Annotated in this window: 48 protein-coding genes, 21 tRNA genes, 2 rRNA genes, 1 riboswitch and 1 other annotated feature (2 of these 73 cut by a window edge); of the genes, 21 read left to right on the top strand and 50 right to left on the bottom strand. The window is 44.0% G+C overall.

Features of this window, described 5'->3' with window-relative positions:
- Positions 1 to 1405, bottom strand: the 5' portion of a protein-coding gene (gltD, locus tag A6755_RS04335) for a glutamate synthase small subunit (protein ID WP_057279166.1). The gene continues 77 nt to the left of window position 1, outside the view; 1405 of the gene's 1482 nt are visible here — the first part of the coding sequence; the start codon lies at positions 1403 to 1405; its stop codon lies beyond the left edge, outside the window.
- Positions 1406 to 1421: 16 nt separating this feature from the next.
- Complete coding sequence (gene gltB / locus A6755_RS04330; protein ID WP_063589862.1) at positions 1422 to 5972, bottom strand: glutamate synthase large subunit; 4551 nt, start codon at positions 5970 to 5972, stop codon at positions 1422 to 1424.
- 133 nt (positions 5973 to 6105) lie between these two features.
- Between gltB and gltC the strand changes: the two genes are divergently transcribed.
- The 3 genes from gltC (at position 6106) to A6755_RS04315 (ending at position 8363) form a co-directional block, all read left to right on the top strand.
- Positions 6106 to 7008, top strand: a complete 903-nt coding sequence (gene gltC, locus A6755_RS04325; RefSeq protein WP_063589861.1) for a glutamate biosynthesis transcriptional regulator GltC — start codon at positions 6106 to 6108, stop codon at positions 7006 to 7008.
- Positions 7009 to 7139: 131 nt separating this feature from the next.
- Complete coding sequence (locus A6755_RS04320) at positions 7140 to 7634, top strand: spore coat protein (RefSeq protein ID WP_063589860.1); 495 nt, start codon at positions 7140 to 7142, stop codon at positions 7632 to 7634.
- A gap of 129 nt (positions 7635 to 7763) precedes the next feature.
- The gene (locus A6755_RS04315) at positions 7764 to 8363 is read left to right on the top strand and encodes a hypothetical protein (RefSeq protein ID WP_063589859.1); all 600 of its coding nucleotides are present in this window, start codon (positions 7764 to 7766) and stop codon (positions 8361 to 8363) included.
- A gap of 1015 nt (positions 8364 to 9378) precedes the next feature.
- Here the strand turns inward: A6755_RS04315 and A6755_RS04310 are convergent.
- From A6755_RS04310 to A6755_RS04295, 4 genes are all read right to left on the bottom strand, one after another.
- Positions 9379 to 12546 (bottom strand): S8 family peptidase, encoded by a 3168-nt coding sequence (locus tag A6755_RS04310; RefSeq protein ID WP_063589858.1) that lies wholly within the window; start codon positions 12544 to 12546, stop codon positions 9379 to 9381.
- 336 nt (positions 12547 to 12882) lie between these two features.
- Positions 12883 to 15297, bottom strand: a complete 2415-nt coding sequence (gene leuS, locus A6755_RS04305; protein WP_063589857.1) for a leucine--tRNA ligase — start codon at positions 15295 to 15297, stop codon at positions 12883 to 12885.
- A gap of 53 nt (positions 15298 to 15350) precedes the next feature.
- Positions 15351 to 15581 (bottom strand) — a binding site (T-box leader).
- A 150-nt stretch (positions 15582 to 15731) separates the two neighbouring features.
- Positions 15732 to 15995, bottom strand: a complete 264-nt coding sequence (locus tag A6755_RS04300) for a DUF2524 family protein (protein WP_034310579.1) — start codon at positions 15993 to 15995, stop codon at positions 15732 to 15734.
- Positions 15996 to 16091: 96 nt separating this feature from the next.
- Positions 16092 to 16598, bottom strand: a complete 507-nt coding sequence (locus A6755_RS04295; protein WP_052137365.1) for an SMI1/KNR4 family protein — start codon at positions 16596 to 16598, stop codon at positions 16092 to 16094.
- A gap of 168 nt (positions 16599 to 16766) precedes the next feature.
- Between A6755_RS04295 and mnmL the strand changes: the two genes are divergently transcribed.
- From mnmL to A6755_RS04275, 3 genes are all read left to right on the top strand, one after another.
- Positions 16767 to 17726, top strand: coding sequence for a tRNA modification radical SAM protein MnmL/YtqA (gene mnmL / locus A6755_RS04290; RefSeq protein WP_063589856.1), 960 nt, complete (start codon positions 16767 to 16769; stop codon positions 17724 to 17726).
- The gene (gene mnmM / locus A6755_RS04285; protein ID WP_063589855.1) at positions 17723 to 18295 is read left to right on the top strand and encodes a tRNA 5-(aminomethyl)-2-thiouridylate-methyltransferase MnmM; all 573 of its coding nucleotides are present in this window, start codon (positions 17723 to 17725) and stop codon (positions 18293 to 18295) included. The genes mnmL and mnmM overlap by 4 nt, the downstream gene beginning before the upstream one ends.
- Positions 18296 to 19206: 911 nt before the next feature.
- A complete protein-coding gene (locus A6755_RS04275; RefSeq protein ID WP_063589853.1) occupies positions 19207 to 19602 on the top strand; it encodes a hypothetical protein in 396 nt (131 codons plus the stop codon).
- A gap of 63 nt (positions 19603 to 19665) precedes the next feature.
- Here A6755_RS04275 and A6755_RS04270 read toward each other — a convergent pair whose 3' ends face one another.
- Positions 19666 to 20469: an alpha/beta hydrolase gene (locus A6755_RS04270; RefSeq protein WP_034310569.1), complete on the bottom strand. Its 804-nt coding sequence runs from the start codon at positions 20467 to 20469 to the stop codon at positions 19666 to 19668.
- 210 nt (positions 20470 to 20679) lie between these two features.
- Here A6755_RS04270 and A6755_RS04265 point away from each other — a divergent pair, with 210 nt between their 5' ends.
- Positions 20680 to 21198, top strand: coding sequence for a gamma carbonic anhydrase (locus A6755_RS04265; protein ID WP_063592423.1), 519 nt, complete (start codon positions 20680 to 20682; stop codon positions 21196 to 21198).
- Positions 21199 to 21510: 312 nt separating this feature from the next.
- Here the strand turns inward: A6755_RS04265 and metK are convergent, their stop codons facing one another.
- Complete coding sequence (gene metK / locus A6755_RS04260; protein ID WP_063589852.1) at positions 21511 to 22704, bottom strand: methionine adenosyltransferase; 1194 nt, start codon at positions 22702 to 22704, stop codon at positions 21511 to 21513.
- Between the two features lie 162 nt (positions 22705 to 22866).
- Positions 22867 to 23029, bottom strand: a riboswitch (SAM riboswitch).
- Between the two features lie 428 nt (positions 23030 to 23457).
- Here metK and pckA point away from each other — a divergent pair.
- Complete coding sequence (gene pckA, locus A6755_RS04255) at positions 23458 to 25044, top strand: phosphoenolpyruvate carboxykinase (ATP) (RefSeq protein ID WP_034310564.1); 1587 nt, start codon at positions 23458 to 23460, stop codon at positions 25042 to 25044.
- Between the two features lie 617 nt (positions 25045 to 25661).
- On the opposite strand, the gene A6755_RS04250 is transcribed toward pckA, so the two are convergent.
- Genes A6755_RS04250 through A6755_RS04240 form a run of 3 tightly spaced genes read right to left on the bottom strand, consistent with a single transcriptional unit; the run spans position 25662 to position 29550 of the window.
- Positions 25662 to 26963 carry a nucleotide sugar dehydrogenase gene (locus tag A6755_RS04250; RefSeq protein ID WP_063589851.1) on the bottom strand — a complete coding sequence of 434 codons (1302 nt, stop codon included), beginning with the start codon at positions 26961 to 26963 and terminating at the stop codon, positions 25662 to 25664.
- A 41-nt stretch (positions 26964 to 27004) separates the two neighbouring features.
- Entirely contained in the window at positions 27005 to 28321 is a 1317-nt protein-coding gene (locus tag A6755_RS04245) for a glycosyltransferase (protein ID WP_063589850.1), read from the bottom strand.
- Between the two features lie 23 nt (positions 28322 to 28344).
- Complete coding sequence (locus A6755_RS04240; protein WP_063589849.1) at positions 28345 to 29550, bottom strand: glycosyltransferase family 4 protein; 1206 nt, start codon at positions 29548 to 29550, stop codon at positions 28345 to 28347.
- A 195-nt stretch (positions 29551 to 29745) separates the two neighbouring features.
- Here A6755_RS04240 and wecB point away from each other — a divergent pair, with 195 nt between their 5' ends.
- Together wecB and A6755_RS04230 are read left to right on the top strand one after the other, a co-directional pair.
- A complete protein-coding gene (gene wecB / locus A6755_RS04235; RefSeq protein ID WP_063589848.1) occupies positions 29746 to 30882 on the top strand; it encodes a non-hydrolyzing UDP-N-acetylglucosamine 2-epimerase in 1137 nt (378 codons plus the stop codon).
- A gap of 204 nt (positions 30883 to 31086) precedes the next feature.
- Positions 31087 to 31236: a hypothetical protein gene (locus A6755_RS04230; RefSeq protein ID WP_063589847.1), complete on the top strand. Its 150-nt coding sequence runs from the start codon at positions 31087 to 31089 to the stop codon at positions 31234 to 31236.
- Between the two features lie 223 nt (positions 31237 to 31459).
- Here the strand turns inward: A6755_RS04230 and A6755_RS04225 are convergent, their stop codons facing one another.
- The 4 genes from A6755_RS04225 to A6755_RS04210 form a co-directional block, all read right to left on the bottom strand.
- Entirely contained in the window at positions 31460 to 32230 is a 771-nt protein-coding gene (locus A6755_RS04225; protein WP_063589846.1) for a sulfite exporter TauE/SafE family protein, read from the bottom strand.
- A gap of 42 nt (positions 32231 to 32272) precedes the next feature.
- The gene (locus A6755_RS04220) at positions 32273 to 32737 is read right to left on the bottom strand and encodes a 2-thiouracil desulfurase family protein (RefSeq protein WP_063589845.1); all 465 of its coding nucleotides are present in this window, start codon (positions 32735 to 32737) and stop codon (positions 32273 to 32275) included.
- Between the two features lie 220 nt (positions 32738 to 32957).
- Positions 32958 to 33200 (bottom strand): DUF2584 domain-containing protein, encoded by a 243-nt coding sequence (locus A6755_RS04215; RefSeq protein ID WP_034310541.1) that lies wholly within the window; start codon positions 33198 to 33200, stop codon positions 32958 to 32960.
- 50 nt (positions 33201 to 33250) lie between these two features.
- Positions 33251 to 34039, bottom strand: a complete 789-nt coding sequence (locus A6755_RS04210) for an alpha/beta hydrolase family protein (protein ID WP_244889629.1) — start codon at positions 34037 to 34039, stop codon at positions 33251 to 33253.
- 134 nt (positions 34040 to 34173) lie between these two features.
- On the opposite strand from A6755_RS04210, the gene A6755_RS04205 reads away from it, so the two are divergent.
- Genes A6755_RS04205 through A6755_RS04195 form a run of 3 tightly spaced genes read left to right on the top strand, consistent with a single transcriptional unit; the run spans position 34174 to position 36754 of the window.
- Positions 34174 to 35175, top strand: a complete 1002-nt coding sequence (locus tag A6755_RS04205) for an ABC transporter substrate-binding protein (RefSeq protein WP_063589843.1) — start codon at positions 34174 to 34176, stop codon at positions 35173 to 35175.
- 27 nt (positions 35176 to 35202) lie between these two features.
- Positions 35203 to 35973: an ABC transporter ATP-binding protein gene (locus A6755_RS04200; protein ID WP_063589842.1), complete on the top strand. Its 771-nt coding sequence runs from the start codon at positions 35203 to 35205 to the stop codon at positions 35971 to 35973.
- Positions 35963 to 36754, top strand: a complete 792-nt coding sequence (locus A6755_RS04195) for an ABC transporter permease (RefSeq protein WP_225988859.1) — start codon at positions 35963 to 35965, stop codon at positions 36752 to 36754. The genes A6755_RS04200 and A6755_RS04195 overlap by 11 nt, the downstream gene beginning before the upstream one ends.
- A 304-nt stretch (positions 36755 to 37058) precedes the next feature.
- Here A6755_RS04195 and ytkD read toward each other — a convergent pair whose 3' ends face one another.
- On the bottom strand, positions 37059 to 37529 hold the full coding sequence (gene ytkD, locus A6755_RS04190) for an RNA deprotection pyrophosphohydrolase (RefSeq protein WP_063589840.1): 471 nt from the start codon (positions 37527 to 37529) through the stop codon (positions 37059 to 37061).
- A gap of 113 nt (positions 37530 to 37642) precedes the next feature.
- Positions 37643 to 37993 (bottom strand): hypothetical protein, encoded by a 351-nt coding sequence (locus tag A6755_RS04185; RefSeq protein ID WP_034310527.1) that lies wholly within the window; start codon positions 37991 to 37993, stop codon positions 37643 to 37645.
- A 226-nt stretch (positions 37994 to 38219) separates the two neighbouring features.
- Here A6755_RS04185 and A6755_RS04180 point away from each other — a divergent pair, with 226 nt between their 5' ends.
- Complete coding sequence (locus A6755_RS04180; RefSeq protein ID WP_370020242.1) at positions 38220 to 38486, top strand: DUF6154 family protein; 267 nt, start codon at positions 38220 to 38222, stop codon at positions 38484 to 38486.
- A 96-nt stretch (positions 38487 to 38582) separates the two neighbouring features.
- Here the strand turns inward: A6755_RS04180 and A6755_RS04175 are convergent, their stop codons facing one another.
- Positions 38583 to 39023: a Dps family protein gene (locus A6755_RS04175; RefSeq protein WP_063589839.1), complete on the bottom strand. Its 441-nt coding sequence runs from the start codon at positions 39021 to 39023 to the stop codon at positions 38583 to 38585.
- A 124-nt stretch (positions 39024 to 39147) separates the two neighbouring features.
- Here A6755_RS04175 and ytzI point away from each other — a divergent pair, with 124 nt between their 5' ends.
- Positions 39148 to 39303 carry a YtzI protein gene (gene ytzI / locus A6755_RS04170; protein WP_034310518.1) on the top strand — a complete coding sequence of 52 codons (156 nt, stop codon included), beginning with the start codon at positions 39148 to 39150 and terminating at the stop codon, positions 39301 to 39303.
- 37 nt (positions 39304 to 39340) lie between these two features.
- Here ytzI and A6755_RS04165 read toward each other — a convergent pair whose 3' ends face one another.
- On the bottom strand, positions 39341 to 39814 hold the full coding sequence (locus A6755_RS04165) for an S-ribosylhomocysteine lyase (RefSeq protein ID WP_034310515.1): 474 nt from the start codon (positions 39812 to 39814) through the stop codon (positions 39341 to 39343).
- Positions 39815 to 40023: 209 nt separating this feature from the next.
- Here A6755_RS04165 and yidD point away from each other — a divergent pair, with 209 nt between their 5' ends.
- A complete protein-coding gene (gene yidD / locus A6755_RS04160; protein ID WP_206758824.1) occupies positions 40024 to 40245 on the top strand; it encodes a membrane protein insertion efficiency factor YidD in 222 nt (73 codons plus the stop codon).
- Positions 40246 to 40366: 121 nt separating this feature from the next.
- Positions 40367 to 41335, top strand: coding sequence for a metal ABC transporter solute-binding protein, Zn/Mn family (locus A6755_RS04155; RefSeq protein WP_034311705.1), 969 nt, complete (start codon positions 40367 to 40369; stop codon positions 41333 to 41335).
- A 326-nt stretch (positions 41336 to 41661) separates the two neighbouring features.
- Here the strand turns inward: A6755_RS04155 and A6755_RS04150 are convergent, their stop codons facing one another.
- Positions 41662 to 42726, bottom strand: a complete 1065-nt coding sequence (locus A6755_RS04150; protein ID WP_063589838.1) for a DctP family TRAP transporter solute-binding subunit — start codon at positions 42724 to 42726, stop codon at positions 41662 to 41664.
- 140 nt (positions 42727 to 42866) lie between these two features.
- On the opposite strand from A6755_RS04150, the gene A6755_RS04145 reads away from it, so the two are divergent.
- Positions 42867 to 44477 carry an ATP-binding protein gene (locus A6755_RS04145; protein ID WP_063589837.1) on the top strand — a complete coding sequence of 537 codons (1611 nt, stop codon included), beginning with the start codon at positions 42867 to 42869 and terminating at the stop codon, positions 44475 to 44477.
- Positions 44470 to 45165, top strand: coding sequence for a response regulator (locus tag A6755_RS04140; RefSeq protein ID WP_063589836.1), 696 nt, complete (start codon positions 44470 to 44472; stop codon positions 45163 to 45165). The genes A6755_RS04145 and A6755_RS04140 overlap by 8 nt, the downstream gene beginning before the upstream one ends.
- A 45-nt stretch (positions 45166 to 45210) precedes the next feature.
- Here the strand turns inward: A6755_RS04140 and A6755_RS26900 are convergent, their stop codons facing one another.
- The 7 genes from A6755_RS26900 to A6755_RS04110 all read right to left on the bottom strand — a co-directional run bounded on the left by A6755_RS26900 (position 45211) and on the right by A6755_RS04110 (position 53147).
- Positions 45211 to 45357 (bottom strand): hypothetical protein, encoded by a 147-nt coding sequence (locus A6755_RS26900; protein WP_153246142.1) that lies wholly within the window; start codon positions 45355 to 45357, stop codon positions 45211 to 45213.
- Between the two features lie 330 nt (positions 45358 to 45687).
- A complete protein-coding gene (gene menC, locus A6755_RS04135) occupies positions 45688 to 46791 on the bottom strand; it encodes an o-succinylbenzoate synthase (RefSeq protein ID WP_063592422.1) in 1104 nt (367 codons plus the stop codon).
- A complete protein-coding gene (locus A6755_RS04130; protein ID WP_063589835.1) occupies positions 46788 to 48269 on the bottom strand; it encodes an o-succinylbenzoate--CoA ligase in 1482 nt (493 codons plus the stop codon). Before A6755_RS04130 ends, menC begins: the two co-directional genes overlap by 4 nt.
- Before the next feature lie 86 nt (positions 48270 to 48355).
- A complete protein-coding gene (gene menB, locus A6755_RS04125; RefSeq protein ID WP_370029151.1) occupies positions 48356 to 49168 on the bottom strand; it encodes a 1,4-dihydroxy-2-naphthoyl-CoA synthase in 813 nt (270 codons plus the stop codon).
- 7 nt (positions 49169 to 49175) lie between these two features.
- Complete coding sequence (gene menH, locus A6755_RS04120) at positions 49176 to 49997, bottom strand: 2-succinyl-6-hydroxy-2,4-cyclohexadiene-1-carboxylate synthase (RefSeq protein WP_063589834.1); 822 nt, start codon at positions 49995 to 49997, stop codon at positions 49176 to 49178.
- A complete protein-coding gene (gene menD, locus A6755_RS04115; protein WP_063589833.1) occupies positions 49994 to 51745 on the bottom strand; it encodes a 2-succinyl-5-enolpyruvyl-6-hydroxy-3-cyclohexene-1-carboxylic-acid synthase in 1752 nt (583 codons plus the stop codon). The genes menH and menD overlap by 4 nt, the downstream gene beginning before the upstream one ends.
- Complete coding sequence (locus A6755_RS04110; protein WP_063589832.1) at positions 51738 to 53147, bottom strand: isochorismate synthase; 1410 nt, start codon at positions 53145 to 53147, stop codon at positions 51738 to 51740. The genes menD and A6755_RS04110 overlap by 8 nt, the downstream gene beginning before the upstream one ends.
- A 298-nt stretch (positions 53148 to 53445) precedes the next feature.
- Between A6755_RS04110 and A6755_RS04105 the strand changes: the two genes are divergently transcribed.
- Together A6755_RS04105 and A6755_RS04100 are read left to right on the top strand one after the other, a co-directional pair.
- Positions 53446 to 54366 carry a 1,4-dihydroxy-2-naphthoate polyprenyltransferase gene (locus A6755_RS04105; RefSeq protein ID WP_063589831.1) on the top strand — a complete coding sequence of 307 codons (921 nt, stop codon included), beginning with the start codon at positions 53446 to 53448 and terminating at the stop codon, positions 54364 to 54366.
- A gap of 150 nt (positions 54367 to 54516) precedes the next feature.
- Complete coding sequence (locus A6755_RS04100; protein WP_063589830.1) at positions 54517 to 55266, top strand: TraR/DksA C4-type zinc finger protein; 750 nt, start codon at positions 54517 to 54519, stop codon at positions 55264 to 55266.
- A gap of 41 nt (positions 55267 to 55307) precedes the next feature.
- Here A6755_RS04100 and A6755_RS04095 read toward each other — a convergent pair.
- The 23 genes from A6755_RS04095 to A6755_RS03985 form a co-directional block, all read right to left on the bottom strand.
- A tRNA-Glu gene (locus tag A6755_RS04095) sits at positions 55308 to 55379 on the bottom strand.
- Between the two features lie 3 nt (positions 55380 to 55382).
- Positions 55383 to 55473, bottom strand: a tRNA-Ser gene (locus tag A6755_RS04090).
- 1 nt (position 55474) lies between these two features.
- Positions 55475 to 55549: transfer RNA gene (locus A6755_RS04085), tRNA-Asn, on the bottom strand.
- A 12-nt stretch (positions 55550 to 55561) separates the two neighbouring features.
- Positions 55562 to 55638, bottom strand: a tRNA-Ile gene (locus A6755_RS04080).
- Between the two features lie 5 nt (positions 55639 to 55643).
- A tRNA-Gly gene (locus tag A6755_RS04075) sits at positions 55644 to 55717 on the bottom strand.
- A gap of 4 nt (positions 55718 to 55721) precedes the next feature.
- Positions 55722 to 55797 (bottom strand) — tRNA-His (locus tag A6755_RS04070).
- A gap of 17 nt (positions 55798 to 55814) precedes the next feature.
- A tRNA-Phe gene (locus A6755_RS04065) sits at positions 55815 to 55890 on the bottom strand.
- Between the two features lie 23 nt (positions 55891 to 55913).
- Positions 55914 to 55989: transfer RNA gene (locus tag A6755_RS04060), tRNA-Asp, on the bottom strand.
- A 6-nt stretch (positions 55990 to 55995) separates the two neighbouring features.
- A tRNA-Met gene (locus A6755_RS04055) sits at positions 55996 to 56069 on the bottom strand.
- 103 nt (positions 56070 to 56172) lie between these two features.
- A tRNA-Ser gene (locus A6755_RS04050) sits at positions 56173 to 56265 on the bottom strand.
- Positions 56266 to 56285: 20 nt separating this feature from the next.
- Positions 56286 to 56362, bottom strand: a tRNA-Ile gene (locus A6755_RS04045).
- 10 nt (positions 56363 to 56372) lie between these two features.
- A tRNA-Met gene (locus A6755_RS04040) sits at positions 56373 to 56449 on the bottom strand.
- A gap of 28 nt (positions 56450 to 56477) precedes the next feature.
- Positions 56478 to 56553 (bottom strand) — tRNA-Ala (locus tag A6755_RS04035).
- 17 nt (positions 56554 to 56570) lie between these two features.
- Positions 56571 to 56647, bottom strand: a tRNA-Pro gene (locus A6755_RS04030).
- 11 nt (positions 56648 to 56658) lie between these two features.
- A tRNA-Arg gene (locus A6755_RS04025) sits at positions 56659 to 56735 on the bottom strand.
- A 10-nt stretch (positions 56736 to 56745) separates the two neighbouring features.
- Positions 56746 to 56834, bottom strand: a tRNA-Leu gene (locus A6755_RS04020).
- Between the two features lie 12 nt (positions 56835 to 56846).
- Positions 56847 to 56921 (bottom strand) — tRNA-Gly (locus A6755_RS04015).
- Between the two features lie 8 nt (positions 56922 to 56929).
- Positions 56930 to 57011: transfer RNA gene (locus tag A6755_RS04010), tRNA-Leu, on the bottom strand.
- A gap of 7 nt (positions 57012 to 57018) precedes the next feature.
- Positions 57019 to 57094 (bottom strand) — tRNA-Lys (locus A6755_RS04005).
- A 22-nt stretch (positions 57095 to 57116) separates the two neighbouring features.
- Positions 57117 to 57192 (bottom strand) — tRNA-Thr (locus A6755_RS04000).
- A 10-nt stretch (positions 57193 to 57202) separates the two neighbouring features.
- Positions 57203 to 57278, bottom strand: a tRNA-Val gene (locus A6755_RS03995).
- Positions 57279 to 57289: 11 nt separating this feature from the next.
- Positions 57290 to 57405 (bottom strand): 5S ribosomal RNA (rrf, locus tag A6755_RS03990).
- A 119-nt stretch (positions 57406 to 57524) separates the two neighbouring features.
- Positions 57525 to 57671: ribosomal RNA gene (locus A6755_RS03985) — 23S ribosomal RNA — on the bottom strand (it continues 2786 nt past the right edge of the window).

Here is a 57671-nt window from a genome sequence, read left to right as displayed (position 1 = left end):
CGATGAGGCTTTGCCCTCTTCTTGCATCTCCGGCAGCGAAAACCCCTTCGACATTCGTTCTGTATTCGCCATAGACGGCATCAATTTTTTGATTGACTGTTTCTACGCCAAATTGAGTTAATAGCGGCATTTCCGTTCCTTCAAATCCGATTGCGATGAAAACGAATTGTGCAGGCCATACTTTTTCAGTTCCTGGAACTTCCCTGAAAATGTACATTCCGTCATCGCCTTTGATTTTTTCCATGGAGATTGTGTGCAGTTCTTTAACGTTGCCATTTTCATCGGCGACGATTTTTTTTGTTTGGATTGAATATTGACGCGGATCTGCACCGAATTTCGCTTCCGCTTCTTCATACGCATAATCAAGGGAAAAGACATTCGGGTAGGCCGGCCACATATTATCAGATGTACGGGCCGTGGGAAGGATTGGATGCTTCCCGAATTGTACGACGCTCTTACATCCCTGGCGAAGGGCAGTCGCGACACAGTCAGCTCCTGTATCCCCGCCGCCGATGACGATGACATCCTTCCCCTTTGTGTCGATGAACTTGCCGTCTTCAAAATTGGAGTCCAACAGGCTTTTAGTCGATGTAGTCAAGTAATCCATTGCAAGGTGAATGCCTGATGCCCCGCGTCCTTCAATTACCAGGTCACGCTGCTTTTGGGCACCTGTGCAAAGGATGACTGCATCATACTGATCTTGCAGTTCTTCAGCTGTTATATCTTTGCCTACTTCTGTATTGGTAATGAAATCGATGCCTTCCTGGGTCAATAATTTGATTCGGCGTGCAACGATATCCTTTTCAAGTTTCATGTTCGGGATTCCGTATGTCAACAGCCCGCCTGCACGGTCTGAGCGCTCATAAACCGTGACCGAATGACCTGCTTGATTCAACTGGTCGGCACTCGCCATTCCTGCCGGGCCTGAACCGATGATGGCAATTTTCTTGCCGGTCCTGCTTTCAGGGATGCGAGGCGTTATCCAGCCATTTTCAAATCCTTTATCGATGATGGTCCGTTCTATGTTCTTGATGGTAACGGCAGGATCGCTTATCGCTACCGTACAAGACCCTTCACATGGGGCCGGGCAGACGCGCCCGGTGAATTCAGGGAAATTATTCGTTTTCGATAAACGGTCCAATGCTTCTTTCCATCTGCCGCGGTACACCAAATCATTCCACTCCGGAATAAGGTTATGAATCGGACAGCCCGTAGTGACTCGGTTCAATTCCATGCCCATATGGCAGAAAGGGGTGGCGCAGTCCATACACCGCGCTCCCTGTGTACTTAACTTTTCGTCAGAGAAAGGAGCTGTATACTCTCTCCAGTCGTTTAAACGAGTGAGAGGATTCCGGTCTTTTGGTTTTTCTCGCGGATAATCCATAAATCCTGTTGCTTTTCCCATCTTTCTCTCCCCTTCCTTACTGCATCACAGCTTGTTTAGTGACTTTTTTATCTTGAATGGCATTTGCTTGGAATGCACTCATGATCGCTTTTTCATCCGATAGCCCTGCACGCTTCTGCTCATTGATGCTTTTGATCATCCGTTTGTAATCTTTCGGAATGACTTTTACGAATTTCTTGGCGAAATCCTCCCAGTTCTCCAGTACATACGATGCTTTGGCACTTTCAGTATAATGAAGGTGGCTGTAAAGCATTTCTTTTACCTCTTTGGCATCATCCATATCATCAAGCGTCTCGAATTCTATCATTTCACCATTGCATAATGCCTTGAATTCTTCTGCATCATCAGCAAGTACATAAGCGATGCCGCCTGACATGCCTGCCGCAAAGTTTTTGCCGACGTCACCCAGAATGACCACGCGTCCGCCTGTCATATACTCACAGCCATGGTCTCCTATTCCTTCAACGACGACATTGACTCCACTGTTCCGTACGGCAAATCTTTCTCCCGCACGCCCATTAATGTAGGCCTCGCCGCTTGTTGCACCATATAAGGCGATATTTCCGGCAATTACATTGTCCCCGGCCTCGATCTGATTGCCAGAAGGTGCCGTGACAATGATCTTCCCGCCAGATAAGCCTTTCCCAACATAGTCATTCACATCACCAGTCAAATACATCGACATCCCCTTTGGAATGAACGCACCGAAGCTCTGGCCCGCCGATCCTGTAAAACGAAGTGTGATCGTATCTTCAGGCAACCCTTCCTCACCGTAGCGTTTGGATACTTCACTGCCGACAATCGTTCCGACCACACGGTTCACATTGGTAATCGGGAAGCTGACATCCACCTGGGTTTGGTCATTTAAAGCAGGCTCCACAACAGGTAAAATTTCACGGATATCCAAAGATTCTTCTATTTTATGGTTTTGCGGAAGTTGATACGTACGAATCCCCTCCGGTTGGAAAAGAAGTGTCGTCAAGTCCAGATGCTTCGCTTTCCAATGGTTTTGCGCCCGCTCGCTCACTTGTAAAACATCAGTGCGGCCGACCATTTCTTCCAGTGTTCTAAAGCCAAGCTCAGCCATCGTTTCCCGGACCTCCTCAGCGATGAAGCGCATGAAATTCACGACATGATCCGCATCTCCAGTGAATTTGCTGCGAAGTTCAGGGTTTTGGGTAGCTACCCCGACAGGACATGTATCCAAATGGCAAGCACGCATCATGACACAGCCTAGGACCACAAGCGGTGCTGTAGCAAAGCCGAATTCTTCCGCTCCAAGGATAGCTGCCATGACCACATCGCGTCCCGTCATTAACTTCCCATCCGTTTCAAGGACGACACGGCTGCGCAGGCCATTCAGCATCAATGTTTGGTGTGCTTCGGCAAGACCCAGCTCCCAAGGAAGACCCGTATGTTTGATACTCGTTTTTGGTGATGCACCCGTACCGCCATCATACCCGCTGATAACGATGACATCTGCGGCTCCTTTGGCCACGCCGGCTGCGATTGTGCCTACGCCTGCTTTTGACACAAGCTTGACGCTGATCCTGGCATCACGGTTCGCATTTTTCAAATCATGGATCAGCTGTGCCAAATCTTCAATCGAATAGATATCGTGATGCGGAGGCGGTGAAATCAGGCCGACACCCGGTGTGGAACCGCGGACCTCTGCAACCCAAGGATATACTTTGTTTCCGGGCAGTTGGCCGCCTTCACCCGGCTTAGCACCTTGAGCCATTTTGATTTGAAGTTCATCGGCATTAACAAGGTAATGGCTTTTCACTCCAAAACGGCCGGACGCAATTTGTTTAATACCGCTGCGGCGATTATCGCCGTTTTCATCCAGTTGGTAACGGCTAGGATGCTCCCCGCCTTCACCGCTATTGCTTTTTCCGCCTAAACGGTTCATCGCGATCGCTAATGTTTCATGTGCTTCCTGACTCAATGAACCGAATGACATCGCGCCCGTTTTGAATCGGCTGACGATGGATTCCACGGATTCCACTTCATCTATTGAAATGCTTTGGCGTTTTTGATCGAACGAGAATAAATTCCGTAAAAACCCAAGTCTCTCTTCATTCGCCAAGTGAGAATATTGCTTAAATAAATTATAATCGCCTTTCCGGCACGCCCATTGCAATGTATGGATCGTTTTAGGATTGAAAGCATGATGTTCCCCTGTTTTTCTCCATTGAAAATCACTTCCGCTTTCAAGTGTTTCATCAAGGGAATCGGCTGCAGCTTTCCTATGGCGAATCAACGCTTCATCTGCGATCGTTACCAAATCGATTCCACTAAGCTGCGATGCCGTACCGCTGAAATAGCGTTCGATCACATCAGCACCGATTCCGACCGCTTCGAAAATTTGTGCGCCGCGATAACTTTGAATCGTTGAAATCCCCATTTTCGACATCACTTTTACGATGCCTTCTGTCACAGAGCTTACATATTTCCTTACCGTTTCTTCGTAGCTGGTGGCCAAACTGCCTTCCAATACCGCCTGCTTATATGTTTCATAGGCAAGATACGGGTAAATCGCATCCACTCCATACCCGATTAGGGATGCATAATGATGGACTTCCCTTGCTTCCCCCGATTCAACGATAATGCTCACCTTCGTACGGTTACCATGGCGGATCAGCTCTTGATGAAGGGCGCTCGCAGCCAGCAGGGAAGGAATCGCAGCTTTTTCCTTGCTCATATCCTTGTCAGATAATATCAAAAGGCTGACACCATCAGCGATCGCTTGTTCCGCTTCACGGCAGATGCGATCGAGTTCACTCTCTAAATCTTCTGAAAATAAAGTGTGAATGACTTTGCTCCTGAATTCAGGGTAGGCATTTTCTTTCAACTGCTGCATTTGACCCGGCGTCAAAACAGGCGAATCCAATTGAATGCGGCGGCTGTTCGTTTCATCCGGCTTCAGCAAATCTCCTTCCGCACCGAGAAATGTCATCGTTGACGTGACGATCTGTTCACGCAGCGAATCGATCGGCGGATTGGTTACCTGTGCAAAAGATTGCTTGAAATAGTTGAAAAGCGATTGCGGGCGATCTGATAAGACCGCTAACGGAATGTCATTGCCCATGCTGCCCAGTGGATCTTTGCCTTCGTTAATGACCGGCAGTAAATACTTTTGGACATCTTCATATGTGTATCCGAACGCTTTTTGCCTGAATAATAAATCATTCAAAGGCTCCCCTTCGAGCACAGGTTCTTCGTCACTTAATTGAACAAGCTGGTCGTCCAGCCATTGCTGGTATGGATTTTCCTGGGCCATTTCCGACTTGATCTCTTCATCGGAAACAATACGGCCTTCCTCTAAATCTATTAAAAGCATTCTGCCTGGACTTAAACGATCTTTATATAATACATTCTCCGGCTCCACATCGATCACGCCGACTTCAGAGGAGAAAATGATGTAATCATCTTTTGTTACATAATACCTTGCCGGCCTTAAACCATTTCGATCAAGTATGGCACCGATTTGCTTGCCATTCGTAAAGGATATGGCCGTCGGTCCATCCCATGGCTCCATGAGCATGCTATGATATTCGTAAAATGCTTTCTTTTCCTTCGTCATATGCGGATTTTCCGTCCACGGTTCAGGAATGAGCATCATCGCCGCATGTGCTGGTTTACGCCCGGCAAGCACGAAGAATTCAAGTGCATTATCAAGAATCGAGGAATCACTGCCGTCTATATCCAGAATAGGCAGGACCTTTTGCAGGTCATCCCCGAATGCTTCCGAAACAAACTGCTGCTCACGCGCTTTCATCCAATTCACATTGCCTCTAAGCGTATTGATTTCACCATTATGGATCAGGTAACGGTTCGGATGTGCCCGTTCCCAGCTAGGAAAAGTATTCGTACTGAAGCGGGAATGCACTAAAGCGAAAGCGGAAACGAAAGACTCCTGTTGGAGATCAAGATAAAAAGCATCCACCTGCTCTGGCGTCAACAATCCTTTGTATACGATCGTAGCACTTGAAAGGCTGGCAAAATAAAAACGATTTCCGCGTTCCCGGGCCCAGTTTTCAGCTTGTTTTCTGATAACGAACAATTTGCGCTCAAAAGCTAAATCATCGGTCATCTCTACGCTTGCCCCGATGAATACTTGGCGGATCGTCGGACATGTCTCCTTGCCGACCTCCCCGATTTTCGTTGCATCAACAGGAACCGTTCTCCAGCCTAATAACGTTTGGCCCTCTTGTTCGATAAATGCATTCAAACGAGCTTCGATTTCATTCCGTTCATCATCATTGTTAGAGAAAAAGAGCATGCCTACACCATAGCGTCCTTTTGCCGGCAAATTCATTTCCGGGCATGCCAGCCTGAAATATTCATCAGGAATCTGTACCATTAATCCTGCGCCATCTCCTGTAAGGGGATCGCTGCCTTGTCCGCCGCGATGATCTAATTGGCACAGCATATTCAGTCCTTGTTTGACGATGTCATGTGTAGCAAGCCCTTTTAAATGAGCGTATAAACCGATCCCACATGCATCATGTTCAAATTCAGGATGGTAGAGCCCTTGTGCTTTTGGTATTTGATTGTATGTCATATTAATCGCCCCCATCGTATTCTTACACCGTTATGTCACTTACATTTATTCTAGGTTTTCAAATCGATATAAACAATATATAATTCTAGTAGAATCCATCTCAATTTGAGATGAATGGTAGGAGGATGAATAAATGGAACTACGACAATTACGTTATTTTGTTGAAGTCGCCGAGAGGGAACACGTCTCAGAAGCCGCAGAGCACCTGCATATCGCACAATCAGCAATCAGCCGGCAAATCTCCAGACTGGAAGATGAGCTTGGCGTACTTTTATTCGAGAAAATCGGCCGGAATATCCAGTTAACTCCAATTGGTAAAATTTTCTTGATTCATGCCAAAACTGCGATACAGGCGATTGAATATGCCAAATATCAAATTGAGGAGTTTTTGGACCCTGAACACGGAAGCATTAAAATCGGGTTCCCGACCAGCCTCTCCACCCATTTACTGCCTACCGTCATTTCCGCTTTTAAAGATGAGCAGCCGAATATCGGCTTCCACTTAAGACAGGGATCTTATTCCTCTTTAAAGGAAGCTGTCAAAAATCGCGAAATCGGATTAGCCTTCCTTGGACCGATCCCGACAAACGATCCAGATATCGAGGGTCATATCCTGTTCACGGAAAACATATCCGCTTTACTGCCAATCACTCACCCATTGGCTGATAGGAAGAGTGTGCGCCTAAGTGATTTAAGAAATGATCCCTTCGTCTTGTTTCCAAAAGGATATATCTTTCACACTATCGCTCTCGAAGCGTGCAAAGCAGCCGGTTTCACACCGAACATCGCCTCGGAAGGTGAAGACATGGATTCCATAAAAGGGCTCGTTTCTGCAGGAATCGGAGTCAGTCTGCTCCCTGACAGTACCTTTTATGAAGTCATTCCAAGACTCACTGTCAAGATCCCGATCGATACGCCCGAAGTCAAACGGACGGTCGGCATCATCACTCCTAAAAACAGGGACTTGGCTCCATCAGAAAAACTTTTTTACCAATTTGCCAAAAAGTTCTTCTCTGTTCTCGAACAATATCAATAAAACTTGGCCTTCAAAACTGTTAATGGAAATTGAAGATGGGACAGATCTCCCATAAATATTTCACTAGACAACTTACCTATAGCCCACTGAACGAATAATGTATCAAGATTATTCGTTCAGGAGGAAATTACATGCAACCCACCCATTCACATCTTGCTTGGCATGAAACACTCGAGCTTCATGAGTTGGTCGCAGCCCAGTCCAATGCCCTTATGAAATTCAAAAAAGCTTATCCAAAAATAAAAGACCCCATTCTAAAAACGATATACAAGCAAACGATCGACACCCTTACCCAAAACATCATGGAGCTGCTGCAATTTTACCCGTTGACGCCTAAAACGGGCAGGGATGACGATGCATCAAGAGATGACGCATCGGCCGCCGCTGCCGGGGAATTGCTGGGCTTTGCCAAATCATCTATCAAAAATTACGCAATGGCGATTACGGAAACAGCCACCCCTTCCCTTCGAAAGGTATTTAAGAAACATTTAAATGGAGCCATCGATACCCATGCCAAGATTTTCAACTACCTTTATGAAAGAAATCTCTATCCTGCTTACGACTTGAACCAATTGCTTCAAAATGACGTCGATGTTGCCAATAAGGCTCTTTCCCAACCTTTCTAAACGCAAAAAAAGGCAAGCATACCGATCGCTCGCCTTTTTTGCCGTGTTCCGATTCCGTTTTTCAATATAATGTTATAATATATAAGAATTGGATTTAATTAGGTCAATAGTATTCAAGAGGTGATAATCATGAAAAAGATCATTTTATCCATCATCCTATCCTTGCTCTCATTTTCTTTAGTTGCCTGTAAGGCCGATGAGCCAAAATCCGAGAATATCCTTTCAGTACCTGAGCTGACAGCAAGGGAAAAGGCCATCCTGGAGAATTCAAGTGAACATTCCTTTCTTATCGATTTCAGTGTGGATGATACATACAAGGAGATGTCCGTCTGGGTCGAAAAATATGAATTTGGCAAACTTGTCGAACCTGAAATGGGACGCATGACAACGGGGATTGAAAAGAATGGGACAATCATCTTTACGACATCGAAAACGGATGATGACCAAAAACGATCGATGTTCAACGTCAGCATTCAAAACGATGATGGTACGGATACGGTTACTTATCCTGAAACCATTGATGAAATGGATTCCAGCGTATGGGGCAGTGCTGGCAAATTCAAAATAAACAGCACAAACAAGCTTGCATTGGCGAGTATATGTTACTCAAGCGGAAATGAAGGCATACGCTCACTTTCCACTGATTTTTATGGTGATATGGAAGGACATATGGACGAGTTGAAGGAATACAATGCGGTCTACCTCCTGAGAAGTGAATTCACTAAATGAGCTGACAAATTAAAGGGGCAAGTTAAATCGAACATGCCCCTGCATTGTTCTTTCATTCCGCCCTATTTACCGCATCAAGACCTCCCCTTTCAGTCATCTCCCTAGCCTTACAGTAATCCCAATTAGCCGCCCGACGAAATACATATATATTCTGCATCAAGCTAGATAAAAACTCATGCTTTAAGAGCAATTCAATATCGAAGTGGTGGAATTAGCGGATCCAAAAGCATATGAGAGTCCCCCAAGAGCTGACTCCCATAAATTCACATCCTCTTATTATTCTCATCTATATTAGTGAATTATTTAAAGTCTTTCACTTCTAAATTAATACCATCTACTTTATCTTTGATACATTAGTTAAAAACGATCATTTAATGTTTGTCACAATTAATTCGACATCCATAAAAAGGGGGTTGAAGAAAGAGGCATTTGGGTGTAATCTTTAAAAATAAAAAACGGAAAGAAGATATTTAATTGAAGAAAATCCTCCTCCTCTTTGCAGCAGTAGTCATTGCAAGCTCTCTCGGACATCAAATAAACGGCGGATATATGGACCCTCGAAAATCCCGCCCTAGGTATATACATTTAAAATAAGGAATCATTTATAAAAGATTGATTCTTATAATGCATTAAACTGTTAATGTTAACATTTTTAGCACATAGTAAGAGATTTGGATTTAAGCAGGAAGTTACCCCAAACGCTCATTCCCAGACTCAACCGAAAGCGTTCCTAACCCAATTGAGAAAGCTAAAATAATACCTTATGCTATTACTCTCCCTTTTTTCATTATATTTCCTCCTGATATTTATTATTGAACAGATTAATGACGTAAGAACGGCGAGTACATGAGGTTTCAGAATTAAAACACGAAGCTCCAGATCTGAATCATGCTATGACAACGCACAGGCACAAGACACGCTCATGACAAAAACACCGCATATCATCGAGCGGTGTTTTCATTCGTTTTCTCACAAAAAAAAGCCGTTTAACATGTAAGTTAAACGGCCTTCACTGCTATTTAGATTTTTTCACTGTTACTTTTGTTGCTTTTCCTGTATTGCCCGCTTTGTCTTTTGCTGAGACGTATAATGCGGACCCTGCTTTTTTCTTGCTGATTTTGACGGAGAAGTTCCCCTTACTATCAGCTTTTGCCGTTCCGATGTTTTTATTGCTATGCTTCACGGTAACGGTTGAACCGATTTCCGCTTTACCTGTTACTTTTGTTGCTTTGTCGTTTACTTCATTCACCTTTGGTGCTCCTGGAGCCGTTTTATCTTTAACGATTACTTTTGCAGCTTTTCCTGTATTGCCCGCTTTGTCTTTTGCTGAGACGTATAATGCGGACCCTGCTTTTTTCTTGCTGATTTTGATGGAGAAGTTCCCCTTACTATCAGCTTTTGCCGTTCCGATGTTTTTATTGCTGTGCTTCACGGTAACGGTTGAACCGATTTCCGCTTTACCAGTTACTGAAGTAGCTTTATCGCTTACTTCATTCACTTTCGGTGCATCCGGGGCGGTTTTATCGAGAACCGTTATGGTTGCCGCCTTGCTTTCACGTTTTGCTAAGTCTGTAGCCGTGACTGAAAGTTTAGTTCCGGCCTTTTGCTTGCTGATTTTCACTTTGAAGTTCCCTTTGCTATCCGTGTTACCTGAACCAATCACTTTTTTGGCACTATTTTTGATCGAGATTTTCATGTCCGCTTGCGATTGACCCATTACATACGTATCTTTGTCACTTAAAGCTTTGACAGTTGGCTTGTTAGGGGTTGCACCCTTATTCACGAATACTTTGATTGAAGATACTGCTAGTTTGGAAGAATCAGAGATATTCACAGTAAGCAGCTGCGCAGCTTTTTGGACCGGAATCGTAACGCTGAACGTTCCGTTGGCTGACGCCGTTCCTTTACCAAGCGTTTTGCTTCCGCTTTTCACTTCGATCACTGACCCTTTTTTAGCTGAACCAGTCAGTTTTGTTTGCGTATCCATCACAAGATTGACTTTAGCATTCAAGTCCACTGCACTAAGTGCACTGTACGCATTCAATCTTCCGTATCCAGAGACTAAATCTTTTCCGACAGGAAGTTCTTCTTCCGGTATGATGATTTCGCCATCTTCCGGTACATAGTCCTCATAAGGGTCTACATTATCTTCTTCTTCAAAAGCGACATATTCCGATGTCCCATGAAGGATTTCCCTTACTTCATTCACTTTCAACCCAGGGTTTCCGGATAATAATAAGGCTGCGGCTGCCGCAACATGGGGAGTTGCCATTGATGTACCATCCATGTAAGTAACATTCCCGTTAGGCACAAGGCTTGGTATGGCTGTCCCTGGTGCGACCATGTCCAACTTCGATCCATAATTGGAATAATCGGATACTAAATCAAGGGCATTGGTTGCACCGACGGATATGGCGTATTTTGATGATGCAGGATAAGAAAGACCTTCCATCCCATCATTACCGCTTGCCACGACAACCATTACATTCTTGGCAGCGGCATGTTTCAGGGCATATTCAATCGTCCTGCTATATTCTCCGCCCAAGCTAAGGTTTATGACCTTTGCACCATGATCCACGGCATATTTAATGCCTAGTGCAATTTTCTCATTGTCTCCAAATCCTGAAGAGTCCAAGACCTTCACAGGCATGATTTTAGCTACCGGATTGATTCCTTGCATGGAATAACCGTTATCTGCTTTGGCAGCGATGATTCCGGATACATGTGTACCATGTCCATTGTCATCGATTGCTTTTTCTTTCTTATCGATGAAATTCTTACCTGACTCCATTTCAACGACACTCTGTAGATCCGCAAGTGAATCATCGACACCTGTGTCGATAACCGCTACCAACGTATCTTTTAAATTGCGTTTCTTGATAAGGTTCTGCAGTTTTTCGTTATCGATGTCCGCTCCCTTTACGCCTTCTTCCCCGCCGGCGTTATTCAAAGACCATTGATACGGTGATTGAATGTCGGCAGAAAGTGCCTTGTACGTTTTTACCGCTTCGATATATTCCACTTCTGGAAGTTTTTCGATACCGGATAGAGCTGCTGTGCTCATTTTAGCTTGGTTCTTTAACTCGACGACATACATATCATCATACAGAACCTCTTGTTGCTTAGGTGCCGATAATGTTCCATATCCTTTTCCACTTATCTTGGATTGGACAGCGCTTAATGACTTCCCAGGTTTAAGTTTGACGATATATTTGTTCTTTACATTTTTCGAAGCAGGAAGTTCGACTCCCGCTTTGCTTGCAATATCGACGATCCTCTCACCTGCAAGCTTATCAAGATTGATTTTCTTTGCAATGGCGTCCATATCCTTTTTCAATCCGGCCGGAGCAACGTCTGCCGACTTTTTGAATAAGGCCTTGATCGCTTCTTGCTGCTTGTTACTAATGACTGCCGTACTGCTCGCTCCATTTTCATTAAGATCCTCAATAAGCGGCTTAATCTCGACTAAGTGATTATAAACGGCTTCCCTTGCCGTTTTATTACCAGCCAGGTGAAGGGCCAGGAATGGCGAAGCTTTATAGTATAAAGAGGAAAGGGTGCGTCCCTCAGACGACTTCGTGAGAACTTCATCTCTAAACACGCGGAGTGTTTTTAACATGGATTCTCCCGTTTTCTTATCGTTTACACTCACTTCAACCGGGCAAGATTCAAGCTCCTCCCCTTCGTCCCCGGCAGATGGCGGCAATGTTACTGAATGCGCATTGATGGAGTATTCAGCTACATTTTCCGCATCCGGAATGGGATTTCCCTCATCATCCGTATCGCCGAAATATTCAACTTTAACATAATATGTGCCTTCCCATGCATATGGGAAATCGACTACAGCTTTTTCATCAGGATAAGCAGAGACCATATAATTGCTCTCATCTTTTTCTGCTTTTTCTTTATCTTGATATACGGAGATATTCAAGATTTTGTCCGAATTGACTTCGAACTCAATATGGGAGAACTTTTGTACTTCTTCTGTTGTGGGACTGATTTGGTACCATTGAACATCCGGTTTTTCAAACTTTCCGTCCAGAGTGTCCCCATTTTTAATCGTTTTTACATTTTCAATGGGTGCTGCAACTGCTGCTTGAGAATTCAGTGGAACCATCAAGCTGAAAATCAGTGCAAAAATTAGTGCAAACGCCGTAATTCGACTCACATTCTTAAATTTCACGGTTTTCCCTCCAATAATTGGTTAAAAAAATATAGTACTATACCAAACTATCACACTGTAAAATTTTATCAACCAATTTTTTTCCTTTTTTATGTCAAATGCTTGATTTATTTGGCCAAAGAGCTGAAAAATGATTCGCATGAACCAATTAAGCAAGTCATTTACGTTCCGATTTCCTCTCATGACGATAGTAGATGTCCATTTGGCAGATTGATCGCTAATAGAGTTAAATCGGTGAGTATCCTAACATGACCTTTTTCCTATAATCAGCCAATGCCACGAAAAAAAGCTGTCCCCGCAGTAAAAATATGCGGGACAGCTTCCGATCATTTTTATTTAGTTTGCGACGATATTGACTAATTTGCCTGGTACGGCAATCACTTTACGAATGGTTTTCCCATCGATTTGTTCTTTGATGGAATCATCACCCATCGCGATTTCTTCCAGTTTTTCTCTCGTAGTGTCAGTCGGCACCATTAATTTCGCTTTGACTTTTCCGTTGATTTGGATGACGATTTCGACTTCGTTATCCACTAACTTCGCTTCGTCGAAAGCCGGCCATGTTCCGTACGTGATGCTCTCGGAATGGCCCAGTTTAGACCAAAGCTCCTCGGCGATATGCGGTGCAACTGGTGCAAGCAGCTTTACGAATCCTTCGATATACACCTTAGGAAGCGAATCCGCTTTATAAGCATCATTAATGAATACCATCAATTGTGAAATCGCCGTATTGAATTTCAATTCCTCATAGTTCTCGGTCACTTTTTTAACCGTTTGATGATAGACTTTTTCGAGCTTGCCCGTGTCATCCGTCTCTGTCATCTTATCTGTGATCGTCCCGTCATCGTTGACTAATAAACGCCAGATACGGTCAAGGAATCTGCGGGAACCGTCCAATCCGTTTGTGGACCAGGCAATCGAAGCATCCAATGGCCCCATGAACATTTCGTACATGCGAAGTGTATCGGCACCATGGCTTTCCACGATATCATCCGGGTTCACGACGTTCCCTTTGGATTTACTCATTTTTTCATTATTCTCACCAAGGATCATTCCTTGGTTAAATAGGTTCTGGAACGGTTCCTTCGTTGGCACGACACCGATATCGTACAGGAACTTATGCCAGAAACGAGCGTAAAGCAAGTGAAGCACCGCATGCTCAGCGCCGCCAATATAAATGTCGACCGGCATCCATTCTTTTAATTTTTCAGGATCGGCAAGCGCTTCTTTGTTATCCGGATCGATATAACGAAGGAAGTACCAGCTGCTTCCTGCCCACTGCGGCATCGTATTCGTCTCACGGCGTCCTTTGCGTCCGTTTTCATCCGTTACATTCACCCATTCCGATATGTTCGCAAGTGGTGATTCTCCTGTCCCCGAAGGCTTGATGTCCGTAGTTTTCGGTAAAATCAATGGAAGTTCTTCTTCCTTCACTGGAGACATCGTGCCGTCTTCCCAATGGATGATTGGAATCGGTTCACCCCAGTAACGCTGACGGCTGAATAACCAGTCGCGAAGGCGATATGTTATTTTCTTCGTGCCGATTTCTTTTTCTTCCAGCCATTTGATCATGGTCGAAATGGCTTCTTCCTTATTCAACCCATCAAGGAATTCCGAATTCACATGCAGTCCATCGCCTGTATATGCTTCACTTGTCACGTCTCCGCCAGCTACGACTTCCTTGATCGGCAAGTCGAACTTTACTGCGAATTCATAATCTCGCTCATCATGGGCAGGAACGGCCATGATTGCTCCTGTTCCGTAGCTGATCAACACATAATCGGCAATCCAGATCGGCATTTTTTCGCCGTTTACCGGGTTAATTGCATAAGCCCCCGTGAACACGCCTGATTTATCCTTTGCCAAGTCTGTTCTTTCCAAGTCGCTTTTATGTTTCACTTCATCCAAATAGGCTTCAACTGCCGCACTTTGATCAGCCGTCGTAATTTTATCGACAAACGGATGCTCAGGTGCCAATACGGCATATGTTGCACCGAATAACGTATCCGGACGAGTCGTGAACACCGTGAATGTTTCATCAAAGCCATCGATATTGAATGTAACCTCCGCTCCCTCGGAACGGCCAATCCAGTTACGCTGCATATCCTTGATGTTTTCCGGCCAATCCACATCATTCAGATCGTCGATTAAACGGTCTGCATACGCCGTGATACGAAGCATCCACTGTTTCATTGGGCGGCGCTCAACAGGATGGCCTCCACGCTCACTTTTCCCATCGATGACTTCTTCATTCGCCAATACCGTGCCAAGTGCCGGACACCAGTTAACGGCCACTTCATCAATATAGGCAAGGCCCTTTTCATATAATTTCAAGAAAATCCATTGCGTCCATTTGTAATAGCCGGGATCTGTCGTGTTTATTTCACGATCCCAGTCATAAGAAAAACCAAGGGCTTTGATTTGGCGGCGGAACGTGTTGATGTTGTGCTCCGTGAATTCAGCTGGATCATTTCCCGTATCGATCGCATATTGCTCTGCCGGAAGTCCAAAGGCGTCCCACCCGATCGGATGCAATACATTATACCCCTGTGCCCGTTTCATCCGTGCCAGGATGTCGCTTGCCGTATAACCTTCCGGGTGCCCCACATGAAGACCGGCCCCTGAAGGATATGGGAACATATCCAGCGCGTAGAATTTGCGTTTGCCGCTATCTTCACCCGTTTTGAATGTCTTATTGCCTTCCCAATACTTTTGCCATTTCGTTTCTATGCTTCTATGGTCAAAACTCATATGATTTCCTCCTAATTTCCGTTTAAAAAACAATAAAAAACCCCTCATCCCAAAATAGGGACGAGAGGATTATGTATATCTTCCCGCGGTACCACCCACATTGGCGATAGCTAAAATCCGCCCAGCTTAAAACATCCGTAACATGGATTGAAACGCCAGGCATTACTTATTAATTCACACCCGGGACTCCAAGGCGAGTTCGCGACCGTCCCAGGTTGACTTGCACCACCCGTCAACTCTCTTTACTGGTTTAAACCGCTACTATTCCTCATCATAGTCTTTATGAGAATATTGATTTTATTTCATTCTAGTCAATTTCACCGATAATTGCAATAGCCGTACATAAACATTATCGACAGGTTTTTCATTATATATGCGAATTCAGGAAAATTCGTGCAAAAAAGGGAGCTATTCATAGCTCCCCCTGCTTCCATTTAATGTCGCAGTAAAATCATTTCATTCCTCAATTCGTTCAACTGCTGCTTCATCCGCGAAAGCATTTCCCGTTGCTGGTCATTCGAACTGGCATACAATCGTTCCATATCCGTCAAAGCCTCTTCGATATACCTTTGCGAATTTTGAAATTGTTCATCATCATAATGCTCCTGCCGTGAGGCCTCGTTAAATTCAAACTCTGCAAAATGGAGAGCCCCTTCACATTGCTCTAAAAAATGATCGACGGATTGTCTGGTTGCCATTTCAAACCCTCTCCTTCGCGTCTCATTTGGATGATTCGGAATCATCTTTTCTAGTTTGAGCAAATAACGGGAGGATTATCATTTTTTTTTGAGCAATCAACCTTTATCCCAAAACTTCTCACCTTGATGGGAAATGAACTGCTCAATCCATTCGGCAAAGCCCATATGGAGCTTCTCGCCTTCTTCAAAATCATCGATATGGCCTTTTACCATTAAATACTCCTTATCGCCTTTGGCGACGGCTTCCCCATCGATCACAATATTATCTTGATAAATGCAGGCCACTTTATAGCATCCCTCGTAGGAATTTTCATATGTGTAATTAATAATATCATCCAAGCTGTATAAATCGTTTTCCCCGCCTGATTCCACATTATCGAACAGACGGCATCCATTGGTTATTTTTAAAAACTCCTTATAATCCTCAGGCAGAAGCAGTCCGGTTTTCTTTTCAAAGGAATGAATTTGTTCATCCGAAGCAGGTGAATTGAAGGTGCAAGTGGCTTTGTATGTGAACCCATCTTCATTTACTTCGATCACCTGATTATTTTCGGCTAATTTCTTTTTCATTTGTTTGATCGCTTCTTCAACTTGACCGGTCATGTCCATCAGCTCCCGATTGGATATAGTCATTCAAAGATAAACTGGAAATAGCGGCAAAATATTTAGCCTTCAAGTATACAGTATACGCTTATTTTTCAAAAAAAGACCTGGCTGCGAGAATGTTGTATAATATATGTTGCGCTTTATTTTATTTAGGAGGTTGCTGATTTGAATCAAGCAAACCCGTTTATATATGCAACGGACAACAAACGATATCATACATGGAATTACCACCTGAGAGAACATTTTGGACATAAGGTCTTTAAAGTTGCCCTGGATGGCGGTTTTGACTGTCCGAACCGTGATGGCACCGTCGCACATGGCGGCTGTACCTTCTGCAGTGCCTCAGGCTCTGGTGACTTCGCTGGCAGCAGGGTTGAACCCTTGGACGTCCAGTTTAAGAAAATCAGCGAACGGATGCACCATAAATGGAAAGATGGAAAATATATGGCCTATTTCCAAGCATTCACGAATACGCATGCACCCGTGGCAGAGCTTCGCGAGAAATATGAAAGTGTATTGACCCAGGAAGGTGTCGTCGGACTCTCCATCGCGACACGCCCGGATTGCCTTCCAGATGATGTAGTCGAGTATTTAGCGGAATTGAACGAACGCACTTACCTTTGGGTCGAGCTGGGTCTCCAGACGGTCCATGAAAAGACAGCGGCGATGATCAACCGCGCCCATGACTTCGATTGCTACAAAGAAGGCGTCGATAAACTGCGCAAACATGGCATCCGTGTCTGCTCCCATATCATCAATGGCCTGCCTCAGGAAGATTACGGCATGATGATGGAAACAGCCCGTGAAGTCGCCAAACTCGATGTGCAGGGGATAAAGATCCATTTACTTCATCTATTAAAAGGGACACCGATGGTCAAACAATATGAAAAAGGCCTGCTCGAGTTTCTTGACCGTGACGATTATGTCAGCCTTGTATGTGACCAGCTGGAAATAATCCCTCCAGAAATGATCGTTCACCGCATTACTGGTGACGGTCCGATCGATTTGATGATCGGTCCAATGTGGAGCGTCAATAAATGGGATGTCCTGAATGCCATTGACGCCGAACTGAAACGCCGCAACAGCTGGCAGGGGAAAAATCATCACATGGAGGTACAATCATGAAGCTAGATCGAATTTTGCCTTTCGCCAGGATTCTGCTGGAAAAAGCGGTCCGCCCCGGGGATATAACCATAGATGGCACGATGGGCAACGGCTTTGATACCGTCTTTCTTGCAGGACTTACAGGTATAGACGGACATGTCTATAGTTTTGATATTCAAAAAGAAGCGATTGAAACCACAACGGCAAAACTGAACGCCGAGAATTTACAAGAGCACTGCACCCTCATTCACGATGGGCATGAACATTTAAGCAAATATATCAGGAAAGAACATTCCGGAAAGGTCACAGGCGCCATCTTCAACCTGGGCTACCTACCTGGCGGAGACAAATCAATCATCACCCAAGCCGAGACGACGATATCAGCCATTGAACAGCTGTTCGAACTGCTGGCGCCTGAAGGCATCATCATCCTCGTCATATACCATGGTCATCCAGGGGGATCGGCAGAACGTGATGCATTGATGGATTATGTAGAGAACTTCCCTCAACAGAAAGCCCATATCTTGAGATACGGGTTCATCAACCAAGCAAACAATCCGCCATTCATTATCGCGATTGAAAAGAGATGATAAATCTGACACCGTTCTATTCGAACGGTGTTCATTTGTAGACAAAAGCGGTTTTATCTAAATTTTGATTAGAGCGGGTGTGCAAGACTCCACACGAAAAGCGCGTCAGGGGAGACCCAACGGCGCTGATGGCGGACAGCCCACGGAGAAGCGAGTGCCTTTAGGGGAAATCAACTTTCAAAATTTACAAACCGTAAAAAATCTATAGGCAAGGTTTTATCTAATTTCAAAACAAAGTTGATCGGAACGGAAGGTGCGAGACTCCTGCGGGAAAAGCGAGTCGAGGGGAGACCCCGCAGGCGCAAAAGCCCCGAGGGCGGACCGCCCGCGGAAAGCGAGTGCCTGCAGTGGAAAACGACGTTCGAGATTTTACAACCCGCATAAAAACTACAGACAAGGTTTTATCTAATTTCAAAACAAAGTTGATCGGAACGGAAGGTGCGCGACTCCTGCGGGAAAAGCGAGTCGAGGGGAGACCCCGCAGGCGCAAAAGCCCCGAGGGCGGACCGCCCGCGGAAAGCGAGTGCCTGCAGTGGAAATCGACGTTCGAGATTTTACAACCCTCATAAAAACTTCAGACAAGGTTTTATCTAATTTCAAAACAAAGTTGATTGGAACGGAAGGTGCGAGACTCCTGCGGGAAAAGCGAGTCGAGGGGAGACCCCGCAGGCGCAAAAGCCCCGAGGGCGGACCGCCCGCGGAAAGCGAGTGCCTGGAGTGGAAATCGACGTTCGAGATTTTACAAACCCTCATAAAAACTGTAGACAAACATCTACAGTCTGAACACCGTTCTATAAGAACGGTGTTTTTTCAATCCGAACTCGCAGGCAGCAGAATGACCAATCTTAACTTTTTGAATTTTTCGTCTTTAATGATTATAATGATAGAAAATAGATAAGAGGGTGCAGAAAATGGAACATTTGCCTACTTCATTAATGACGGATATATTGACTGAAAAAATCAAAAGGGATTCAAGCGAGCAATACGGGGATTTTGTCAGCTCGCTCAACTCGTTGACAGAAGAACAAAAAACCATAGAGGGCCTCAAACAATTTGACCATTATTTTGATAAGTTCCTGCCACAGCTCGATTTAATGATTTCCACCCAAAACCATGAAGCGATTATGAATATGAAAGCGACGCTTTTGGACCTATTCGCCAATGACTTGACCTTCAAATCCATTTATCTCCTATCCACTGCATTATCCAACAAAAAGGAACTTCCTCATTTGAACCAATTTATGTACCCGGTTTCTTTCTGGGCACCGGTCATCAAGTCGAACGAATTGCTTAAAAACGCAGGCTGATCCAAAAAAACTGCCGAAGGCTAACTTCGGCAGTTTTTCATTTATCCTGAAGTATGTACGGAATCAAACGACATACCCTAATATCTTTAAACGGTTTTCAACAAAACTCAGTGCATATTGAAATACATCATCACGCTCCGGTTCATTGAAGATTTCATGATAAAGCTTCGGCCATTCCTTATATTGCTTTTCACTGGCCAAATTATAATTGAACCACTCACGAACCGCCTTCTTGTTCACGATTCGGTCATCTCCGCCCTGCATCACCAAAAGCGGAACATCCTGAAATTCAGGAATCTCTTCAAAAGCATCCTTCATAGCCTGTGCAAGCTCGCGATACCAGCGAACCGAAACCTTTGTGATATATAAGGTATCGTTTCTATCGGATTCACGAATTTCCGCACTTCTCGTCGCCATTTCAGGTGTCAATCCGGAATCCACCCTGAACTGAGGCATAACGATGTTCAAACCATGCGAGAGCATTGTAAGGAACTTCCGCGGCTTCGTCACGAGGCCCAAGCAAGGAGAAGAAAGAATCACCCCTGCAATGTCCCATTCCTCTTCCTGAAGAAGGCGTATCGAAATCAAACCGCCCATGCTGTGTCCAAGTAAAAAGACCGGCAACGAATATTCATAAGCCTCTTCTATCCAGCTTTTCACTTCGTCCAAATACTCATCAAAGGAATCGATATGTCCCCGGTAGGCGCGAGTAGTCATACCCTGCCCAGGAAGGTCGCCCATGACGACATGGTATCCAGCCGAAAGCCACATTTGTGTTACCCACTTATAACGTCCGTGATGTTCCATTGCCCCATGAATGATGACAATGACGCCCTTTGCGTCTCCTTCTGTCTCCCATTTCCACATTCGAAATCCCCCTTTCACTTTTCACTTGTTGTGTACGATCCATGATAGTTGAAATAATATATATAAATTATAACCATATTCGTGATTTTCGACAAAAAAGAAATCTAACAAGTTGTACATTGCTATTATAAATAGCCAAGTGTATTTGCATACGGTATATTAAAATAATACATAAAAACATTCACTTCGGAAAGGAAATGATTGAAAATGATTATTTATCCGTATAAAGGCAAAGAACCTGAAATTGCTGAAAGCGCTTATATTGCTGAAAATGCTGTCGTCACAGGTGATGTCAAAATTGGCGACGAAACATCAATCTGGTTCAATTCCGTCATTCGCGGTGATGTATCCCCAACCATCATCGGAAAAAAAGTCAGTATACAGGATAACAGCATCCTGCACCAAAGCCCAAATAATCCATTGATTATCGAGGATGAAGTAACCGTTGGACATCAGGTCATATTACATAGCTGTAAAATCCGCAAAGGAGCTTTAATCGGCATGGGATCGATCGTACTTGATGAAGCCGAAATCGGCGAAGGGGCTTTCATCGGTGCCGGCAGTCTCGTTCCCCAAGGCAAAGTCATTCCACCGAACATGTTGGCATTCGGACGTCCAGCTAAAGTCATCCGTGAAATCAATGAAGAAGATCGTCAGGATATGGAACGCATCGTACGCGAATACGCAGAAAAAGGCCAATACTATAAAACGGCGGAACGAATAAAGTAATGCACGAGCACTTGACTGAAAATTACGAGTATTTGCACTAACTTACGAGTAAATCGCTGAAACTCACGAGTATTTGCTCCAAATTCACGAGTAAATCGCTCTAACTCACGAGTATTTGCTCCAAATTCACGAGTAAATCGCTCTAACTCACGAGTATTGCTCCAAACTTACGAATAAATCGCTCTAACTCACGAGTATGGCCCTTAAAGTTTAATTATTTCTTTGGGATTTCTTGAATTATTCCCTCAGACGGCTAAGTTAATCCATAAAAAAGGTGCCCCGCAAATAACGGGACACCTTTTTTTATATGAATTACGCTTGTGCTTTTAATGTTTCTGCTTTGTCCGTGCGTTCCCATGGAAGATCGACATCTGTACGGCCGAAGTGTCCGTATGCAGCTGTTTGTTTGTAGATTGGGCGACGAAGGTCAAGCATTTTGATGATACCAGCTGGACGAAGGTCGAAGTTTGCGCGAACTAGGTCAACAAGGACTTCTTCGCTTACTGTACCAGTTCCGAACGTATCAATGGAGATCGATACAGGCTCTGCCACACCAATTGCGTATGCCAATTGAACTTCCGCTTTGTCGGCAAGGCCGGCTGCCACGATGTTTTTCGCAACGTAACGTGCAGCGTATGCAGCAGAACGGTCAACTTTAGTAGCATCCTTACCAGAGAATGCACCGCCGCCGTGGCGAGCGTATCCGCCGTAAGTATCAACGATGATTTTACGTCCAGTAAGACCAGCATCCCCTTGAGGTCCGCCGATTACGAAACGGCCAGTCGGGTTGATGAAGTACTTAGTATCTGCATCGATCAACTCGGCTGGAACGACAGCTTTGATCACATGTTCTTTTAGATCGGCTTGAATTTGTTCAAGCGTAATTTCTGCATCATGCTGTGTTGAGATGACGATTGTATCTACACGTACAGGACGGTTATTCTCATCATATTCAACGGTTACCTGTGTTTTACCATCAGGGCGTAGGTAAGTAAGAGTTTCATCTTTACGAACTTGAGCCAAGCGGAATGAAAGTTTATGCGCCAATGAAATCGGAAGCGGCATAAGCTCTTCTGTTTCATTACAAGCGAATCCGAACATAAGACCTTGGTCCCCTGCACCGATTGCATCGATTTCTTCATCTGACATGTTTCCTTCACGAGCTTCCAATGCTTTATCGACACCAGCTGCGATATCGGCAGACTGCTCATCAATGGAACTCAAAACGGCACAAGTTTCAGCATCGAAACCGTATTTCGCACGTGTGTAGCCAATTCCTTTAATCGTATCACGAACGATACGCGGGATATCCACGTAAGCGGACGTTGTAATTTCACCAGCAACAAGTACAAGACCTGTAGTTACACTAGTTTCACACGCAACACGTGCATTTGCATCCTTAGCTAGGATAGCATCTAAAATGGAATCTGAAATCTGATCACAAATTTTGTCCGGATGGCCCTCTGTAACAGATTCAGAAGTAAATAGACGTTTCTTTGACATCATATTTCCTCCTTGGAAGTTAGTATGTTGTAGGCATAAGCCTGTTTTTACGGAACTCGTTTCCCTCATTAGTTTCAACTATAGACACAGAATTACTTATAAAAAACACAAAAACCTTCCCTGGCAAATGAGGAAAGGTTTAAAATTCTGTCTTCTATCCTTTCACTCTTATCGTTCAAGGGTTTTTTACCTTGCTCAGGTTAGCACCATCACCACTATTCCTTGAAGACCTTCGCTTTATTTTCGGCGATCGATCTTGGAGTCAAGTTCAATATGGCAGGTTGCTGGGTTTCAAAGGGCCTGTCCCTCCACCAACTCGGGATAAGAGAATCCGTACAATTTAAGATATTATCGTATCTGGCTGGAATTTGTCAATGCTTTTCTAAAAAGAACATTTCCACCCAGAATGGCGTTCATTTGAAAAAACATGTTGATACAACGTCCTAGAGGGGTTTACAACGCAATATACGAATAGAAATGTTGTAAATTGCCATTAATAATAAAGTACTGAATATCGAAAAGGAACGACATCCTGACTTTCCTTTTAGACATATATTGTTTACTTACTTCCTATTTAAATAATTTTTCCTCATGAAAGTCTATGCGATCATCCTGACTCGGTTCCTGCCGGATTAAAATGATTAATGCGGCCAGCTGAAAATAATCACAAATTAAAAGAAATAGTATAGACTAATTAAATGAATGTGTTATACTAATTATAATCTAAAAACTCAAACAAAGGAAGGTACCTCATATATGAATTCTGTAGACGTTTCTAATGAGTTACACCAATTATTAACAGGAAACAATGTGCAAACTCAACTATCAGTTCCTCAATTGGTCGAAAAAGTACTAAGCAGAAATGAAGGCGTTTTAACATCAACCGGCGCGGTAAAAGCTGAAACTGGCAAATATACCGGTCGTTCACCTAAAGATAAATTTATCGTGGAAGAAGCATCCGTTAAAGATAAAATCGATTGGGGTCCCGTGAACCGGCCGATTTCCGAAGATGTGTTCAATAAACTATATAATAAAGTAGTTGACTACCTAAAAGCAAAAGAAGAGATTTTTGTTTTTAAAGGTTTCGCTGGTGCAGACGAATCGTCACGTCTTCCCATCCGTGTTGTCAATGAATATGCTTGGCATAACCTTTTCGCCCATACATTGTTCATCCGTCCAAACGAAGAGGAGCTGAGAGGTCACGAAGCTGAATTCACGATCCTTTCTGCACCTAACTTCAAAGCGGACCCAGAAGTGGACGGAACTACATCCGAAACGTTCATCATCGTTTCATTTGAACGCCGTACGATCCTGATCGGCGGAACGGAATATGCAGGAGAAATGAAAAAATCGATCTTCTCGATCATGAACTACTTACTTCCAGAGGCTGGAATCCTTCCAATGCATTGCTCTGCTAACGTAGGACGTGAAGGGGACGTCGCTTTATTCTTCGGACTGTCCGGTACAGGCAAAACAACTTTATCAGCAGACACTAGCCGTAAATTGATTGGCGATGATGAGCACGGCTGGTCTTCTAACGGCGTATTCAACATCGAAGGCGGCTGCTATGCAAAAACGATCAACCTTTCACGTGAAAAAGAACCGCAAATTTTCGATGCAATCCGTTTTGGTGCTGTATTGGAAAATGTTGTTGTTGATCCGGATACGCGTGAAGCGAACTATGATGACAGTTCATTGACTGAAAACACTCGTGCTGCTTACCAAATGCAAGCAATCGATAACATCGTGAACCCAAGTATTGCAGGACATCCAAATACAATCATTTTCTTAACGGCTGATGCTTCAGGCGTTCTGCCTCCAATCAGCAAGCTTTCCAAAGAACAGGCAATGTTCCACTTCCTAAGCGGATACACTAGTAAATTGGCTGGTACTGAAAGAGGCGTAACCTCACCGGAAGCTACATTCTCCACTTGCTTCGGTTCACCATTCTTACCGCTTCCAGCTACACGCTATGCTGAGATGCTTGGTGATAAAATTGACGAGCACAATGCAAAAGTTTACCTTGTCAACACAGGATGGACTGGCGGTGCATACGGAACTGGAAGCCGTATGAAACTTGCTTACACCCGTGCAATGGTACAAGCGGCGCTTGAAGGTGAATTAGCGAACATCGAAACGATCAAAGATGATATCTTCGGTTTGGATATCCCGCTTCATGTTCCTGGTGTTCCTGATGAAGTGCTTCAACCAATCAAGACTTGGGCAGATCCTGCCGCTTATAAAGAAGCAGCAACAGACCTTGCCGCACAATTCCGTGCAAACTTCAAGAAATTCAAAAGCGTTCCAAGTGAAATCGAAGAACTTGGCGGCCCGACAGCTTAATAAATTGTACACAAAAGGACCAAGCTCTTGCTTGGTCCTTTCAGTTTGTCGGCAGGAAACGTCACTTCCCGAACCATGATTATGGATTACTTTATAAAGTGCCATGGAAGGGGAAATACCTCGTCTACTGTCGAATAAAGTACCAAGTAACCCGAAATACGGCATCTTCGCTCGAAATTACTGACATACACCCCGAAATATGGCGGCTGCGCTCAAATTTACTGCCTTGCACCCGAATACACGTCTACTGTCGAATTCACGCCATACAGCTCGAAATATGCCATCTGTGGTCGAAATTACTGCGTTATAGCTCGAAATACGCCATCTGCGTTCGAATTCTCTGCCTTGCAGCACGAAAAACGGCGGCTGCGCTCGAATACTGCCTTATAACCCGAAATATGACGGCTGCGCTCGAATAATTGGCTAGCCGAGACTCTGCTAGGATGCTTGCGGTGAGGAGGCTTGACGTACAGGAAGCGGATCTGAAACCAACTGGATCGTTTCCACGTTCTGAAAGGACCACTTTCTTGCATGGTCCTTTTTTTCAGTGGAAAAAGGGCACTGTGATAGTCAGTGCCCCCTTAATCGTTATTCCGTTATCGATGTTGTCCAAGTTTTTAGATGATCGCTTTATTCCTGTCTTTTTTCATGGACACCGTTTTGTATTGATATATATTGCCCAGGTTCGCCACCGGGACATCTGTTTTAGTTGCATCAATGCAATTGCGTGTATCCAGAATCAATTTATTGCTCATGAGATTCGATAGCTTATCATAATCCATCTGTTTAAATTCATCATGGTCAGTCAGGATAAGTATCAAGTCAGCATCATTTACAGCGTCTTCCACTGATACGACTGGCATCTTTCCAGATTGGACATGCGGGTCATGCAAGGCTACATCCATGTTTTCCATCCCCATCAAGATATTGACGACATCAATGGCGGGACTTTCACGAATATCATCTACATTTCCTTTGTATGCAAGACCGAAAACAGCTACTTTTGGCTTCCGGATCCCCTCTAGCATCATCCTTACGGAATTAACGATGTAATAAGGCATCGATACGTTGGTATCACGGGCCAATTTAATGATTCTCGCATACTCCGGTGCCTTTGCAACGACGAAATACGGATCGACCGCTAAACAATGGCCGCCAACTCCTGGTCCTGGTTGGTGTATATTGACACGAGGGTGTTTGTTTGCCATCGATATGACATCCAAAACATTGATGTCCAGCTCGAAACAGATTTTCGTCAGCTCATTCGCAAGGGCGATATTGACATCCCTGAAGGTGTTTTCCATCAGTTTGGACATTTCAGCCGTTTTCGCATCGGTCTGAATGATCTCCCCTTGAACGAAGGTTTTGTAAACAAGACTTCCTTTATATGAGCATGTTTCGGTGATGCCCCCGACGATACGGTTATTATGAACCAACTCTTCAAGAATCCTTCCAGGTAAAACGCGTTCCGGACAATGTACGAGGAAAATGTCTTTTCCGATGGTAAGGCCCGTCCTCTCGATCATCGGTTTAATATGATCATCCATGCTTCTTGGCGCTATCGTCGATTCGATAATGATGACATTCCCTTTTTTGATAAAAGGAAGAATGTTTGAGGTGGCATCCAAGACATGTGTTAAATCACAGGATTGGTGCATGTCCTTTTTATTTGGAGTAGGCACCGCGATGATGAAAACATCCGCATGTTCCGGGCTTAAAGCAGCTCGGAACTTATTGGAAGTTAGCACTTCTTCTAATACCTCATCCAATCCAGGTTCTTCGATATGGAGCCTGCCGCTATTCAAATTGGAAATAATCTCAGGATGGATATCCACGCCGACAACATCGGCACCGTATTTAGCAAACATTAAAGAAGTTGGAAGTCCGATATAACCAAGTCCGATTGTACAAAGTTTCATATAAACCACTCCTATCTATTTTTCTGCTGCACTCAAATTTGTTAGGCTGTTTGATAGATTTCGATAAAGATTTCCTTCTCTTGTTTCCAATTGTATTTTTGTCGCGCCTTCAGACAGTTTTGACTCATTTCCGCCCTTTTTTCAGGATGCTTCAATAAGTAATTGACACCTTCGGCAATTGATTTTGGATCATGCGAATCGACACATACACCGATTTTTTCCGTATCGACAACCTTTTGAATTTCAGGAAAGCTGCAGGCAACCACTGGCACACCGCTCATCATGTATTCAAACAATTTATTTGAAGAAGCGGAGTAGTGATTAAAGCAGACATTATTCAATATCTGAAAACCTAAATACGCATTCTTTGTATAATGGAGCAGCTCGTCGACCGGAACCTTCGGCAGGAACTTCACACGATGCTCCAGGTTCATGTCGCTTACTTTCTTCATTAATTCATCCTTGATCCTTCCATCCCCGATAAAAACTACCGTTCCTCCCTCGATCATCGGTACAGCATCAACCAATTGCTCTAACCCTCTGCCCATTTGAACGCCGCCTTGGTATAACAATATCGGTTCATTCTCTGGCAAATCGAGCAGCTCATGCAAATTCACGGCCGTACTTTCCTCCGGATTGGTTGGAATCGGGTAGTTATGGACCACCTTGGGATACAGACCATATAAGTCTTCGTTATACTTAGCTCTCGTATGGTTTTCAGCAATCATTTCATCGACGAACATTAATAGGAATTTCTCCATCATCCCGTAAATTCGGCTATTATATCCCGTTCTGCTCGTTTGTACTTCATGCGAATCATAAATCAGCTTTTTCCTTCTCAGCCATTTACTGCTGATCGCTCCCTGCATGAGCGTATTCAAGTCATTTGAATGATAGAAATCATATTTCCTTTTCCGGCCATGATAGATCATTTGACCAAAAATGTAGCTCCTCGTTAATAGTGTCGGCAGCTTCGTTTTCGTGATGAACATGGTGCCCAGCGCAAGGAGTGCAAATGCACCGAACAGTATTCCCGACCCCACCCAGCCGTTGATCAAGTTCAAATTCCACAATGTATTCCAGATCACTAAGGCAAATAGGGCGATTTCAAACTTCTTTTTCTTCAATTTGCCTACGATCCTGAGAATCTTATTAAGCGCCTCCCAGCGGTTATTCACCCTAGTGACCGAGAAACCATTTTGGTGTTTCTCCTTTTTGGCCAAACCTTCGATTTTCCAGTTATGAATGGCAATTAAGTCAACTTCATAACCCGCTTCTGTAAGTGCTGTGCATTCTCTTAGAACCCTCGCATCGTTCGTAAAGTGATTCCACACGAACATACATACTTTCTTCGCCATGTTGTCCTCCACTTCCGGATTTTTCAGCCTGACGCTTCCATCACGTTGATGAGACCTTTAATATTTTTAGACCATTGAAAATGTTGTTTAGCATACCGATGACCGTTTTCTCCCAGTTCTTCACGAAGGGCCGGATCTGAGGCCATTGTCAATATATGCTGACAAATTTCATCAACATTTCTGCTCTCTGCCACCAACCCGCATTTCGCCTCTATGAGCATCTTCTTGGCCCTGCCGTCCACATCACCGACAATGGGTTTTCCGACACACATATAATCGATGATTTTACCGGGCAGGACCTTATTGAAGACTTCTTTTTCAACCAAGCTCACATAGGCAATATGAGACGTTGAAACTTCATGAAGAGTCACTCTTCGATTCATCGCATTAATCACCTTAATATTGGTCAGCCCTCTAGAGCTTATCTCCTTCTCCACTTCGGATATCCGATATCCATATCCAATCATCGAGAACTCGATTTGTTTATGTTCCCTTAGCTTTTCAGCTACGGCTATCAGTTTTTTCAAATCCTGGGCCAGTCCGATATTCCCCGCATAAACGACCTTGATTACCTTTTCCGATACGGGTGTAAGCAAGTTCTTTAACGTCAGCTCATCCGCAGTAAGCGAATTGGGGATGAATTGGATGGCCTCTTCCTTGACTCCCTTTGCAACGATATAATCCCTGAAACCAGGACTATTGATGATAATAAAATCTGAATGCCTATATAGCTTCCTTTCCAGGAAGAAAGCGATTTTCAATACCCACTTATTATTGAATACGCCTACCCCTATCAACGATTCCGGCCATAAATCCCTGACATCGGTAATGAGTTTCGCCTTCATCTTTTTCTTGGCGATCAACGCTGCCAATGTAGGGAAGATGGGCGGGGTCGTGGCAAACACATAATCATATTTTTTTTCGAGACGGATGATTGTATAAATGAAAAGCCACATCGCTTCAAGATAATGAAGCAACCGCTTCCCCATATTGCTTGTATACCTCTTCACTTTGTCCGGCTTAATCCTGATGACATCTTCTTCAATGCTATCTTCATCCCAAAACTTTGTATCTTGATATAAACTTTGATTAGGATAACTCGGCTTCAATGTGATGACCGTTACCTCGAATCCGTTTCTTTTCAAATGGAGATATATATTTTTCATTCTATTTCCCGCACTTCCGATTTCCGGATAAAAGTTTTGCACGATCATCAGGACGCTTTTCATATTCGCCTATCACCTCTATTCTGCTTAGCTTACTTCCTGCTTTATATTGTAAATGCCAGATATTAACTTAAGGTTAAAGAAGTATAAAGTCATTATTAATATTGTAAAAATTCTGTTAATAATTGTTTCGTTTTTATATTTCCCCTGAACTTCCCGTTATAATGGGGGAGACATTCAGAAGGGGAGGAAATGAGCATGTCTAAACAACGTATTAAGGTCATGACCGTATTTGGTACAAGACCAGAGGCTATCAAAATGGCACCAGTCGTTTTGGAACTGAAAAAGCATCCAGAAGAAATAGAAACCATCGTGGTGGTCACCGCCCAGCATAGGGAAATGCTCGACCAAGTCTTGCAATGTTTTCAAATAAATCCAGATCACGATTTGGATATGATGAAGGATAGACAAACATTAGAAGAGATTACAACACGAGGGCTTGAAAAATTGAGTTCGCTCATGAAAGAAATAAAACCGGATATCGTCCTCGTACATGGGGATACCACGACAACTTTCATCGCCAGCCTGGCAGCCTTCTATAATAAGATACAGATTGGTCACGTTGAAGCTGGTCTGCGGACTGGTAATAAGTATTCTCCATATCCTGAAGAGATGAATAGGCAGCTGACAGGCGTCATGGCTGATTTGCACTTTGCCCCTACAAATCAGGCGGCAGAGAATCTAATTTTGGAAAATAAAAAGAGTGATTGTATCCATATTACTGGCAATACGGCTATCGATGCTTTGAAAACAACAGTAAATAAAGACTATGATCATCCGATTCTATCTGGTTTGAATGGAGATCGCATGTTATTGATGACAGCGCACAGACGGGAAAATATCGGAAAACCAATGGAAGAAATATTCCGTTCCGTCAAACGGCTGCTTGAAGATTACACGGATATCCAAGTTGTTTTCCCGCTTCATAAAAACCCGGTTGTCCGTGAAATTGCTTACCGGATTTTCGGTGAAACGGAAAGGCTTCACTTAATAGAGCCGCTTGAGGTACTTGATTTTCATAATTTTGCGGCGCACGCCCATCTCATATTGACAGATTCCGGAGGGGTGCAAGAAGAAGCTCCCTCACTTGGCGTTCCTGTCCTTGTGTTACGCGATACAACAGAACGTCCGGAAGGAATCGATGCCGGTACCCTTTTATTGGCAGGAATTGAGGAAGAACGAATTTATCAACTAGCCTCAGAGTTACTTACAAATGAAGAAACCTATAAAAAAATGGCGACAGCTTCCAACCCATATGGAGATGGATTCGCTTCAAAGCGGATTGTCGATATCCTATTAACGCATTGCGAAGTGAAATCACCCCTTCCATTATAAAAAATAAAATAGAGAGAAAAGCCTGTCACGAAAGCGGCAGGCCTTTTTCTATTCAGCCAGATTGTGAAACGGCTGCTTCCATTTTCATTAGCGAAGGATTAAAGCAAAGTCCAATTTAGATTTGTAAATGTTAAATACATATGTGATGGTTTGGGGAGATTTAACGTTTCATTGAAGTCAATCTATTACCTTAGAGGTGTTGTAATGTTCGGGAAAGACCCCAATTGTGGTAAATGTGGTAGAGAAATTAAGGGGGACGAAGTCGTTCTTGTGAAAATGCGTTATCCGAAGCGTAAAGGGATGACTGAAATAGAAGCATATTTAAAAAATGAAGGAAGTTTACAAGAGGATTAGTATGAAAAATCAAGTTACCTCCTATTTAATTTTTGATGGACAGCAATAGTCGCATTGGCCTTTTATGCAGAAGTATTTCATTCAGAGATTACCGAACTGCAAACCTACGGGGAAGCTGATTTCCCAGCACATGAAGAAGCGAATGACCTTGTTTAAAAATGGCCGAAAATATGCCTTGTATCCCCGGCCATTTTTAATAGGTATTCATTCGCTGAACACTCCATCAAAAAATATGAAAATAATTAAGGACATTTTTTCCAATCAATAAAATCGTGACGCAAATGAATAAGATACGGACATAGGAAGCACCTTTCTTTATGGCGAAGTTCGTTCCTACCAATGCTCCCGCGACCATTGCAAGACCCATCGGGATTCCATAGGCAAAATTGACGGTCCCCATAGATAAAAAAATGATAAGTGCGGCAATATTGCTTCCAAAATTCAATATTCTTGCATTCCCGGCAGCCTGGACAAAATCAAACCCAATGATCAGAAATGAAAATAATAAAAAGGAACCTGTGCCTGGTCCAAGAAAACCATCATAAAAACCAATCGCAAATATAATGATTATCAATAGAATCATTTTCTTCCTTGTCAGCCCTTTATACTTTGCGTCTTTACCCCAATCCTTTTTTACCAACGTATAAATCGCGACAATGACCAACAAGATCAAAATGAGGGGCTTCAATATCTCTGCGGAAACGAAATGTACAACGTATGCTCCTAACGCCGCTCCAATCACGGTGATCGGAAACAGCTTGATGACGAATTTGAAATCCACTTTTCCAGCCCGAATGAATGAAATCGTACTCGTTAAAGACCCCATGGTACCCGCCAGCTTGTTAGTGGCAAGTGCCGCTGAAGGCGATATGCCCGTGAACAATAAAGCAGGAATGGAAATTAACCCGCCCCCGCCCACTACGGAATCGATGAATGCGGCAATAAAACCCGCAAGTACTAAAAATAGCAAAGTATAGAGATTGATATCCTCCATGTATTCCCCTTCTTTCAAAAGCACTATCTAAAATGCCATTACTCATTTTTCATCCAAATAATCGAATAACCTTTCTTCTGAAATGATCGTGAACCCATGCCTCCTAAGCAAAGCCGCGGTCACTCCATTCCCGACCTTCTTCTTCCCCTTGAATTCCCCATTATATATCGTGGCACTCCCGCAGGATGGACTGTTTTCTTTTAAAACGACTAACGTCGCCCCTACCTCCTGGGCTTTCAATAACGTAAGATTCGCTCCCTTTATGTACAATTCCGTTACATCCCTGCCCGACTTTTCGATGATCTTCGCTTTTCCATCAAGGACATCCCCACCTTCACCGCCAACTATCTCAGCAGGTTCCCTCGGTGTCGAAAAACCGCCAAGCAACTCAGGACAAACCGCTATAGCCTTTTTCTCCCTCATCAATGCCATAATTCCTTCATCCAAGCTGTGGGTACCATTGTGTCTAACCTCAAGGCCCGCTAAACAAGAACTCACCAAAATCATCAAACCACCCCGCCTCATGCACTTTACACCATTTTACCACTCTTTTCGTGACAATCATTTCGAAGATTGAATATCCGCCAGGGATTCTACGCTGATAAAATCCCGTTTTGCTTGGGTCGGATTTTTTCCGCACAGGCAGAATTATCCGCGCATCTGTCGAATTCCGCCAAAACAAAAAAAGCGCTTGCAGCGAGGCGATTCCCGGCAAGCGCTTGTCTATTTAGTTAGTTGAATTCAGTGATAGCAGTTGGTACGTAATGATGGTCTTTTCACTGGTCCATTCAATTTTTTGGATAACGGCTGTTCCGCTTGAATCAGATTGGATCGTTTTGCGGACATCGATTGGAATATCGATAGGGTATAACCTGTAACCAGCTTTCGCCAGCCGAAAAATGTTTTCTTCTTCACGGGTTTCGTTCCCTTTTGTAACGATCATGGTATTTAGCTCCATAGGCATGCCCATGTGTATCTCCTCCTCTTGCCAATATACTTAGTATATCCTTCATTCTATCATTATTCGGTTTTACTTTTCATCCAAGATGTTAAATCTTCGACTACTTTTCTGTTCACGGCAGGTGGGAAGTAATGCGTGAATTGAGGGAAATACCAGCTTTCGACCTCTTTGTCATGCATTTTCAACCTTTTTTCCAGCCGGTATGCGTGTTCTATGGCGACATTGTCATCTTTTTCACCATGTACGATCAGGACGGGTACATTCAAATCTTCAATCGCAAACAATGGGGTACGGTATTCATATTGATCGGGGCATTTTTTAGGTGTTCCGCCGATGACACGCTTCATCATCCGACGCATATCGACCCGTTCGACATATGTTAAAAACATATCCGACACACCTCCCCATGTGACGATCGATGCTGCATTCCTGCAGTATATCCCAGTCCAAAGGGCCATGATGCCGCCACGGGAGAATCCGAGGATATGAATGTGATCCTTGTTCACTCGGGGATGCTGTTCAAGAAGATTGAATCCTGATATCGCATCGAATCGATCCTCTCCTCCAAAATCCTCATCTCCCTCCCCGCCTTGATTTCCACGATAAAAAGGAGCAAAAACGATGAAACCTTCTACAGCATACTGCACGATCCTTGCAGGCCTCACCTTGCCGACATTTTTAATCCCGCCGCGTAAATATAAGAAGGCATCATGTATTTCGCCATCAACCGGTTCAGCCAGCAACCCCTTTACCTTCAAGCCTTGTGATATGTACGTAACTGAATAAAGATGGATTCGTGGATGCGGTGATGGAAACCGCTGTTTTGAAATAATCGTTCCGTTCTCCAATTTCCACTCTCCTTTCTCTCTATTCTTATTGTAAAACATCCGCTTGTTTTTATCCCCTGAGAGGATTCACATTTTTTTCTTCCGTTCATACGATAATGTAGGCAAAATACCCATATATCAAGGAGGAAGGCATTTTGAAAAAATGGTGTAAAGCAGGTGTCGTATTTTTACTTCTGTGCGTGCTGGTGATCCCGCTTGGCGCATGCGGCAAAAAAGAACAGGAAACAACGAAGGTAAGGGTTGCCGAAGTAACCCGCTCCCTTTTCTATACACCGCAATATGTCGCGATCGAAAAAGGTTTTTTTAAAGATGAGGGCCTCAGCATTGATTTGAAAACGACGGCAGGCGGCGACAAGACGATGACCACGCTTCTTTCTGATGGAGCGGATATTGCTCTCGTTGGCTCCGAAACATCGATTTACGTTCAGGCACAAGGCTCGAATGACCCCGTCATCAACTTCGCTCAATTAACACAGACGGATGGAACGTTCCTTGTTTCACGTGAAAAAATTGACAACTTCAATTGGGATATGCTGAAAAACTCTACATTCCTAGGCCAGCGTAAAGGCGGAATGCCGCAGATGGCCGGCGAGTTCGTATTGAAAAAACATAACATAGACCCGAAAAAAGATTTGAACCTCATCCAGAACATTGATTTCGCGAATGTCGCAACTGCCTTCGCTTCCGGAACCGGCGATTTCGTTCAACTGTTCGAACCAACGGCCAGTGTGTTTGAAAAAGAAGGAAAAGGCTATATCGTCGCTTCTTTCGGCACCGAGTCCGGTCATCTTCCATATACAGTTTATATGGCTAAAGAAAGCTATTTGAAAGAAGACAAAGAGACTGTCGAAAAATTCACGAGGGCCTTGAAGAAAGCACAAGATTGGGTTCAGGAAAACGATGCTGCCGAAATTGCCGAAGTCATTCAGCCGTATTTTGAGGATACCAACCTCGAGACGATGGAAACAGTCATCAACCGCTACAAAGAACAAGGATCCTTTGCCACCGATCCCATTCTTGATGAAGAAGAATGGAACAATCTTCAAAACATCATGGATGAAGCAGGCGAGCTTCCTACACGTATTAGCCATGAAGAGCTGGTCAATACCGACTTTGCTGAAGAAGTCGCAAAATAACATAGCAAAAAGTAAGGAGGATGTCCGATGAGCTTTTTAAAAATCCAAGACATTCACCATACTTATTTTTCAAATCAGACGGCAGCGACCGCACTTGCGGACATTTCCCTCGACATTGAAAAAGGTGAATTCGTCTCTTTTCTAGGTCCGAGCGGCTGCGGAAAAACCACCCTGCTTTCCATCATCGCCGGGCTCTTTCCGCCCACTTCAGGAAAGATCCTGCTCGAAAACAAACCGCTGAAAGCCAACAGCGACCTTTCAATCGGCTATATGCTGCAGCAGGATTATCTATTTCCATGGAAGACGATAGAAGAAAATATATTATTAGGATTGAAACTGATAAAAAAAGATGAAGGACTCGAGAGAATAAAAACGCTTAAACTTTTAAGTGACGTTGGATTGGGAGACACCGGAAAATTATATCCGCGCGAACTATCGGGAGGAATGAGGCAAAGGGCTGCACTGGCACGGACACTGGCAGTCGACCCAAAAATCCTTTTGCTTGATGAACCGTTTTCAGCTCTTGATTACCAAACCAAGTTGAAGCTGGAAGACCTTGTTTTTGAAACCCTGAAATCCTTCGGAAAGACAGCCGTGCTCGTCACCCATGATATCGGTGAAGCCATTGCGATGAGTGACCGCATCTTTCTGTTTTCCGCGAACCCGGGAAGCGTGCACAAAACCTTCATGGTGCCCGATGAATTGCGTGAACTCACGCCTTTCCATGCACGCAACCATCCGCAGTATCCGATGCTTTTCCAAACGATCTGGAAGGAGCTTGAGAGCCTTGAATATTGAACAGCTTCATAACCAATATAAAACCTCATTAAAAAAAGAAAACAGGCTCATTCGCTTTTATCAGATCCTGATTTTCATCGTTTTTTTCAGCAGTTGGGAACTTTTATCCAGGAAGGAACTGATCGATCCGCTCATCTTCAGCTCCCCGACTAAAGTGTGGCATCTTTTCATACAGAAATTGGGTGATGGAACCCTGCTATCCCATTCCGGAGTGACGCTATTCGAGACCGTTCTCGGCTTTATCATAGGGACACTGCTTGGAACGATCTTGGCATCCCTGCTTTGGTGGTCGCCAAGATTATCCAAAATACTTGACCCTTATCTCGTCATTTTAAATGCGATGCCGAAAGTGGCACTCGGCCCCATCATCATCGTAGCATTCGGCCCTGGATTTCCATCCATCATCTCGATGGGGGCGATCATCTCCATCATCATCACCACCATCGTCGTCTACACCGCATTTCGCGAAGTGGACCCGAACTACCTGAAAGTACTCCAAACTTTTGGCGCCACAAGAACCCAAGCTTTTCGGGAAGCCATATTACCCGCCTCCTTCCCAACGATCATCTCGACCTTGAAAGTGAATGTCGGTCTCTCCTGGGTCGGCGTCATCGTAGGGGAATTCCTTGTTTCGGCCAAAGGACTCGGCTACCTAATCATTTATGGCTTTCAAGTCTTCAACTTCACCCTTGTAATGCTTGCCTTGATGATCATTGCCGTCTTTGCCACAATCATGTATCAACTAGTCGAACTTCTCGAGCGAAAATTAATCAAAGACTGACCAAACTGCCGATAACCCTCGGCAGTTTTTCACTCATGCTAAGTTAAAACATGAATTTAGTTGGTTTCGGCGATTTACTCGTGAGTTTCGGACATTTACTCTTGAGTTTCTACCATTTACTCATGAATTCCGCCGATTTACGAGTGAATTCCACCAGCTTAACTCGTGAATTCTACCGTTTTACTTGTGAGTCGGACTTTTACTCGTGGGTTTTCGCGATTTACTCGTGAGTTTCGGACTTTTACTCGTGAGTTTTTGCGATTTACTCGTGAATTCTACCGTTTTACTCGTGAGTTCCTGATATTCACTCGTTTCTTTGCAAAGTGCCATCATCCAGTCTCGATAAGCTGAAAGGTACAATCTCATCTTTCATGATGAAGCTAAACTCCTCACCGAGTACATCCGGCAATGATTCCATAAAGATTGGCCCTTCCGTTTCCAGGTAATTCTGTTTCTTCTCTATTTCACGCAATTCGGCATAGTATATTGATTTAACGAATGGCTTCACTGGATCATGCACTTTATATTGTCCCAAAAATTGCAGCTGGCCCACCAAGCCTCCCGTTTCTTCATAAACTTCCCGTATGGCCGTTTCTTCAATGGATTCCCCTGCTTCCCGTTTACCGCCAGGGAACTCGAATCCCCTTTCTCTGTGTTTGGTCAATACCCACCTGCCCTTATATCGGCTTAGCACAAAAACATGCCAAGGCTCTCCAAAGACAGGATTCTCGGAGAATTCGACCTTATATCCGTTCTTATCAAGAAATCGTTTCATTTTTCCCCTTCTCTCCGTATAAGAAATGGTGCTATGCTCCTTGTTTCATTATATGGGTAAAAAAAATCACTATCCAGCGGGAATCTGGATTACATCAAAAAAACGATGGACCCTCAATATTCGAGGCCATCGTCTGTTGGTTTTGCCTGTAGTATTCCCATGCTTTCTATATGCCGTCTTCCTTCTTCAGTACCCAGGGCGTAAATCATTTCGTAAATTTTTTGAAGGGTGATATCCTGCTTATCATTTTCACGGTCAAAATGATATTGAAGGTATGGGACATGTGCCCGGTAAAAATTTTCTTCCCCTATTGAATAATTGTAATCAAATAATTCACGTAATTTGATGATTTCATTATCTGTCGCCTCGATTTCGAAGTTCCATGGAGAACTTTCCCTATCTTGTGATATCTGGCCATTCGGAAGCCAAATGTAATATTTTTTCCTGTCTTCAGACACATTCATCCACCCTTTCCATATATCCTACGCTTATTTTTCACGTATTTCCCCACTTCATACAATGGAAAATTTTGTTTAAAGAAGAACAAAGATGTTAAATAATAGATTAAAGTATCTTTCAAAGGGTAAAACATATAATAAGCCCAAGCATCCCTTAAGATTTTTATATGCACCCAGAGGTTTTTTTGATAACCTACATATAAAGAGATAACGGATTTCTAATAAATGTGAGGTGAAAGTTTTGAAGTTAATTGAAGAATTATACAATATGTACCGTGATAAGATGACTGGTGATGAAGAAGATATTGATATGCTTACGTTTGCGGTTCTGGAACAGCTTGACCGCAAGGAAATTTTCGAATTGCTTCAAGAGATGGATGATCAGGAACTAACCAATTTAATGGGCCTTTACATTATTGAAACGTTAAAAGGGAAGTTTGCTCAAAATAGTATGAGCGACACGAAACCTACACATTTTCCGCCTAGGAATATTCATTAAATACATACCCTGTCAGGTGTCCCTCTTTTGATGGATGCCTTTTTTATAGGTTTAACCAAAAAAAAAGCCCTACCGAAGCAGGGCTTTTCCTAAATCTTAATGTCCTAAATACGCACGCAGCATCCAAGCATGTTTGTTTAAGCTTTTCTTCATGCCTGTCAGCATATCGGCCGTAACCGGATCTTCTTGTTCGGCAACTTCGATGATTTCCAGGAACTCTTCGGAAAGCTTTTCAAAATCACTTATGACGCTTTGGACCATATCTTCTGTATTTTCATTACCTGTCGCTTCTTCGATCGTCGTTAATTCCAAGTACTCTTTAAGGGTGGCAACCGGCTTTTCACCAATGGCCAATAGTCTTTCAGCCAATTCGTCATAGTTGGATGTCACTTCTTTATATAACTCTTCCAATTTTTGGTGCAGTTCAAAGAAGTGCGGTCCATTCACGAACCAATGGTAATTATGAATTTTCGTATAAAGAACACTGAAGTTTGCAATTTCCTTATTCACTAAAGTTCCTAATTTTTTCTGAGCCATAAATATCTACCTCCGTAAGTTGGTTATACCTTTATAATTCCCTCTATTCGAAAATTGAAACATTATCTGACCCGGTACTTATGCTAAAATGAATCTAAATTGTGAACGTTAGGAGCTGTAAAGTATGATTACGGTTTTAGTTATCTCCATTATTGTCATTCTGATTGTATTGGCACTATCGGTCTTAACCATCGGAAAAGGATACAGCTACAAGCATACAGTGGATCCTGTCAAACCTTTGCCAGAGGATGAGGGAAAAAAAGAAGAACCCGAAAAATGAAAAAAGTTCCTGTCACAAATGGACAGGAACTTTTTTATTAACCGAAAACTTTATGAAGATCTTCTTTATCTTGTGCAAGCCAGAAATTCATTAATTTCTTAGCTCCTTCAAGATCATGCAATTTTGCTTGGCCGCATTGTTTTTCGTTTGCTGCAGGAATTTCGGTAATTGTAACAGCATCCTTGAATGTATCTTCAAGAACATCGATGATTTCCGTCACAGTCGGCTCGCCGCTGACCACAAGGTAATATCCTGTTTGACATCCCATTGGCGAAATGTCGATAATATCAAAGTGATCGAAGCGCTCGGAATGCTTACGGATATTGAATGCAAGCAAATGTTCCAGGGTATGGATCGTGTCCGGCTTCATCGCTTGTTTGTTCGGCTGGCAAAAACGGATATCAAATTTATTAACAACACCGTCTGTTCCTACCTTATGGACACCGCAATGTCTAACATATGGGGCTTTAACAGCGTTATGATCTAATTCAAAGCTTTCAACTGAAGGCATTTAATTCACTCCTTAATTGTATGTCATCTCTATTTTACCTTGAATAACAATATATTTCATCCTTTAAAATTAATTCTCATTATATCAATCGGATTGCCAATAGGCTCATTCCTTTTTTACCCTTTTGGGAAATTTAGAAAATATGCTATAATTGAGGGTAGTCAATTTACTCGAAAAGAGCTGAAAGCATCGTGCTGAAAAAAATAGTAATGGGAGTCATCCGTTTTTACCAAGTTGCCATTTCTCCATTAAAACCGCCCACCTGCCGTTTTTATCCAACTTGTTCCCATTATGGTTTGGAAGCGGTCAATCGTTTCGGACCTATAAAAGGAAGCTGGTTAGCACTCATCCGGATTCTTAAATGTCATCCGTTTCATCCAGGGGGCATTGACCTTGTTCCCGAAAAAAAAGAAAAAAGTAAGGACCAATAGAAAAAACCCTTGCTTTCCTTTGCAATCTTTTGTATCATACAGAAGTCAAATCGTAATCATTTCGTTTTTACCATATAAAATTCAAATCGTAATCAATACGAATTATAAAGGAGCATATCATATGAAAATTCGAGCATTGCTCTCCCTTTTCCTTGTTACTGCGGTATTTCTGTCAGCCTGCGGCAACTCAAAGGGAGAATCGAGTAAAGAAGAAACCAAGGATGCCTTGGATATATATACGACGGTTTACCCTTTACAATACTTCACTGAGGCCATTGGCGGGGAGTACGTGAATGTCGAGACTGTTTATCCTCCAGGAACGGATGAACACTCATTCGAGCCTTCTCAAAAAGATATTGTGAAAATGGCTGAGTCAGACCTGTTTTTCTATATTGGCTATAATCTTGAAGGCTTTGTAACCAAGGCTGAACCAATTCTAAGCAAAGAAGGCGTCAGCACAATCGCGGTGGGCGAAACGGTTCATCTTGATGAAGAGGAGCATGAGCATAAAGACGAACATGCACATGAAGAAGAGCATGCAAATGAAGAAGACGGTCATGACCATGGGGGCGTTAACCCGCATTTGTGGTTAGATCCCGTCTATTCCATTGACATGGCTAAAACCATCAAGGACGAATTAACGAAACAAATGCCGGAACAGGAAGAATATTTCAACAGCCATTTCAATGAGCTTTCCGAAAAGCTTGAGGCACTTGATGAAAAATTCGCGACGACGATCGAGTCGGGCCGTACCAATAAGATCATCGTTTCCCATTCTGCATATGGTTATTGGGAGGAACGCTACGGATTGGAACAAATTGGCGTCACGGGACTAACGTCTTCAAACGAACCTTCTCAAAAGGAACTGGGGAAAATCGTAACCATGGCTGAAAAAGAAGACTTGAACTATGTCATCTTTGAGCAGAATATCAGTTCTAAACTTACCGAAATCATCCAAAAGGAAATGGGAGCGAAATCACTTGAGCTCCATAACCTTTCCGTGTTGACGGATAATGATATCGAAGCCGGCGAAGATTACTTCAGTTTAATGGAAAAAAACATCAAGACACTGCAAACTGCCTTGCAATAGACGAGAAAGAAGCGGCTCCCTTTGGATTCGCTTCTTTTTTGTACTCGGCACTCTAAAGAGTTCTTTTTCATTTTGTCAGCATATTTGAGTTGGAGTTTCGGTTCCTGACAAAGCATGATAGCCTCCTGTTCTAGAGCAACTATGATAAGCTTTAATCATTACAATTTATGGAATGATTAAAGCTTAGAGAGGGGAAAATATGAAAAAGACCGTAAATGGAAGTTTAACGTTTCTATGATTGATTTTTCACAAATTCCAGAAGAGTATTTCTATCGGGAACGATAAAGAAGAAGGGAATCCCTTTCAATGGGATTCCCTTACGTTAGTTATTCCTTTAAATACTTCTCACGGATCTTTTCCATTTTCGTCATCAATTCGGTTCCAATCGTGGATTCGAATTCCGGATAGATGACGGTCATCTCATCCATCCATTCTTTCTTTTCTTCATCTGACAGTTTATAGATGTCGATATTCGATTTTTGCTGGATTTCCCTTAGCTGTTCCTGATTCAATTCATTTGATTTGATCCATAGCCATTTCGTTGTATCATCCATCGCCCGTTGGATTTGCTGCTGAATATCCAACGGGAGTTTGTTCCAAAACTGCTCGTTTATCATGACTACATACCCTAAATAGCCATGATCACTGATCGTTAAATACTTTTGCACTTCATATAATTTCTTTGAATAGATATTCGAAATCGTATTTTCCTGGCTGTCCGTTTCGTTGATTTCAAGGCTTTTGAACGTTTCATTAAACTCCAGGACGGAAGTTGTCGCCCCAAAATGCTTGAATTGGCTTTCCAGGACTGCACTTGGCATGATTCTGAAATGCTTTCCTGCAAAATCACTTGGATGCCGTATCGGCTTACTGCTTGTAATCTGTTTATAGTTATTCGACCAAAATGCGAGTCCTTCGATATCGATGATATTCAGCTGCTTAAGCAGCTCTTCCCCCACTTCCCCATTCAACGCTTCCTGCAAGGCCTCATCCGTTGGAAAGACGTAAGGGAGGTCCAATAGCATCCATTTCTTTGATATGCTCGTGATTTTAGATGCAGTCGGTGCAATCATCTGCACCTTGTTTTCTTGTAATGCTTCGATTTCTTCCTGATCACTATATAATGACTGATTAGGATAAACTTCTATTTTGACACGATGGTCTGTATATTCATCGACAAGTTGGGCAAATCGGTTCGCAGCCAGCCCTTTAGGTGTATTTTCGGCAACGACATGATTGAACTTAATCACGATTTGATCCTTCATCCCGACCTGCTCCTCATCCTTCGGCAAATTGAAACCGAAGCTTGTAAAGAACGATTGAAACGATATATACACGGCTATCAACAGCCCCAAGCCAATTAACAAGAAATACCCCCATAATGCACGCATACCGACAACTCCTCACCGCTCACTTCACATTATCACTATTCTATCACAGCTTTTTGCTGTCGTAATACACTGCGCGAAAAATAGCGAAAAGTGATAGAAATTCTGTTACTATTAAGTATAGAAGTAATGGAGGAAAACCAATGGATAAATCCTTTCATATGCCCATTCAAATTAAAATCACCCTGCTATCATTCGTAATCGTCGCTTTTTCGATACTTATAGGCGGGATTTTTATATTCGGTAATATCGTTTCGGTCAGGGAAGATGAAATCGGCAAACGATCCATGATCACAGCCCATACCATTGCCGAACTCCCTGAAGTACAGAAATTGGTCCGTGAGCCTGAAGGATGGACGCAGCTTAATCCGATTATTGAAAACTTAAGGAAAATCCATCAAGCGGATTATATAGTTGTGCTCAACAATCAGCATATACGCTATTCCCACCCGGTATTCAGTCAATTGGGGACCCCATCTGGCAGCAGTGATGAAAGCGCTGCGTTCGCTGAACACGAATACCTTTCAAAGGCTGCTGGCGAACTTGGCATTTCCGTCCGCGCCTTTGTCCCGATCCTTGATGGAGATAGAGAGCAAATCGGCGTCGTGCTGGTCGGGAATATCCTGCCTACGATACCGGAATTAATCAAGGACCTGAAAGGCGAAATCGCGATTATCCTGGTCCTTACCCTTCTATTCGGTGTTTGCGGCTCTTGGCTCATGGCAAAAAGGATAAAAAAAGAAACCTTCCAACTTGAACCCCATGAAATTTCACGGATGTTGGTTGAAAGGACAGCCGCTTTCAATGCCATGCATGAAGGGGTCATCGCCATAGATAATAATCAGGCCATCACGATTTTCAATGAAAAGGCTAAGCAGATATTCAAGATCGACGGTGCGGTCATAGGCAAGAATATCAATGATATCATACACGATACCCGTCTCCCGGAAGTGCTCGATCGGACATCTCCCATCTTCAATCAGGAAATCTCCGTTCAAAACAGGAATATTGTAAGCAATCGGGTACCGATAAAGATTGCGGATAAAACGATCGGTGCCGTGGCCATTTTCCAGGATCGCACCGATGTGACGAAGCTAGCTGAAGAGTTGACTAGTGTCAAAGCATTCGTTGAAGCCCTGCGCGTTCAAAACCATGAACATATGAACAAACTTCATACGATAGCAGGATTGATCCAGCTAGGTAATCTTGACGAAGCGCTGCATTACATTTTTCAGATTACGGAAGAACAAGAGGAATTGACCAGGTTTTTGACGAAGCACATTCACGATGATAATTTAGTGGGGCTGATATTAAGTAAGATCTCCTTGGGACGGGAACTCGGGATCGAGCTCATCATGGACAAACACACAAAATTGGACCGCTTCCCCGCTGGTTTGGATCATCACGATTTTGTTTTGATAATCGGAAACCTGATCGAAAACTCATTCGCGGCGCTAAAGTATTGTTCAGAGGAAACAAAACAGGTTTATCTATCCATCTACCAGGATGAACGTCATTGTCAAATCGTGCTTGAGGATAATGGACCTGGCATTCCCGAGGACATTCATAAAGATATATTCGAGTATGGTTTTACAACAAAAGGTGCGGAAGGATCAGGAATTGGTCTTTATCTAATAGACCAAATTGTAAAAAAAGCGAACGGCGAAATGAAATTCACGACACGCCCTAATGAGGGAACAAGCTTTTTTCTTTCTTTTCCGATGCATGATATAGAGGAGAACCAAAATGACTAACGAAATTCGTGTACTTTTAATTGAAGATGACCCTATGGTCCAAGAGGTCAACAAACAGTTCATCGAGCGCCTGCCTGCCTTTAAAATCGTTGATACAGCTTCAAATGGGCTTGAAGGTCTGGAAAAAATCAGGCAGTCTAAACCCGACCTTGTCATTTTGGACATCTTCATGCCATCTTTAAACGGGGTTGATACACTTTATCAAATTAGAAAAGAGCAAATTGATGTGGATGTCATCATCATTTCAGCGGCAAATGATCAGAAAACGATTCGAAAAATGATACAGAACGGGGCTTTTGACTATTTAATCAAGCCATTTAAATTCGAGAGGCTAAAACATACGCTGGAACAATATTATGCTTTTCGGATGGAGGTTGAACCTGATCATCAAATTTCCCAAAATCAGCTCGATCGAATCCTCTTTCAAAATAAGACACATTCTGAAGCGCGTCCGAAATATGATGTTCCGAAAGGATTGAATGGCGCGACTCTTGAGCAAGTGACGAAGTTCATAAAGACCCAGCCTGGGTCACTATCGGCAGAAGAAGTGGCTGATGGAATTGGAATCGCCAGAGTTACAGCTAGGCGCTATCTTGAATACTTGCATGGTGAAGAAGTCCTTCAGCTTGACGTACAATATGGCAGCATAGGCCGTCCAGTCAATAGGTACCGGCTAAACAAAACTTAACCGCATGGGACCGGCTTGAAACGGTTCCCTTTTTACTTTCATTCTTTACGCACCTGTCTTCCGGTCATATAGGCCCCACTTTCGCTTCAAAAGAAACAGCTCGCACTCCTTCAAAGCTGTCACTTCTTTTATGACATAGTCAGGCATGCCCCTTCTTAGTAGAATTTCCGCAATAAGGTACGGTTTTTTCATACACTCTCCCCTCCTTTTCCCTTTGGTTGCCCTTCTTTTCATTCATTATACAAAATAATCCAATAAAGGAAAAATAGACAAAGCCCCATTTTCCGAAAAAATTATGTTTTCTCTAAAAAATCTGCAGACAAATTAAAAATGTTCAGGTTGATTTCTGTCAGCCGTACCCTCTCCTCCGACTGTTAGTATCCTATTAAAATCATGTTCCAAAAGGGTGGGGTTTCCGTCCAATAAAGTACTAATTGGGTAAGTTACATAGATCGTGGGAGTAAAAGGAGATATGATCAATATTTGATCAAAAGAGGTGGGCCGTGCACCTCCTTTGATGTTTCATTTGAACAGTTTACTATATGTAGTCAATTCCTTTAGCCGCTTTTCATTGATGGCAAAACCGATTCCAGCTTTATCGGGAACTTGGATCATGCCATTTTCTACGATGACTTCAGGATCGATTATATCTCCATCCCAATAACGGGATGAAGATGATATATCCCCGGGAATCGTGAACCCTTTTAATGAGGCAAGTGCAATATTATGTGCACGTGAAATGCCAAACTCAATCATACCGCCGCACCAAACGGGCACATCATTTCCCAGGCATAGATCATGGATTCTTACAGCTCCCATCCAGCCGCCGACTTTCGCCATCTTAATGTTGATGACCCCACAGCTCTGGAGCGACAGTGCACTTTTTGCATCATGAAATGAATTTATGCTTTCATCAAGGCAAATGGGTGTCTGCAGCTGTTTCTGCAAAAATGAATGTTCCACAATGTCGTCATGCCCCAGCGGCTGCTCAATCATCATCAGCTTAAAGTCATCAAGCTTCTGCAGATGCGGGATGTCATCAAGGGTGTACGCTGAATTGGCATCTGCCATTAGCGGGATATCGGGATAGGCCCGACGGATTTCCGCTAAAAACTCCAGATCATTTTGAGGATTTATTTTTATTTTATATCGCTGATAACCGGATCCGGAAAAATCCTCGATCTGGCGCATCGCATCTTCTATATCATTCGATGCAATGACTACGCCAGCGGCCACTTCCCTTCGTTCGCCGCCAAACAGCCGTCCAAGGTAGACTCCTTTCTGCTTCGCATACAAATCGAGGATTGCCTGCTCTAAAGCCGACTTCGCCATTGCATTCCGCCTGATTCCGCTCCATAAGTTCGGCAGCTCATCAGGATGCCTGATCTGACTGGCCAATGTCAGCGGGATTAAGAAGTCTTCCAACATATGAAAGCATGTTTTGGTCGTTTCCTCGGTATACCAAGGACTTGTAAAAGGCACAGCTTCCCCGTATCCAATCAATCCGTCTTCATCCATGGCTTCGACAATTATCACTTCCCGGTCGCTTACCGTTCCGAGATGCGTCTTGAATGGCCACTTTAATGGGGCCTTAATGATCTTTAGGGAAATGGAGGATAACTTCATTGCCATTCCCCCATCTCCTTCTTCAGTTCCCGTCTAAGAAGCTTGCTTGCTCCATTCCGGGGAAGCTCCTTACAAAATATCACGTTCCGGGGAACCTTATAGGATGCCAAATACTCCCTGCAATATTCGAGCAGTTCGCTCTCACCTAGCTCTGCACCTTGATGCAGGACAACAAAAGCAAGCGGGACCTGTCCCCATTTTTCATCTTCTGTCCCCGTCACTCCCGCTTCGAACACATCGGGGTGCGTACTAAGGACATTTTCAATCTCGGCCGGGTAGACATTTTCACCGCCGGAAATGATTAAATCCGAGCGTCGGTCAAGCACATATAAAAAACCTTCCTCATCGAGATAACCAAGGTCCCCAGTATAAAGCCATCCATCGGTAATGGCCTGCTGTGTAGCATCCATCCGATTAAAATAGCCTTTCGTCACATTCGGACCCGATACCACGATTTCCCCCACTGCACCCGGTTCACACATCGTGCCGTCTTTCTCAATCCGTAACTGCGAAGGAAACAAAGGCTTTCCCGCAGAGCCGATTTTTGCCATGCTATATTCCGGTGCAAGCGTCACAATCTGTGAAGACGTTTCGGTCATCCCATATGTTTGATAGACGGGAATCCCTTTCTCCTTACATACCTCAAGCATATGGACGGGTGCAGGGCCGCCGCCTAACAGGAAACAGCGGAAGGTTTTTGGATAGCTTGTTCCCTTCATATCCTGCACCATCCTATTCAGCATCGCCGTCACGACCGAAATGATCGTCACGCCATTTTCCTGGATGCTCCGGTTTGCTTCCCGTTCATCAAAACGTTCCGCCAAAACGACTTTCATGCCATAAATCACATTTTTCATCAAGATGGATAAACCGCTAATATGAAAGATCGGAACCGCACAATACCACGAATCCTCTTCATGCAATCCAAGGTTCAGAACAGACCCAACGGCACTCCACCAATGGTTGCCGAATGTTTGGATGACCCCTTTTGGATTTCCTGTCGTACCAGATGTATACATGATCGTAGCGGTATCCTCAAGGTAAAACTCTTGAAGTATCCCTGCTGTGCCTTCATCCGGCAATTCTTCCGTTAAGTGAAGCTTCAAATCCGGGAGAATCTCACCAATATCAGCGAGTTTGCCGGAGAAGGACCCTTCCGAAACCAGATAGGCAGTTTTGCTGTCCTCGATCTGCCAGGACAGCTCTTTTGCCGTTAGCTTATTATTCAGCATCACAATCTTCACACCGAGATGAAATAGTGCATGGATAACGACAACACCATCAATATGGTTACGGAGCAAAACCGCGCATGAATCGCCAGCACCCAGACCAATGCTTGAAAGCCTTCCAGCCATCTTCTTCGATAAAGTATACAGTTCAAGAAAGCTATACGTATGACCTTCAAACTCAATTGCCGGGCGATCCGGTGAAAGATGCGCCCGATTTTTCAGCCAGTTCGGCAACTTTTCTTCTGCCATTGCTGCTTCCCCTCTTCCTTTTTGATATAGAAAACAGCCCGGCGATTTTCCGCCAAGCTGTCAGTCTCATCGATTCACGCGTTTCATTAAGGGAAACGAGGGAATTGCCCAAAGTCCGGAGTGCGTTTTTCTTTGAATGCATCGCGGCCTTCTTTTGCTTCTTCTGTTGTATAGTATAAAAGTGTAGCGTCACCAGCCAATTGCTGAAGACCTGCAAGGCCATCCGTATCAGCGTTCATTGCCGCTTTCAGGAAACGAAGTGCAGTCGGGCTCTTTTCAAGCATTTCTTCACACCATTTAACCGTTTCCGCTTCTAATTGGTCTAAAGGCACGACCGTGTTGACCAATCCCATATCCAATGCTTCCTGTGCATTGTATTGACGGCATAGGTACCAGATTTCACGCGCCTTTTTATGACCCACGATACGTGCAAGGTAGCCAGAACCATAACCAGCATCAAAGCTTCCTACATTCGGTCCAGTTTGTCCGAAAATTGCATTGTCAGCAGCAATCGTCAAGTCACATACCACGTTCAGGACATTACCTCCGCCAATTGCATATCCTGCCACCATGGCTACGACTGGTTTTGGAATGACGCGGATCAAACGTTGCAAATCAAGAACATTTAGACGCGGAATGTTATCTTCACCCACATATCCGCCGTTTCCGCGGACTTTTTGGTCTCCGCCTGAACAGAATGCTTTGCCGCCTACACCTGTTAAAATAATGACACCAATGCTGGAATCATCACGCGCCCTTGCAAATGCATCAATCATTTCAGCAGTCGTTTTTGGCGTGAATGCATTATGTACATGCGGTCGATTGATGGACACTTTCGCAATCCCGTTATATTTTTCATATAAAATCTCATCATATTCACGTATTGTTTCCCATTGAATCGTCACATTAATTCCTCCTTATATTTCGCTTTAAAAACTCACTTATTATTTTACCAAACTTTTCTCCAACTTCCACATGAATAGCATGTCCCGCATCATTTATTATTTTCCATTCGGCGCGCTTCAGCTTTTTTTTCATCGAGTCCGCTATTCGACAAAACTTATGGTCAAGTTCACCGGTTACAAGGAGCACCGGGAAATCAAGGGTTTGCAGTTGTTCCCAGTAAGAAGCCTGACTGCCGGTCCCCATGCCAAGAAGGCTATTGGAAAGGCCGGCAGGGTCATTTGCCAGCCGCTGCTCCCGAATGGCCGACCTGGTTTTGGCCGATAACCGTTTTTGGCTTTCAAACAGCGGGATGTTTTCCCATTGATCCACAAACGCTTCCATGCCATTTGCAAGAATCCGTTCGGCAAGCCTCCGATCATTTCCCCTTCGGATTTTCCGTTCCTCTTCTGTTAAAAGACCTGGTGAAGCACTCTCCAGTATCAATGTATCAACATATTCAGGATACAAACAGGCAAATCCCAATCCGAGCCTTCCGCCCATCGAGTATCCAAGGATATGGGCTTTCGGGAAATGTAACACATCCAAAATATACTTGATATCCTCAGCCACCTTTTCCAGCTTATACCTTCGATGATCGGCTGGTGATGCAGACATGCCATGTCCGATGATGTCGACCATGATCAGCGTATACCTGTCACTCAGTAGCGGGATGAGAAATTTCCATGTATCCCTATTTCCCGTAAATCCATGCAAAAGTACAAGAGGATCCCCATTTCCCGTTATTTCAACAGCATAATTGACATCCTTGCTGACAATATTCATGATATTTCCCTGTCTAACACCATTTTTATTTCCTGGGAAACAAAGCTCCACAAATTTCGATGCTTTTGCAGATTCGACTCTCTTTCTGTCGGTACTTCGATGATTTTCAGACCTTTAATTTCGAACGACTCTGTAAATACCTTCTCGAACTCATCCCAATTTTGCACCTTGTTGTATTTACCGCCATAAAGCTGGGCAGTATGTGAAAAATCAAGCCCATGAGGCGTGCCGAATAGCGTTTCGAAATGTTCCTTCTCATTCGCCTGCGGCAAGAAGGAGAAAATGCCGCCGCCATCATTATTAACCAGCAAAATCGTGATATTTTGTTTTTGAAGTTTTGCTGCAAGCAAGCCATTCATATCATGGAAAAAGCTTAAATCCCCGATTGCCAGCACTGTATTTTTCGATACCGTGCTCACGCCAAGTGCAGTGGAAACGACACCATCGATGCCATTCGCCCCGCGATTGGCAATGGTTTGGATTCCTTTTTCATTATTCAAAAAGAAAGTGTCCAAATCACGTATAGGCATACTATTCCCGACAAATAACGTCGACTCCAATGGCATCATATCAGCAAGCAAGGCGAACAGCTTGCCTTCGCTTAACTCCGCTTCATCCCTGACGGAGGCTAAGGCATCCTTCGTCGCTCCGTTGACGGTTTGCCATAAGCGAAGCCATTCATCATCAGGGGAAGAAGTAATGCCTTCAGCTATTCGCAGACAAAAATCTTTCTCTTCGCTGTAAATCATATTCGTTGCCAAACCGGCTGGTTCGCGCCAGCCTGCACCGCCATCGACGACCAAAGTAATCGCCTGTTTTTGCTTTTTCATGAATAACAATAACGGTTTAGAAACAGGCATTGCCCCGAATCGCAAGATCACTTCCGGCCTGAACGCCGCTTTTGCCGTTTCATCGCGCAGAAATGTATCGTACGCATCAATGATGACGGCTTTATCATGACTTCCGCTCCTTAACTGTGAAAGGGGATCAGCCAGTACCGGAAAAGCAAGTTTTTTCGCTAATGCGACAATGGCTTCCTTCATCTCTGGATGCGGTAATTCGCCACATACAATGATACCTTGCCTAGCTTTTGACAATGTAGTTGCAACCGCTTCTACTTGTGATGCGGACAATGACCGTTCTCCACTGTCAATCAACACTGCAGGCATCCTTTTATTTTGCCGGTACTCCTTTGCTTGGTCCAGGTCCGGAATCAATGGTTCTCGAAGCGGGAAATTCAAATGTACAGGCCCTGCCGGTTCAGCGGCCGCTGTAGCCACTGCCCTTGCACCGACCGTTCTGGCATACCGCATCATCCCATCCGTGCTTTCAGGAAGTGCCATTTCGACAAACCATTTTACATGTCTCCCGTAAAGGTGTATCTGATCGATCGCCTGCGGGGCTCCGACATCACGCAATTCATGCGGACGGTCAGCGGTAAGTACAATAAGCGGCACTCTTGAATAGAAAGCCTCGATGACGGCTGGGTAATAGTTTGCAGCGGCTGTACCGGACGTACAAAGAAGTCCGACAGGTTCTTTTAAGGCCTTAGCCAAACCAAGGGCAAAAAAAGCAGCCGAACGCTCATCCACATTAATATGAATTTTGATATCAGGATGTTCCACTAGCAGCAAAGCCAGTGGCGTGGATCGTGAACCTGGGCTCACCACCACATGCTTCACCTCATTTTGTGCAAGCTCATCGACGAATGAAGCAGCATACGCTGTCAATGCATCTCGGTCATTCATTAAGATTTCCTCCTAAAGCACTTAACATCGGATTGAATTTAATCCCCGTTTCCCGGAATTCACTTTCGGGTGTCGAATCTTCGACTACTCCGCATCCGGCAAAGAGCGATGCCTCATTGTTCTGTATAAGGGCAGAACGTATCCCTACAGCGAATTCCCCGTTCCCATACGTATCCACCCAGCCTAAAGGACCCGCATAAAATCCGCGTTCCAGACCTTCCAATTCCCGAATTCGGACAACTGCCTTTTCTTTTGGAAGTCCGCCCATGGCAGGTGTGGGATGGAGGTTCTCGACAAATTCAAAAATCGTGACACCTTCCTTGGATATACCGCGAACCGGTGTGTACAAATGCTGGATATGACGGTTTTTCATAAGTGTCGGTCCGGCTGGGACCATCACCTTTTCGCATACAGAATCAAAAGCATTGGATATCATCGACACGACATATTGATGCTCTTGTAAATTCTTTTGGTCATGAAGCAATTCTTCACCAAGACAAACATCTTCTTGCTCATCTTTCCCTCGCCGCATCGATCCGGCAAGGCAGGTAGAAAAAACTTCATTTCCCTGTTTCTTAATCAAACGTTCGGGAGTGGCACCGACAAAACAGTCACCACCAGCCTCCAAACTGAAAATATAACTCAATGGCTGCTCAGCAATCAATTGTTCAAGCACTTTCCCTGAATCGATGGAACGTTCAAAACCAAGTCGAAGCTCCCTTGCCAAAACAATCTTGTCGAGATCTGTCGTCTTGATTTCCTGAACAGCCTCTGCGACCGTCCGCTTCCATTCCTCAGGTTCGACTTCCCTCTGCATAACAAGGGAATTTGCACCCAATCCATTGACATCCAAGCTTTCGAAGAGGAAAGCTTCCCGTTCATTTATCATATCTATGAAGAGTTTTTCTGAATCATCAGGCGAACACAGTAAGTTTGTCGTTAAGTAAGCTTGTTTTCCCACTATTGACAGCATGAAGGCAGGTATATAAAACAGGTTGTCCCCGAACTGATTCCAAAGGAGCGTACTGTCAGTTTCATAATCAAAAGAAAAGCCCCCAAACAGTAAAGGACCTGTCGCTTCTACATCGGTCACTCCTGTTTTGACAGCATCATTCTGCAGTTTGATCCAGCTCTTTTCGACTTCTCTATACCGTTCGGCATTCGATGCCGCTTTGAGTTTCTTAACATTGCCTAAACCGGTGATGGTTATTTCCTTTGCAGGGTCCTCCCAGAAAAAGCGTTCACCTGCATACCGTTCTCTTCCAGCTTGATAAAATGAAAGGGGGCTGTTGCATTTAATCTTCTTAATATGACTGAATAGAACTTGATCATTCAAGTCCTTCGCCTTTTGTATAGCTGAAGCCAGTCCCTGAAACTGTTCAGTTTCCTCTGAGATAGCCAAAAAAATCCCCCCAAATGTACATTTTAAAAGCTATTTAACCTATTTAAAGATACACCTCCCTTGAACCTCATGTCAATAAAACGCCCCTTTACCGAACGATTCTTCCCTGCTTTTTTCCTTATTATATGAATCTTAGCGAATGTAGAGAAATACCCTTGATTTTGGAAATGCATCACCCATGAATCTCAATTACAGCCATACCCACTTTTCCTGCATTTATTAGGATAACCTTTTGTGCAACATTTCAATATTTGTTATAATTTCGAGAGAACCAATAATGATTTTGAGGAGAGAAATAATGCAAACAGAATACGACGGACTTCCCCTTAAACGGACCTGGAAGATTTGGTGGGAGTTAATTCGTCCACATACACTAACCGCAGCTTTTGTCCCAGTCTTACTTGGAACGGTGATTGCACTTTTGGAAGATGGAGTGAATTGGTTACTATTCGCTGCCATGATGGTTGCAAGTATCCTGATTCAAGCTGCAACCAATTTATTCAATGAATACTATGATTTCAAGAGAGGCCTGGATACGGAGGAATCCGTAGGCATCGGAGGCGGGATCGTTCGTCATGGGATGACCCCCAGACTAATCATGAACTTGGCCCTTGGCATGTATGCCATCGCCTTGATCATTGGAATCTATATCTGTGCCGCATCGTCTTGGTGGCTAGCTGCAGTAGGCCTCGTTTGCATGCTTGTCGGCTATCTTTATACAGGCGGTCCCCTGCCCATTTCATATACACCGTTCGGGGAACTTTTTTCTGGATTATTCATGGGCTTTTTGATAATCCTTATTGCCTTTTTCATTCAAACCGGTAATGTTTCTTCAACAGCCATCTTAATTGCCATTCCTAGTGGGATATTGGTAGGGCTGATCAACTTATCCAATAACCTCCGTGATCATGATGGGGATAAGGCACATGGCCGCAAAACGATGCCAGTCGTGATGGGCAGGAAAAACGCCCTGACATTCATGGCAATCATGTTCGCTTTCTCTTATCTATGGCTTGTTGGGCTCGTTCTTACCGGAAGCGTTACGGCTTGGATTCTCCTTGCCTTCCTTAGCATACCGAAGGCAATGGCCGCAATAAAAGGCTTCGTAGGTAAAACACAGCCGATCACCATGGTGCCGGCAATGAAAGCCACGGCCCAAACGAACACCTTCTTTGGCTTACTCATGGCCATTGGATTATTCATCAGCTATCTTATATAGTCTCCGGGGACTGAGCCCATCCGCTCAGTCCTTTTTTCTATCTTCCGTTCATATTGTTTTCCTATACTCCGATTCGGGTAATAGATAATACAACCACCTTACCAATATAAAAAGAGATTTGGACTTTAGTTTAGAAGGAGTGAATTGGATATGGCAACGAAACAACAAACGCAAAAATTAAAAAAAGAACTGCTTCAGGAAAAAAATGAGCTATGTAATAGAATTCAAAATGATGAACAATCCGTTCTGGATAAAAGCCAGACGGAATCCATAGGTGAATTATCATCCTATGATAATCATCCTGCAGACCTAGGGACCGAATTATTCGAGATGGAACGAAATCAAGCACTCGATGAGCATGCACAATCCGAAATGGAGAAAATAGAAGAAGCTTTGAAAGCCATGGAAGAAGGATCGTATGGCCATTGTAAATCCTGCAATAAGGAAATCCCCATCGAGAGGCTTGAAGCGATCCCAAGCACCCTCTACTGTGTCGAGCATGCCCCAGAACGAACGCTTTCCCAAGACAGGCCAGTGGAAGAGGATATACTGATTCCATCCAAGGGTGATCATTTTGAAAATCGTCATGGAATCGAAATGGCGGCTAAAGAAGATAGCTTTGGTGAAGTGGCCAAATTCGGTACATCAGAAACGCCATCTGATTATACCGGTGATCATGACAATTACAATGATCTTTATAAAAACGAGGATGAAACGGATGGATTTCCTGAAGACTATGAAGGATTTGCCGCAAATGATATCGAAGGAAAAACGAGAGTGGATATACCGAACAAAAAGCAAAAGGAATATGAAGATACCCTGAAAGAAGAAAATATAGAATCCCAACTTGGAGACATTCCCTATAAACAAAAAGATGGTTATATCAAGGAAAATAAATGAAAAAAAGAAGCATACATGAATGTATGCTTCCTTTTTTGTTATGACCCGTACGGGATTCGAACCCGTGTTACCGCCGTGAAAGGGCGGTGTCTTAACCGCTTGACCAACGGGCCAACTGGCGGAGAAGGAGGGATTTGAACCCTCGCGCCGCTCGCGCGACCTACACCCTTAGCAGGGGCGCCTCTTCAGCCTCTTGAGTACTTCCCCATGGCTCCGCAGGTAGGACTCGAACCTACGACCGTTCGGTTAACAGCCGAATGCTCTACCACTGAGCTACTGCGGAACAATATGAATATGGTGGGCCTAAATGGACTCGAACCATCGACCTCACGCTTATCAGGCGTGCGCTCTAACCAGCTGAGCTATAGGCCCATATTTGGAGCGGGTGAAGGGAATCGAACCCTCATCATCAGCTTGGAAGGCTGAGGTTTTACCACTAAACTACACCCGCGAAATGGGGCGACTGATGGGAATCGAACCCACGAATGCCTGAACCACAATCAGGTGCGTTAACCACTTCGCCACAATCGCCGTAATTTTGTAAGATATGGTGGCTCAGGACGGAATCGAACCGCCGACACAAGGATTTTCAGTCCTTTGCTCTACCGACTGAGCTACTGAGCCACATATATATTCAATTTAAATAATGGCGGTCCCGACGGGAATCGAACCCGCGATCTCCTGCGTGACAGGCAGGCATGTTAACCGCTACACCACGGGACCTAATAATTGCGGGGACAGGATTTGAACCTGCGACCTTCGGGTTATGAGCCCGACGAGCTACCGGACTGCTCCACCCCGCGACGGTAATAATGAAACGATTAGCATCAAGCTTTCGTGAATATTGTTTCGTACGCATCCTTTATGTAAGGTTGTTTTAAAACAACTTGCTGCTTTTAGAAAAAATGGAGGAGGTAGAGGGATTCGAACCCCCGCGGGATTTGACTCCCCTGTCGGTTTTCAAGACCGATCCCTTCAGCCGAACTTGGGTATACCTCCACGGCTTTAAAAAATGAATATGGTGGACCTTGTAGGACTCGAACCTACGACCGGACGGTTATGAGCCGTCTGCTCTAACCAGCTGAGCTAAAGGTCCTTATATTTATTGGTAGCGGCGGAGGGGATCGAACCCCCGACCTCACGGGTATGAACCGTACGCTCTAGCCAGCTGAGCTACACCGCCAATATAATATAAGTTTCTGATTGAAAAATGGTGGAGCCTAGCGGGATCGAACCGCTGACCTCCTGCGTGCAAGGCAGGCGCTCTCCCAGCTGAGCTAAGGCCCCATTCATTAAAAATCACATGGTCGGGAAGACAGGATTCGAACCTGCGACCCCTTGGTCCCAAACCAAGTGCTCTACCAAGCTGAGCTACTTCCCGCAATAAAAACATGGTGCGCCCGGCGGGAGTCGAACCTACAACCTTCTGATTCGTAGTCAGATGCTCTATCCAATTGAGCTACGGGCGCATATTTATGATGGTGCCGAGGACCGGAATCGAACCGGTACGGTAGTCACCTACCGCAGGATTTTAAGTCCTGTGCGTCTGCCAGTTCCGCCACCCCGGCACATACGAAAAGTGGAGCGGAAGACGGGATTCGAACCCGCGACCCCAACCTTGGCAAGGTTGTATTCTACCACTGAACTACTTCCGCATGAAAGATGCGGGTGAAGGGACTTGAACCCCCACGCCTTGCGGCGCCAGATCCTAAGTCTGGTGCGTCTGCCAATTCCGCCACACCCGCATATAAATGGTGAGCCATGAAGGATTCGAACCTTCGACCCTCTGATTAAAAGTCAGATGCTCTACCAACTGAGCTAATGGCTCGTGCTTGTACTATCTTAAAAAGTGGTGCCGGCAAGAGGACTTGAACCCCCAACCTACTGATTACAAGTCAGTTGCTCTACCAGTTGAGCTACACCGGCAGGTGTGAAATGGTGGAGGATGACGGGATCGAACCGCCGACCCTCTGCTTGTAAGGCAGATGCTCTCCCAGCTGAGCTAATCCTCCATATGAAACCTGCTTGGCGACGTCCTACTCTCACAGGGGGAAACCCCCAACTACCATCGGCGCTGAAGAGCTTAACTGCCGTGTTCGGAATGGGAACGGGTGTGACCTCTTCGCTATCGTCACCAAACAATGTTAACATTTTTTCAAGACATATATTATTATAACGTCTTTTTGAGAAAATGCAAGAAGAAATTTTCATTCCTTCAAAACTAGATAATAAGAAGGTATTTCATTTTTTTAAAAGCGTTGGTTAAGTCCTCGATCTATTAGTATCAGTCAGCTCCACATGTCACCATGCTTCCACCTCTGACCTATCAACCTGATCATCTTTCAGGGATCTTACTAGCTTGCGCCATGGGAAATCTCATCTTGAGGGGGGCTTCATGCTTAGAT

Source organism: Peribacillus frigoritolerans (genome assembly GCF_001636405.1).
Classification (GTDB): domain Bacteria; phylum Bacillota; class Bacilli; order Bacillales; family DSM-1321; genus Peribacillus; species Peribacillus frigoritolerans.
This window is presented reverse-complemented; position numbering and strand designations above follow the sequence as displayed.

Coding starts and splice junctions, on each gene's coding strand:
- A6755_RS04185 (WP_034310527.1), bottom strand. CDS start 37,993: ATGAATGTGTCTGAAGACAGGAAAAAATATTACATTTGGCTTCCGAAT.
- A6755_RS04275 (WP_063589853.1), top strand. CDS start 19,207: ATGGAACATTTGCCTACTTCATTAATGACGGATATATTGACTGAAAAA.
- A6755_RS04140 (WP_063589836.1), top strand. CDS start 44,470: ATGACTAACGAAATTCGTGTACTTTTAATTGAAGATGACCCTATGGTC.
- menH (WP_063589834.1), bottom strand. CDS start 49,997: ATGAATATTGTCAGCAAGGATGTCAATTATGCTGTTGAAATAACGGGA.
- mnmM (WP_063589855.1), top strand. CDS start 17,723: ATGAAGCTAGATCGAATTTTGCCTTTCGCCAGGATTCTGCTGGAAAAA.
- A6755_RS04230 (WP_063589847.1), top strand. CDS start 31,087: ATGTTCGGGAAAGACCCCAATTGTGGTAAATGTGGTAGAGAAATTAAG.
- yidD (WP_206758824.1), top strand. CDS start 40,024: ATGGGAGTCATCCGTTTTTACCAAGTTGCCATTTCTCCATTAAAACCG.
- A6755_RS04315 (WP_063589859.1), top strand. CDS start 7,764: ATGAAAAAGATCATTTTATCCATCATCCTATCCTTGCTCTCATTTTCT.
- A6755_RS04320 (WP_063589860.1), top strand. CDS start 7,140: ATGCAACCCACCCATTCACATCTTGCTTGGCATGAAACACTCGAGCTT.
- ytkD (WP_063589840.1), bottom strand. CDS start 37,529: ATGAAACGATTTCTTGATAAGAACGGATATAAGGTCGAATTCTCCGAG.
- leuS (WP_063589857.1), bottom strand. CDS start 15,297: ATGAGTTTTGACCATAGAAGCATAGAAACGAAATGGCAAAAGTATTGG.
- wecB (WP_063589848.1), top strand. CDS start 29,746: ATGTCTAAACAACGTATTAAGGTCATGACCGTATTTGGTACAAGACCA.
- A6755_RS04165 (WP_034310515.1), bottom strand. CDS start 39,814: ATGCCTTCAGTTGAAAGCTTTGAATTAGATCATAACGCTGTTAAAGCC.
- A6755_RS04270 (WP_034310569.1), bottom strand. CDS start 20,469: ATGTGGAAATGGGAGACAGAAGGAGACGCAAAGGGCGTCATTGTCATC.
- A6755_RS04150 (WP_063589838.1), bottom strand. CDS start 42,726: ATGCGTGCATTATGGGGGTATTTCTTGTTAATTGGCTTGGGGCTGTTG.
- A6755_RS04300 (WP_034310579.1), bottom strand. CDS start 15,995: ATGGCAACCAGACAATCCGTCGATCATTTTTTAGAGCAATGTGAAGGG.
- A6755_RS26900 (WP_153246142.1), bottom strand. CDS start 45,357: ATGAAAAAACCGTACCTTATTGCGGAAATTCTACTAAGAAGGGGCATG.
- A6755_RS04240 (WP_063589849.1), bottom strand. CDS start 29,550: ATGAAAAGCGTCCTGATGATCGTGCAAAACTTTTATCCGGAAATCGGA.
- metK (WP_063589852.1), bottom strand. CDS start 22,704: ATGATGTCAAAGAAACGTCTATTTACTTCTGAATCTGTTACAGAGGGC.
- A6755_RS04155 (WP_034311705.1), top strand. CDS start 40,367: ATGAAAATTCGAGCATTGCTCTCCCTTTTCCTTGTTACTGCGGTATTT.
- gltC (WP_063589861.1), top strand. CDS start 6,106: ATGGAACTACGACAATTACGTTATTTTGTTGAAGTCGCCGAGAGGGAA.
- A6755_RS04130 (WP_063589835.1), bottom strand. CDS start 48,269: ATGGCAGAAGAAAAGTTGCCGAACTGGCTGAAAAATCGGGCGCATCTT.
- A6755_RS04250 (WP_063589851.1), bottom strand. CDS start 26,963: ATGAAACTTTGTACAATCGGACTTGGTTATATCGGACTTCCAACTTCT.
- A6755_RS04245 (WP_063589850.1), bottom strand. CDS start 28,321: ATGGCGAAGAAAGTATGTATGTTCGTGTGGAATCACTTTACGAACGAT.
- pckA (WP_034310564.1), top strand. CDS start 23,458: ATGAATTCTGTAGACGTTTCTAATGAGTTACACCAATTATTAACAGGA.
- A6755_RS04225 (WP_063589846.1), bottom strand. CDS start 32,230: ATGGAGGATATCAATCTCTATACTTTGCTATTTTTAGTACTTGCGGGT.
- A6755_RS04145 (WP_063589837.1), top strand. CDS start 42,867: ATGGATAAATCCTTTCATATGCCCATTCAAATTAAAATCACCCTGCTA.
- A6755_RS04295 (WP_052137365.1), bottom strand. CDS start 16,598: ATGACCGGTCAAGTTGAAGAAGCGATCAAACAAATGAAAAAGAAATTA.
- A6755_RS04215 (WP_034310541.1), bottom strand. CDS start 33,200: ATGGGCATGCCTATGGAGCTAAATACCATGATCGTTACAAAAGGGAAC.
- menC (WP_063592422.1), bottom strand. CDS start 46,791: ATGAAGTTATCCTCCATTTCCCTAAAGATCATTAAGGCCCCATTAAAG.
- A6755_RS04200 (WP_063589842.1), top strand. CDS start 35,203: ATGAGCTTTTTAAAAATCCAAGACATTCACCATACTTATTTTTCAAAT.
- A6755_RS04100 (WP_063589830.1), top strand. CDS start 54,517: ATGGCAACGAAACAACAAACGCAAAAATTAAAAAAAGAACTGCTTCAG.
- A6755_RS04175 (WP_063589839.1), bottom strand. CDS start 39,023: ATGGCTCAGAAAAAATTAGGAACTTTAGTGAATAAGGAAATTGCAAAC.
- A6755_RS04220 (WP_063589845.1), bottom strand. CDS start 32,737: ATGATTTTGGTGAGTTCTTGTTTAGCGGGCCTTGAGGTTAGACACAAT.
- A6755_RS04105 (WP_063589831.1), top strand. CDS start 53,446: ATGCAAACAGAATACGACGGACTTCCCCTTAAACGGACCTGGAAGATT.
- gltB (WP_063589862.1), bottom strand. CDS start 5,972: ATGACATACAATCAAATACCAAAAGCACAAGGGCTCTACCATCCTGAA.
- menD (WP_063589833.1), bottom strand. CDS start 51,745: ATGAATGACCGAGATGCATTGACAGCGTATGCTGCTTCATTCGTCGAT.
- ytzI (WP_034310518.1), top strand. CDS start 39,148: ATGATTACGGTTTTAGTTATCTCCATTATTGTCATTCTGATTGTATTG.